The sequence below is a fragment of the Dactylosporangium sp. NPDC051087 genome (assembly GCF_055586325.1).
The window spans coordinates 47,986-102,870 of sequence record NZ_JBVJIJ010000020.1 but is presented as its reverse complement, the minus strand read 5'-3'; the positions used below and the strand labels follow the sequence as shown (position 1 = coordinate 102,870).

The 54,885-nt window shown below is 73.6% G+C and carries 55 protein-coding genes (1 of these 55 only partly in view); 19 read left to right on the top strand and 36 right to left on the bottom strand.

What is annotated here, in order from left to right; all coding sequences use genetic code 11:
- Positions 1 to 260 carry the 5' end (the start) of an MFS transporter gene (locus ACZ6TV_RS34195; protein ID WP_465301781.1) on the bottom strand. Its footprint begins 967 nt before the window's first position, so 260 of the gene's 1,227 nt are visible here — the first part of the coding sequence; the start codon lies at positions 258 to 260; the stop codon falls past the left edge of the window.
- Between the two features lie 33 nt (positions 261 to 293).
- On the opposite strand from ACZ6TV_RS34195, the gene ACZ6TV_RS34190 reads away from it, so the two are divergent.
- A complete protein-coding gene (locus ACZ6TV_RS34190; protein ID WP_465301779.1) occupies positions 294 to 1,064 on the top strand; it encodes an alpha/beta hydrolase in 771 nt (256 codons plus the stop codon).
- Positions 1,065 to 1,071: 7 nt separating this feature from the next.
- On the opposite strand, the gene ACZ6TV_RS34185 is transcribed toward ACZ6TV_RS34190, so the two are convergent.
- Both ACZ6TV_RS34185 and ACZ6TV_RS34180 read right to left on the bottom strand, forming a co-directional pair.
- On the bottom strand, positions 1,072 to 2,190 hold the full coding sequence (locus ACZ6TV_RS34185) for a hypothetical protein (protein WP_465301777.1): 1,119 nt from the start codon (positions 2,188 to 2,190) through the stop codon (positions 1,072 to 1,074).
- Positions 2,183 to 2,710 carry a sigma-70 family RNA polymerase sigma factor gene (locus tag ACZ6TV_RS34180; protein ID WP_465301776.1) on the bottom strand — a complete coding sequence of 176 codons (528 nt, stop codon included), beginning with the start codon at positions 2,708 to 2,710 and terminating at the stop codon, positions 2,183 to 2,185. Before ACZ6TV_RS34180 ends, ACZ6TV_RS34185 begins: the two co-directional genes overlap by 8 nt.
- 316 nt (positions 2,711 to 3,026) lie before the next feature.
- Between ACZ6TV_RS34180 and ACZ6TV_RS34175 the strand changes: the two genes are divergently transcribed.
- The 3 genes from ACZ6TV_RS34175 to ACZ6TV_RS34165 are packed head-to-tail and all read left to right on the top strand — an operon-like array spanning position 3,027 to position 6,153.
- On the top strand, positions 3,027 to 3,896 hold the full coding sequence (locus ACZ6TV_RS34175; RefSeq protein ID WP_465301774.1) for a VTC domain-containing protein: 870 nt from the start codon (positions 3,027 to 3,029) through the stop codon (positions 3,894 to 3,896).
- A gap of 5 nt (positions 3,897 to 3,901) precedes the next feature.
- Positions 3,902 to 4,579, top strand: a complete 678-nt coding sequence (locus ACZ6TV_RS34170) for a DUF4956 domain-containing protein (protein WP_465301773.1) — start codon at positions 3,902 to 3,904, stop codon at positions 4,577 to 4,579.
- Positions 4,579 to 6,153, top strand: a complete 1,575-nt coding sequence (locus ACZ6TV_RS34165) for a CotH kinase family protein (RefSeq protein WP_465301771.1) — start codon at positions 4,579 to 4,581, stop codon at positions 6,151 to 6,153. The genes ACZ6TV_RS34170 and ACZ6TV_RS34165 overlap by 1 nt, the downstream gene beginning before the upstream one ends.
- 45 nt (positions 6,154 to 6,198) lie before the next feature.
- On the opposite strand, the gene ACZ6TV_RS34160 is transcribed toward ACZ6TV_RS34165, so the two are convergent.
- A complete protein-coding gene (locus tag ACZ6TV_RS34160; protein WP_465301769.1) occupies positions 6,199 to 7,122 on the bottom strand; it encodes a hypothetical protein in 924 nt (307 codons plus the stop codon).
- Positions 7,123 to 7,335: 213 nt separating this feature from the next.
- On the opposite strand from ACZ6TV_RS34160, the gene ACZ6TV_RS34155 reads away from it, so the two are divergent.
- From ACZ6TV_RS34155 to ACZ6TV_RS34145, 3 genes are read left to right on the top strand one after another with little or no spacing between them, the layout of a single operon-like run.
- Positions 7,336 to 8,304, top strand: a complete 969-nt coding sequence (locus ACZ6TV_RS34155) for an amino acid ABC transporter permease (RefSeq protein ID WP_465301767.1) — start codon at positions 7,336 to 7,338, stop codon at positions 8,302 to 8,304.
- Positions 8,304 to 9,083, top strand: coding sequence for an amino acid ABC transporter ATP-binding protein (locus tag ACZ6TV_RS34150; protein WP_465301765.1), 780 nt, complete (start codon positions 8,304 to 8,306; stop codon positions 9,081 to 9,083). Before ACZ6TV_RS34155 ends, ACZ6TV_RS34150 begins: the two co-directional genes overlap by 1 nt.
- Before the next feature lie 16 nt (positions 9,084 to 9,099).
- The gene (locus ACZ6TV_RS34145) at positions 9,100 to 10,116 is read left to right on the top strand and encodes an ABC transporter substrate-binding protein (protein WP_465301763.1); all 1,017 of its coding nucleotides are present in this window, start codon (positions 9,100 to 9,102) and stop codon (positions 10,114 to 10,116) included.
- 48 nt (positions 10,117 to 10,164) lie between these two features.
- On the opposite strand, the gene ACZ6TV_RS34140 is transcribed toward ACZ6TV_RS34145, so the two are convergent.
- From ACZ6TV_RS34140 to ACZ6TV_RS34125, 4 genes are all read right to left on the bottom strand, one after another.
- Positions 10,165 to 12,117 (bottom strand): hypothetical protein, encoded by a 1,953-nt coding sequence (locus tag ACZ6TV_RS34140; protein ID WP_465301761.1) that lies wholly within the window; start codon positions 12,115 to 12,117, stop codon positions 10,165 to 10,167.
- A gap of 345 nt (positions 12,118 to 12,462) precedes the next feature.
- Entirely contained in the window at positions 12,463 to 12,936 is a 474-nt protein-coding gene (locus tag ACZ6TV_RS34135; protein ID WP_465301759.1) for a hypothetical protein, read from the bottom strand.
- Positions 12,933 to 13,547: an RNA polymerase sigma factor gene (locus tag ACZ6TV_RS34130; protein WP_465301757.1), complete on the bottom strand. Its 615-nt coding sequence runs from the start codon at positions 13,545 to 13,547 to the stop codon at positions 12,933 to 12,935. The genes ACZ6TV_RS34135 and ACZ6TV_RS34130 overlap by 4 nt, the downstream gene beginning before the upstream one ends.
- Positions 13,544 to 14,728: a S8 family peptidase gene (locus ACZ6TV_RS34125; RefSeq protein ID WP_465301755.1), complete on the bottom strand. Its 1,185-nt coding sequence runs from the start codon at positions 14,726 to 14,728 to the stop codon at positions 13,544 to 13,546. Before ACZ6TV_RS34125 ends, ACZ6TV_RS34130 begins: the two co-directional genes overlap by 4 nt.
- Before the next feature lie 77 nt (positions 14,729 to 14,805).
- Here ACZ6TV_RS34125 and ACZ6TV_RS34120 point away from each other — a divergent pair, with 77 nt between their 5' ends.
- A complete protein-coding gene (locus tag ACZ6TV_RS34120) occupies positions 14,806 to 17,424 on the top strand; it encodes a CHAT domain-containing protein (RefSeq protein ID WP_465301753.1) in 2,619 nt (872 codons plus the stop codon).
- Here the strand turns inward: ACZ6TV_RS34120 and ACZ6TV_RS34115 are convergent.
- A complete protein-coding gene (locus ACZ6TV_RS34115; RefSeq protein ID WP_465301751.1) occupies positions 17,409 to 18,341 on the bottom strand; it encodes an SDR family oxidoreductase in 933 nt (310 codons plus the stop codon). The two genes, ACZ6TV_RS34120 and ACZ6TV_RS34115, sit on opposite strands and share 16 nt — an antisense overlap.
- 114 nt (positions 18,342 to 18,455) lie before the next feature.
- Between ACZ6TV_RS34115 and ACZ6TV_RS34110 the strand changes: the two genes are divergently transcribed.
- Complete coding sequence (locus tag ACZ6TV_RS34110) at positions 18,456 to 19,292, top strand: helix-turn-helix transcriptional regulator (RefSeq protein ID WP_465301750.1); 837 nt, start codon at positions 18,456 to 18,458, stop codon at positions 19,290 to 19,292.
- 145 nt (positions 19,293 to 19,437) lie between these two features.
- Here the strand turns inward: ACZ6TV_RS34110 and ACZ6TV_RS34105 are convergent, their stop codons facing one another.
- From ACZ6TV_RS34105 to ACZ6TV_RS34045, 13 genes are read right to left on the bottom strand one after another with little or no spacing between them, the layout of a single operon-like run.
- The gene (locus ACZ6TV_RS34105; protein ID WP_465301748.1) at positions 19,438 to 20,229 is read right to left on the bottom strand and encodes a hypothetical protein; all 792 of its coding nucleotides are present in this window, start codon (positions 20,227 to 20,229) and stop codon (positions 19,438 to 19,440) included.
- 3 nt (positions 20,230 to 20,232) lie between these two features.
- Entirely contained in the window at positions 20,233 to 20,679 is a 447-nt protein-coding gene (locus ACZ6TV_RS34100) for a hypothetical protein (protein ID WP_465301746.1), read from the bottom strand.
- A gap of 2 nt (positions 20,680 to 20,681) precedes the next feature.
- Complete coding sequence (locus ACZ6TV_RS34095; protein WP_465301744.1) at positions 20,682 to 21,740, bottom strand: PASTA domain-containing protein; 1,059 nt, start codon at positions 21,738 to 21,740, stop codon at positions 20,682 to 20,684.
- Between the two features lie 12 nt (positions 21,741 to 21,752).
- Positions 21,753 to 22,226, bottom strand: coding sequence for a phage tail protein (locus tag ACZ6TV_RS34090; RefSeq protein WP_465301742.1), 474 nt, complete (start codon positions 22,224 to 22,226; stop codon positions 21,753 to 21,755).
- Positions 22,216 to 24,765 (bottom strand): putative baseplate assembly protein, encoded by a 2,550-nt coding sequence (locus ACZ6TV_RS34085; protein WP_465301740.1) that lies wholly within the window; start codon positions 24,763 to 24,765, stop codon positions 22,216 to 22,218. The genes ACZ6TV_RS34090 and ACZ6TV_RS34085 overlap by 11 nt, the downstream gene beginning before the upstream one ends.
- Positions 24,762 to 25,154 (bottom strand): GPW/gp25 family protein, encoded by a 393-nt coding sequence (locus ACZ6TV_RS34080; protein WP_465301738.1) that lies wholly within the window; start codon positions 25,152 to 25,154, stop codon positions 24,762 to 24,764. The genes ACZ6TV_RS34085 and ACZ6TV_RS34080 overlap by 4 nt, the downstream gene beginning before the upstream one ends.
- Entirely contained in the window at positions 25,151 to 25,489 is a 339-nt protein-coding gene (locus ACZ6TV_RS34075; RefSeq protein ID WP_465301736.1) for a hypothetical protein, read from the bottom strand. Before ACZ6TV_RS34075 ends, ACZ6TV_RS34080 begins: the two co-directional genes overlap by 4 nt.
- Positions 25,486 to 26,967 carry a phage baseplate assembly protein V gene (locus tag ACZ6TV_RS34070; protein WP_465301734.1) on the bottom strand — a complete coding sequence of 494 codons (1,482 nt, stop codon included), beginning with the start codon at positions 26,965 to 26,967 and terminating at the stop codon, positions 25,486 to 25,488. Before ACZ6TV_RS34070 ends, ACZ6TV_RS34075 begins: the two co-directional genes overlap by 4 nt.
- An 8-nt stretch (positions 26,968 to 26,975) precedes the next feature.
- A complete protein-coding gene (locus ACZ6TV_RS34065) occupies positions 26,976 to 27,704 on the bottom strand; it encodes a CIS tube protein (protein WP_465301732.1) in 729 nt (242 codons plus the stop codon).
- The gene (locus ACZ6TV_RS34060; protein WP_465301730.1) at positions 27,692 to 28,915 is read right to left on the bottom strand and encodes a hypothetical protein; all 1,224 of its coding nucleotides are present in this window, start codon (positions 28,913 to 28,915) and stop codon (positions 27,692 to 27,694) included. Before ACZ6TV_RS34060 ends, ACZ6TV_RS34065 begins: the two co-directional genes overlap by 13 nt.
- On the bottom strand, positions 28,893 to 29,384 hold the full coding sequence (locus ACZ6TV_RS34055) for a phage tail protein (RefSeq protein WP_465301728.1): 492 nt from the start codon (positions 29,382 to 29,384) through the stop codon (positions 28,893 to 28,895). Before ACZ6TV_RS34055 ends, ACZ6TV_RS34060 begins: the two co-directional genes overlap by 23 nt.
- 13 nt (positions 29,385 to 29,397) lie before the next feature.
- On the bottom strand, positions 29,398 to 30,618 hold the full coding sequence (locus ACZ6TV_RS34050) for a phage tail sheath family protein (RefSeq protein ID WP_465301726.1): 1,221 nt from the start codon (positions 30,616 to 30,618) through the stop codon (positions 29,398 to 29,400).
- Between the two features lies 1 nt (position 30,619).
- The gene (locus ACZ6TV_RS34045; protein ID WP_465301724.1) at positions 30,620 to 31,330 is read right to left on the bottom strand and encodes a carboxypeptidase-like regulatory domain-containing protein; all 711 of its coding nucleotides are present in this window, start codon (positions 31,328 to 31,330) and stop codon (positions 30,620 to 30,622) included.
- A gap of 181 nt (positions 31,331 to 31,511) precedes the next feature.
- On the opposite strand from ACZ6TV_RS34045, the gene ACZ6TV_RS34040 reads away from it, so the two are divergent.
- Positions 31,512 to 32,660, top strand: a complete 1,149-nt coding sequence (locus tag ACZ6TV_RS34040; protein WP_465301722.1) for a hypothetical protein — start codon at positions 31,512 to 31,514, stop codon at positions 32,658 to 32,660.
- A gap of 33 nt (positions 32,661 to 32,693) precedes the next feature.
- On the opposite strand, the gene ACZ6TV_RS34035 is transcribed toward ACZ6TV_RS34040, so the two are convergent.
- From ACZ6TV_RS34035 to ACZ6TV_RS34025, 3 genes are all read right to left on the bottom strand, one after another.
- Positions 32,694 to 33,071 (bottom strand): YybH family protein, encoded by a 378-nt coding sequence (locus ACZ6TV_RS34035; protein ID WP_465301720.1) that lies wholly within the window; start codon positions 33,069 to 33,071, stop codon positions 32,694 to 32,696.
- A gap of 55 nt (positions 33,072 to 33,126) precedes the next feature.
- The gene (locus ACZ6TV_RS34030) at positions 33,127 to 34,299 is read right to left on the bottom strand and encodes an MFS transporter (RefSeq protein ID WP_465301718.1); all 1,173 of its coding nucleotides are present in this window, start codon (positions 34,297 to 34,299) and stop codon (positions 33,127 to 33,129) included.
- A 70-nt stretch (positions 34,300 to 34,369) separates the two neighbouring features.
- Complete coding sequence (locus tag ACZ6TV_RS34025; RefSeq protein WP_465301716.1) at positions 34,370 to 35,374, bottom strand: LacI family DNA-binding transcriptional regulator; 1,005 nt, start codon at positions 35,372 to 35,374, stop codon at positions 34,370 to 34,372.
- A 58-nt stretch (positions 35,375 to 35,432) separates the two neighbouring features.
- Between ACZ6TV_RS34025 and ACZ6TV_RS34020 the strand changes: the two genes are divergently transcribed.
- A complete protein-coding gene (locus ACZ6TV_RS34020; RefSeq protein ID WP_465301714.1) occupies positions 35,433 to 36,233 on the top strand; it encodes a phytanoyl-CoA dioxygenase family protein in 801 nt (266 codons plus the stop codon).
- 24 nt (positions 36,234 to 36,257) lie between these two features.
- Here the strand turns inward: ACZ6TV_RS34020 and ACZ6TV_RS34015 are convergent, their stop codons facing one another.
- From ACZ6TV_RS34015 to ACZ6TV_RS33985, 7 genes are all read right to left on the bottom strand, one after another.
- Positions 36,258 to 36,617 carry a VOC family protein gene (locus tag ACZ6TV_RS34015; RefSeq protein WP_465301712.1) on the bottom strand — a complete coding sequence of 120 codons (360 nt, stop codon included), beginning with the start codon at positions 36,615 to 36,617 and terminating at the stop codon, positions 36,258 to 36,260.
- Between the two features lie 36 nt (positions 36,618 to 36,653).
- Positions 36,654 to 39,119 (bottom strand): PQQ-dependent sugar dehydrogenase, encoded by a 2,466-nt coding sequence (locus ACZ6TV_RS34010; protein WP_465301710.1) that lies wholly within the window; start codon positions 39,117 to 39,119, stop codon positions 36,654 to 36,656.
- Positions 39,120 to 39,203: 84 nt separating this feature from the next.
- Positions 39,204 to 39,626 (bottom strand): hypothetical protein, encoded by a 423-nt coding sequence (locus ACZ6TV_RS34005; protein ID WP_465301708.1) that lies wholly within the window; start codon positions 39,624 to 39,626, stop codon positions 39,204 to 39,206.
- Between the two features lie 578 nt (positions 39,627 to 40,204).
- Entirely contained in the window at positions 40,205 to 40,720 is a 516-nt protein-coding gene (locus tag ACZ6TV_RS34000; RefSeq protein WP_465301706.1) for an adenylyl-sulfate kinase, read from the bottom strand.
- Positions 40,717 to 41,001, bottom strand: coding sequence for a hypothetical protein (locus ACZ6TV_RS33995; protein ID WP_465301704.1), 285 nt, complete (start codon positions 40,999 to 41,001; stop codon positions 40,717 to 40,719). Before ACZ6TV_RS33995 ends, ACZ6TV_RS34000 begins: the two co-directional genes overlap by 4 nt.
- Positions 41,002 to 41,061: 60 nt before the next feature.
- Entirely contained in the window at positions 41,062 to 43,866 is a 2,805-nt protein-coding gene (locus ACZ6TV_RS33990) for a glycoside hydrolase family 9 protein (protein WP_465301702.1), read from the bottom strand.
- 65 nt (positions 43,867 to 43,931) lie between these two features.
- The gene (locus ACZ6TV_RS33985; RefSeq protein ID WP_465301700.1) at positions 43,932 to 44,336 is read right to left on the bottom strand and encodes a ribosomal maturation YjgA family protein; all 405 of its coding nucleotides are present in this window, start codon (positions 44,334 to 44,336) and stop codon (positions 43,932 to 43,934) included.
- A gap of 58 nt (positions 44,337 to 44,394) precedes the next feature.
- On the opposite strand from ACZ6TV_RS33985, the gene ACZ6TV_RS33980 reads away from it, so the two are divergent.
- From ACZ6TV_RS33980 to ACZ6TV_RS33965, 4 genes are all read left to right on the top strand, one after another.
- Positions 44,395 to 45,279 carry a bifunctional helix-turn-helix transcriptional regulator/GNAT family N-acetyltransferase gene (locus tag ACZ6TV_RS33980; RefSeq protein WP_465301698.1) on the top strand — a complete coding sequence of 295 codons (885 nt, stop codon included), beginning with the start codon at positions 44,395 to 44,397 and terminating at the stop codon, positions 45,277 to 45,279.
- Between the two features lie 66 nt (positions 45,280 to 45,345).
- Positions 45,346 to 45,822, top strand: coding sequence for a hypothetical protein (locus tag ACZ6TV_RS33975; protein WP_465301696.1), 477 nt, complete (start codon positions 45,346 to 45,348; stop codon positions 45,820 to 45,822).
- Between the two features lie 84 nt (positions 45,823 to 45,906).
- The gene (locus ACZ6TV_RS33970; RefSeq protein WP_465301694.1) at positions 45,907 to 46,092 is read left to right on the top strand and encodes a hypothetical protein; all 186 of its coding nucleotides are present in this window, start codon (positions 45,907 to 45,909) and stop codon (positions 46,090 to 46,092) included.
- Between the two features lie 112 nt (positions 46,093 to 46,204).
- Positions 46,205 to 46,987, top strand: a complete 783-nt coding sequence (locus tag ACZ6TV_RS33965; RefSeq protein WP_465301692.1) for a tRNA(His) guanylyltransferase Thg1 family protein — start codon at positions 46,205 to 46,207, stop codon at positions 46,985 to 46,987.
- Between the two features lie 31 nt (positions 46,988 to 47,018).
- On the opposite strand, the gene ACZ6TV_RS33960 is transcribed toward ACZ6TV_RS33965, so the two are convergent.
- On the bottom strand, positions 47,019 to 47,645 hold the full coding sequence (locus ACZ6TV_RS33960; RefSeq protein WP_465301690.1) for an FMN-dependent NADH-azoreductase: 627 nt from the start codon (positions 47,643 to 47,645) through the stop codon (positions 47,019 to 47,021).
- 92 nt (positions 47,646 to 47,737) lie between these two features.
- Between ACZ6TV_RS33960 and ACZ6TV_RS33955 the strand changes: the two genes are divergently transcribed.
- A complete protein-coding gene (locus tag ACZ6TV_RS33955; protein WP_465301688.1) occupies positions 47,738 to 48,160 on the top strand; it encodes a MarR family winged helix-turn-helix transcriptional regulator in 423 nt (140 codons plus the stop codon).
- A 13-nt stretch (positions 48,161 to 48,173) separates the two neighbouring features.
- Positions 48,174 to 49,097, top strand: coding sequence for a hypothetical protein (locus tag ACZ6TV_RS33950; RefSeq protein ID WP_465301686.1), 924 nt, complete (start codon positions 48,174 to 48,176; stop codon positions 49,095 to 49,097).
- Between the two features lie 43 nt (positions 49,098 to 49,140).
- Here ACZ6TV_RS33950 and ACZ6TV_RS33945 read toward each other — a convergent pair whose 3' ends face one another.
- On the bottom strand, positions 49,141 to 51,075 hold the full coding sequence (locus ACZ6TV_RS33945) for a S8 family peptidase (protein WP_465301684.1): 1,935 nt from the start codon (positions 51,073 to 51,075) through the stop codon (positions 49,141 to 49,143).
- A gap of 374 nt (positions 51,076 to 51,449) precedes the next feature.
- Between ACZ6TV_RS33945 and ACZ6TV_RS33940 the strand changes: the two genes are divergently transcribed.
- Together ACZ6TV_RS33940 and ACZ6TV_RS33935 are read left to right on the top strand one after the other, a co-directional pair.
- Entirely contained in the window at positions 51,450 to 51,788 is a 339-nt protein-coding gene (locus ACZ6TV_RS33940; protein WP_465302045.1) for a hypothetical protein, read from the top strand.
- Positions 51,785 to 52,300 carry a roadblock/LC7 domain-containing protein gene (locus ACZ6TV_RS33935; RefSeq protein ID WP_465301682.1) on the top strand — a complete coding sequence of 172 codons (516 nt, stop codon included), beginning with the start codon at positions 51,785 to 51,787 and terminating at the stop codon, positions 52,298 to 52,300. Before ACZ6TV_RS33940 ends, ACZ6TV_RS33935 begins: the two co-directional genes overlap by 4 nt.
- Here the strand turns inward: ACZ6TV_RS33935 and ACZ6TV_RS33930 are convergent.
- Together ACZ6TV_RS33930 and ACZ6TV_RS33925 are read right to left on the bottom strand one after the other, a co-directional pair.
- On the bottom strand, positions 52,290 to 53,528 hold the full coding sequence (locus tag ACZ6TV_RS33930) for a M48 family metallopeptidase (RefSeq protein WP_465301680.1): 1,239 nt from the start codon (positions 53,526 to 53,528) through the stop codon (positions 52,290 to 52,292). The two genes, ACZ6TV_RS33935 and ACZ6TV_RS33930, sit on opposite strands and share 11 nt — an antisense overlap.
- Before the next feature lie 47 nt (positions 53,529 to 53,575).
- Positions 53,576 to 54,742: an ROK family protein gene (locus ACZ6TV_RS33925; protein ID WP_465301678.1), complete on the bottom strand. Its 1,167-nt coding sequence runs from the start codon at positions 54,740 to 54,742 to the stop codon at positions 53,576 to 53,578.
- Positions 54,743 to 54,885 lie beyond the last annotated feature (143 nt).

The following is a 54,885-nucleotide window of genomic DNA, read 5'->3' as shown; positions in this document are numbered from 1 at the left end:
GCCGTCGCCGCCGCCGACACCCCGAGCGTCGCGCCGAGCAGCAGCCGGCGCGGCATCCGCCGGGTCAGCACCGCCATCGGCACCGACAGCAGGAGCACGACCGCCGCATACCCCGTGAGCAGCAGCCCCACCTCGGCGCGGGTGCGCCCCAGGTCGTCGGCGATGAGGGTCAGCAGGCCGATCGGCATCACCTCGACGGTGACGAAGGTGAATGTCCCCACCGACAACGCGGCAAGGGCGGCGTTGGCGCGGGGTTTCACATCGCCCACCTTAAGCGGTGTCTAGGGTGGGGTATGGCTCTCGTGCGCTGTGATTTCTTCTCCGACGTCCTCGGCGTCAGCACCTCGATGACGGTTGTGCTGCCGCAGCGCACGACCGGGCAGATCGGCATGTCCGGCAGCGGGCGCGACGGTGACGTGCCGACGCTGTTCCTCCTGCACGGTCTCAGCGACGACGACACCGTCTGGACCCGGCGCACGTCGGTCGAGCGGTACGTCGCCGAGCTCGGCATCGCCGTCGTCATGCCGCAGGTGCAGCGCAGCTTCTACACCGACGAGGCGTGGGGCCGGCCGTACTGGACGTTCGTCAGCGAGGAGCTGCCGGCGGTCGCCCGGAGCTTCTTCCGGCTGTCCGCCCGCCCCGAGGAGACGTTCGTGGCGGGCCTGTCGATGGGCGGCTACGGCGCGTTCAAGCTCGCCCTGCGCCACCCCGGCCGCTTCGGTGCCGCCGCCAGCCTGTCCGGCGTCCTGGACCTCGGCGACCGGATGCGCACCATGGTCTCCGAGGTGGACCCGCTCATGTGGCGGCGGGTGTTCGGCGACACCCCGTTCGACGGCGGCGACGAAGACCTGTTCGCGCTGCTGGACAAGGTCACCGACCCGCCGCCGCTGTTCCACTGGTGCGGCACCGAGGACGCCCTGTACGACGGCAACGTCCGCTTCCGCGACGCGTGCGCCGCCCGGGGTGTGCCGCTGACCTCGCGGTTCAGCGCCGGCACCCACGAGTGGCAGCACTGGGACGACAAGATCCGCGACGTCCTCGCCTGGCTCCCGCTGCCCTCCTGACCCACCGTCACCACGTCACGGGGAACTCGGCGTAGTTGTTCGCCAGGTCCGGGTCCGTGAACAGGTCGGCGGCCCGGACCTGCACCGTCTGTGCCGGTTCGAACTGCCACGGCGAGTCGACCATCGCGGCGACCCCGATCGACATGGAGCGCTCCTCGCCCGGCCGCAGTGGCGGACCGGTGCAGGCCGCGGCGAAGGTGTCGCCCGGCGACAGGTAGCCGCAGCCGGCCGGCGACGTGACCGTGGCGCTGCGGGGCATCGGCAGGTACACCCACCATCCGACGGCGTCGGAGGCACTGTTGTTGCGCACCGTGACGGTCAGGGTGCCGCTGCGCATCCCGCCCTCTGGCGCCCCCAGGGCCAGCGGGCCCGCGTGGATCGAGAGGTCCGTCGGCGTCGGCCCGGGCGGGAACCGCGTCGGGCCGCCGACCTGGGTGAAGCGCGCGCCGTCCCACGCGTAGCCGCGCCACTGCGTCGTCTTCCCGGCCGACGGCGGGTTCGTGCAGTCGCCCTCGTCGGTGACCTGGAGGGCGACTGTCCCGTCGGCGCCGGCGCCGATGGCGCAGAGCCCCTCCAGGTCGCCGGTCCGCGCGGCGAGCTGCCCGAGCGTGCGGATCGCGCCGGACGAGTCCCGGCGCACCGCGATGACCTGGAACGCGACGATGTTGGAGTTCTGGCAGCTGAGGTGGACGATCGTCTCGTCGGCGCCGTCGTGGTCGACGTCGATGTCCACCGCCTGCCGGACCCGCACGAGCACCGCGGGTCCGCGGTGCTCGCCGCCGGTGAACCGCACCGTCCCGTCGGTGCACGGCCCGAGCACGTTCGCGTGCGGCCACGGGGGCACGTCCAGCGTCGCGCGCCCGAGCTCGTCCAGGCTGATGCCGCCGGCGCCCGTCGGGTGGCTGTCGTCCGACGGCCGGTCGTGGACGGTGCGCAGCGCGCCGAGACCGACGGCCGCGCCGGCGACGACGAGGGCGAGCCCGGCCGCGCCGGCGGCCTTCGCCCGGCGGTGCCGCCTGGACAGCCGGTCGCGCAGCCCGGCCGCGCCCGGCGCGACGACGCGCGGCGCCACGGTCTCGCGCAGCGCCCCGAAGGCGCCGGTCAGCGGGTCGTCGAGGTCAGGCATCGTTCGGCTCCTCGGCGAAGTGTTCGGCGAGCGCGAGCCGCCCGCGGTGCAGCCAGGTCTTGACCGTCCCCTCGGGGATCCCCTCGTGCTCGGCGATGTCGCGGACGGAGAGGTCGGCGAGGTAGAAGAGGATCAGGGCCCGCCGGTGCCGGTCCGGCAGGGTGGCCAGCGCCCCGGCCAGCGCGACCCGGTCCGGGCCGGGCCCCGGCGCGTGCTCGTCGCGGTGCCGCCGGGCGAACCTGGCGGCGGTGCGCGCCTGGCGCCAGCGGCTGGTCGCGAGGTTCCAGGCGACCTTCCTGACCCACGCCACCGGGTCGTCGTAGTCCGCGACCTTCGCCCACCTGACCAGGGCGCGGTAGAACGCCTCCTGCACGACGTCCTGCGCGACCTCGAGGTCGTTGGTGTAGGCGTACAACTGGACCGTGACCGCCTGGAACGACGCGGCGTAGAACGCCTCGAAGCTGACCTGGCGGCGCCGGGCACCGGCGGTGGTGCGCGGATCGTCGTGCACGGAGACCACGGCGTCCTCTCTTCCGCCCGATGACCACGGCCGGCACGAGTATCACGCGCGGTGCGGCCGGCCGGTTTCAGCCCCCGGCCGGCGGTTCGGACGGGAGCGAGCGCCGCGGCGTCGTGGCCGCGGACGGGCATGGCCTAGCCGGTTCGCAGGGCGTGCAGCACCCGGGGCGCTCGCCTCTTGTACACCTGGCGTTCACGTGGAGTTTGGATGCCGTTCAAAGGTTGCTCTGAGGTTCGCCTGGTTGTGTCCTACTTTGGTACCCCTGCAGCGCTCAGATAGGCGACAGACTATGCGATGGCCGTTCCGACGACGAGATGTGCCGCCGGACCGATCCACGGACAGCGCGCCGCGGGTCGGCGCGCCGGCGGAGCCGGGCAACGACGACCACGCCGGGCACGCGCTGCGTGCGCCGAGCAGGTTGCACGCGTTCAACCGCTACGAGATCAAGTATCTGATGCCCGGCACCGCCCTGCCGGCGCTGCGGGCCGAGCTGGACCGGCGCCTCGACCGGGACAGCCACGGCACCGACGGCGGCTACGGGGTGTGGAGCACCTACTACGACACCCGGGACCTGCGCTTCTACTGGGAGAAGATCGAGGGGCTCAAGTTCCGCCGCAAGCTGCGCATCCGCCACTACGGCGACCGGTTCGCCGTCGACGACGACACCGGCGTCTTCGTCGAGATCAAGCAGCGGGTCAACCGGGTCACCCAGAAGCGGCGGGTCGCGCTGCCCTACCGGCAGGCCCTGCGGCTGTGCGACGACCGGGACATGGTCGAGCACGAGGCGGGCCAGGGCGCGTTCCTCGAAGAGGTCCTGGGCCTGGTCAGCCGCCTCGACCTGCGGCCGGTGGCGATGACCGGCTACCAGCGGGAGGCGTTCGTCGGACGCGGCGCCGAGGCCGGCCTGCGGGTCACCGTCGACCAGCGGCTGCGCGGCCGGGACCGGGACTTCCACCTCGGCGCCGACACCGAGAACCGGCTCATCGTGCCCGCGCGGCTCGCCGTCGTGGAGTTCAAGGCCAACGAACGCGTCCCCTACTGGCTCACCGACCTCGCCGCCGAGCTCAACCTCTCGGTGGCGCGCATCTCCAAGTACTGCCAGAGCGTCGAGGCGTTCGGCCGGGCGCCCCGATCGATCTTCCACGTCCCAGACACCGACCCCGCTCCCGCCCGAAGTGAGGCCTGATCCCCATGCCGTTCGACGTCCAGGACCTGTCCGGCACGTTCAGTGTCGGCGACATCGCCATCGCCCTGTCGCTGTCGTTCGTGCTCAGCGCGATGATCGGCTGGGTGTACCGGTTCACCCACCGCAACGTGTCCTACAGCCAGTCCTACGTGCAGACCCTCGTCATCCTCGGCATGCTCATCGCGCTGATCATGCTGGTCGTCGGGTCGAACATCGCCCGCGCGTTCGCGCTCGTCGGCGCGCTGTCGGTGGTGCGGTTCCGCAACGCCATCAAGGAGACCCGCGACGTCGGGTTCATCTTCCTCGTCATGGGCGTCGGCATGGCCGCCGGCACCCGCTTCTACACCCTGGCGATCGTCGCCGCCGTCGCGATCAGCCTCATCATCGTGGTGATGTTCCGCTTCAACTGGTTCGCCGCCAGCGTGCAGCGGCAGGTCGTCAAGGTCCAGGTCTCGCCGGACGGCAGCGCCACCGACAGCGTCCAGGACGTGCTCATCGCCCACACCAGCGAGTTCGAGCTGGTCAGCATGGAGTCGATCCGCGGCGGCGCCCTGACCGAGATGATGTACACCGTGCGGCTCAAGAAGGGCCACGAACCCGGCCGGCTGATCACCGCCCTCGGCGAGCGCAACGGCGGGCAGCGCGTCACCGTCCTGACCGGTTACGACCAGACGGACCTGTGATGCGCCGCCGGCTGCTGCATCGCGTCCCGGTCCGGATCCGGCACTACTGGAAGCTGCTCGCCGTCTGCGTCGCGTTCCTCGTCGCGTGCGCGGTGGTGTTCAGCACCGTGCGCGTCGCGCCGCTCGTCACCAGTACCAGCGACAACGACGGCGACCAGGTCACCGAGGACATCGGGGGGACCACCGACCTGTTCGACGCGACCAGGGCCCACACGATCACGCTGACCTTCCGCGACGCCGACTACCAGCGGCTGCTGGACGAGTTCTGGGACGAAGGCGAGAAGGAGTTCCTCGAGGCCGACCTCACCGTCGACGGCACCCTGATCAAAAGCGTCGGCATCAGGCTCAAGGGCAACTCCACCCTGTCCGGGCTCACCCGCAACGGGCAGTCCCGGCCCGGCGGGTTCCTCGGCCAGGGCGGGATGCCGCAGCGCAACGGCGGCGGTCAGGGCTTCCCCGGCGGCGCGTTCCCCGGTGGGGCACAGGGCGCACCCGGCGGCGCACCGGGCGGAATGACCGGTGGTTTCGGGCGGGCGTCGCTCAAGGCCGAGGAGCCGGAGACCCTGCCCTGGCTGATCCGCTTCGACGAGTTCGTCGACGGCCGCCGGTACCAGGGCCACCGCGAGATCGCCGTGCGGGTCGCCGGCATGGGCGGCGGCTCGACCGTGCTCAACGAGGCGGTGTCCCTCGACGTCCTCGCGGCGGCGAAGCAGACCGTGCAGCGTTACGCGTACAGCAGCTTCACGGTCAACGACCGGCCGACCACCGCCCGGCTCCTCGTCGAGCACCCGGACGAGGAGTTCGCCGGCACCCTCGGCGGCTCCGGCGTGCTCTACAAGAGTCTCGCCACCGGGCAGTTCACCGACCAGGGCGACGACCCGATCGACTACGCCGACGACTTCAAACAGATCACCAAGAAGGGCAGCCAGGACCTCCAGCCCGTCATCGACCTCATCAGATGGGTCAACAGCGCGGGTGACGCCGACTTCGACGAGCACCTCGCCGACCACGTCGACGTCGCATCCTTCGCCCGCTACGTCGCGACGCAGAACCTGCTGCTCAACTTCGACGACATGGCCGGTCCGGGACGCAACTACTACCTCTGGTACGACCTGAGGACGAAACGGTTCTCCGTCATCGGCTGGGACTACAACCTGGCGTTCTCCGGCAGCGCCACCCAGGGGCCGCACGACGCCGTCACCATGGGCGGCGGCGGCCGCTTCGGCGGTGGCAACGCCGGCGCCCTGCCGCGGGACTTCCAGCCACCCGCCGGCATGCAGCCGCCCGGCGGCGGTGGCCGGGGCGGCTTCGGCGGCGGGGGGCACAAGCTCAAGGAACGCTTCCTCGCCAGCGCCGCGTTCAAGCAGGTGTACGAGGAGGCGTACCGGGAGCTGTACCGCGAGATCTACGCCGGCGCCGACGCCCTGAACATTCTCGACCGCATCACCAAGGTCCTGTCCACCGTCGGGGGCAACAACGCCGACAAGACCGGCGCCGACGCCGAACAGCTGCGCGACCTCATCATCCAGCGCACCGGGCACCTCTCCGGCGACAGCGTCATCACGGGCGGCTGACCGGCGCGAACGGGCCGGCGGGTGCGGCGCCGGCCCGGCGCGCGGTCATCCCAGGCTGAGGACGATCCGGTCGATCGAGGGGGCGTGGCCGTCCGGGTTGGAGACGGTGATGCTGTTGTCGCCCTTGCGCAGCCGTACCTGCAACGTCGAGCCGGTGCAACAGGCGGAGCCGCCGCTGAGCGTGACGCGCTGCGGCTCGCCGCCGGCGACGGTGACGACGGCGGTCCGGGTCCGTTCGTTGTCGATGTTCACGTGGTACAGGCGCAGCGTGTACGTGCCGGCGGCGGGGACCCTGACGCCCTGGAAGCGCAGGAACCCGGCGGGCCCGCCCCAGTCGCCGAGGTTGCGCACGATCGAGCCGCCCGAGGCGCCCGGGTACCGGTCCACCCACGCGGACCCGCCCAGCGCGTTGCCGGGCGCCTCCGCCTCGAACGTGACCGGCCCGAACGTCACCGGCGCCGACGATCGCGGCGGGGACGGGCGCGGCGGCGACGAGGACGCCGACGGGGACAGGGACGGGGCCGGCGACGGGGGCGCCGATGGTGACGGGGGCGCCGATGGTGACGGTGCTGCCGGGCCGGGTGCGGGGGTGCCACCGGCGGCCGGGTCGGCGGCCCGGCGGCCAGGGCCGAGGAGCGCCGCCACCAGCAGGATCACCAGCAGCGACAGCGCCGCGGCGACGCCGGCCACGATCAGCCGCGACCGCCACGTCACCAGCAGGCCGCGCAGCTCGGACGGCTCGTCGGCGGCGTGCCAGCCGTCCCGGTCCGGCGCCGGCGGCCACTGCGCCGCGAGATCGTCCGCCGAGGGGCCGGCCTCCGCCGAGGGGCCGGCCTCCGGCGCGGGCGCCGGCTCGATGGGTTCCGGTGCGGTGGGCCCCGGCGGACGCGGCACGGACGGGGACGGTGCCTGGCCGGCGAGCCACGGTGGCACGCGCAGCGGCTCGGCGTCCGCGTCGGAATCCGTCATGGACCCCGAAGATAACCACCCCGGTGGGCGTTGGCGAGACCCGGGCGCGGCCGGCGGGGTCCTAAATACTAGTTACCCGATAGGGATTGACAACTTATTTCCGTCTCTTTAGCGTTTCTGGGGACGGCCCGTCCGGCCGTACCGCATCCCGCACCGCTGACCGCTCGCGCCGCTCCGGCGTGGGCTCGTCGTCGTCCCCGATGGAGGACTCGCATGAGCGAGCCCGTAGCGCTGGCACCCGCACCCACCGACCGTGTCACCCGGTTCGACCCGCGGATCGCGCACCGCCGGGTCACGCCACGGCCGCGCCCCTGGCGCTGGACCGTCAGCGCGATCGTGCTGGTGGTGCTGGCCCAGGTCGTCCTGGGCGTCTTCACCAACACCCGCTACGAGTGGGGCAAGTTCTGGCCGTACTTCACGCGCGAGTCGATCCTCGACGGCGTCGTGGTGACGCTGCAGGTCGTCGGGCTCAGCGCCGTGCTCGGCCTCGTCCTCGGGGTCCTCGTCGCGCTCGGCCGGCTGTCGACGAACCCGCTCGTCAACGGTCTGGCCTGGGCGTACGTGTGGTTCTTCCGCGCCCTGCCGCTGCCGCTGCTGCTCATCATCACGTTCAACTTCTCGTACTTCTATCCGCGGCTCGGCGTCGGCATCCCCTGGGGACCGGTCTTCGCCGACGTGCGGACCAGCAGCCTCACCCCGCTCGCGATCGGCGTCATCGCGCTGGGCCTCAACGAGGCGGCCTACGCGGCCGAGGTGATCCGCGGCGGCATCCTGTCGGTGGAGGCCGGCCAGATCGAGGCGGCCAACGCGCTCGGCCTGTCCAAGGCCCGGCAGCTGCGCCGGATCGTGCTGCCGCAGGCGCTGCGCTCCATCGTGCCGGCGTACGGCAACCAGCTCGTCGGCCTGATCAAGGCCAGCTCGCTGGTGTACTACGTCTCGCTGCTCGACCTGTTCGGCGCCGTGTACGTGCTGGAGTCGCGGCACCCGGAGTCGATCGTGCCGATCCTGATCGTCGGCGCCGCCTGGTACCTCGTGCTCACCGCCGTGCTGTCGGTCGTGCAGTTCTACGTCGAGCGGTTCTACGCCCGTGGCAACGCCCGGGCGCTGCCGCCCACACCGGTCCAGCGGCTACGGCGCTTCACCGTCTCGTCCTACGTCCGCCTGACCCGCAGGGGCTTCTGATGACCGCGACCCCCGGCACCGCCGCGGCGCTCGAGATCCGCAACGTGCACAAGTCGTTCGGCACCCGCGAGGTGCTCAGGGGCGTCGACCTGACCGTGCGGCCCGGCGACGTCGTGGCCGTCCTCGGCCCGTCCGGCTCCGGCAAGTCCACGCTGCTGCGGACCATCAATCATCTGGAGCGGCCCGACCTCGGGTACGTCGCGGTCCACGGCGACCTGATCGGCGTCGAGGTCCGCGGCGGCCACCTGCACGAGCTGTCCCAGCGTGCCGTCCGGCGCCAGCGGACCCGCATCGGCTTCGTCGCGCAGAGCTTCAACCTCTTCCCCAATCTCACCGCGCGGGACAACGTCGCCGAGCCGCTGATCGCGCACCGGCGGCTCGACAGGCCCGCCGCCTACGAGCGGTCCGTCGAGCTGCTCGCCAGGGTCGGCCTCGGCGACCGCGGCGACGCCTACCCGCGGCAGCTCTCCGGCGGCCAGCAGCAGCGCGTCGCGATCGCCCGGGCCCTCGCGCTCGAACCGACCCTGCTGCTGTTCGACGAGCCGACGTCCGCGCTCGACCCTGAACTGGTCGGGGAGGTGCTCGCGGTGATCCGGCAGCTGGCCGCCACCGGCACCACCCTCGTCATCGTCACGCACGAGATCGGCTTCGCCCGCGAGGTCGCCGGCACCGTCGTCTTCATCGACGAGGGCGTGATCGTCGAGCAGGGCCCGCCGTCCCAGGTGCTCGGCTCGCCGCACCAGTCCCGTACCAGGGAATTCCTCTCCAAAGTGCTCTGATCCCAGGGAGTTGCACATGACCACCGTCAGACCAACCGGCCGCGCGTTCCCGGCCGCCGCCCTCGCCGTCGTGCTCGCGGCGGGCCTCGCCGCCTGCGGCAGCGGCGAGGACGAGGCGAACGCCGGCAGCCCGGCCGGTGCGGGCACGGTGACCATCGGCGCCCAGGCCGACGGCATCGGCCGGAGGACGGACATCAAGGTCGAGAAGCAGCAGGCCATCGCCGACCTGGTGCCCGACGCCGTCAAGGCCGACGGCAAGCTGACCATCGGCCTCGGCGCCCTGCCGACCGGCTTCCCGCCGCTCGCGTTCGTCGGCGACGCCGACAAGACCCTGACCGGCGCCGAGCCCGACCTCGGCCGCCTCGTCGCCGCCGTGTTCGGCCTCACGCCCGAGATCAGCAACGCCACGTGGGACAACCTGTTCGTCGGCATCGACTCCGGCAGGACCGAGGTCGGGTTCTCCAACATCACCGACACCGAGCAGCGCAAGGAGAAGTACGACTTCGCCTCGTACCGGCAGGACAACCTCGGCTTCGCCGTCAGGGACGGCAACGGCTGGAACTTCGACAAGAACTACAAGAACCTGGCCGGGCTCAAGGTCGCCGTCGGCGCCGGCACCAACCAGGAGAAGATCCTGGTCGCGTGGCAGGAGAAGCTGAAGGCCGAAGGCAAGAACCTCGAGATCAAGTACTTCGCCGACACGCCCACCACCTTCAAGGCGCTCGTCTCCGGGCAGATCGACGGCTACTTCGGCCCGAACCCGGGCATCGCCTACCAGATCAGCCGGACGAAGGGCACCGCCGACGCCGTCCGCAACGCCGGCGTGTACTCCGGTGCCGGGGAGACCCTCCAGGGCCTGATCGCGGCCACCACGAAGAAGGACAACCAGCTGGCCGAGGCGCTCGCCGAAGCCATCAACTTCCTGATCGCCAACGGCCAGTACAAGGCCTGGCTCGCCGCCTACAACCTGGACACCGAGGCCGTGCCGGCCTCGCTGGTGAACCCGCCCGGCCTGCCGAAGTCCAACGCCTGACACGTGCCGAGGGCCCCGCGGACGCCGGGGGCCCTCGCCGCGTGCGGGTCAGTCCTCCTCGTCGGAGCCGCGCAGACGGTCGTCGAGCTCCTCGTCCTCCTGGCGTTCACGGGCGTCGGCCTCGTCGTTGTCCTGCTTCTGCCGCTTGGTTTTCTCGGCGACGGCGAGTGCGGCCTTGCGGCTGGACTTGGTCCGCGGCGGCGCCTCGTAGTCCCGTACGCTCCTGGGCACCGGTTCGGCCGCCTCGTCGTCGGAGGGCGCCACCGGGAACCGTGGCTTGAACGTGGGGGCGTCGCCGAGCGCCAGCCGGTCGGTGAGCTCCTCGAACTCCGCCTGCCCGACGGGCAGGTTGAGCCGGGCGATCGCGGTGCTTAGCGACCCGGTGGTGTTCCAGCGGCTGCGCCCGTACGCGACCGGCCAGGCACCGCGGATCGCCTCCCGGTGCACCTGGATGACGCGGACGAGCCGGGTCGCGCGGCTCGGGATCTGCGCGCCGGGCGCGATCCTGGTGAGGTCGTCGTCGCTGTACACGCGTCGCAGCCCCTGCAGGCACAGCAGCAGCCAGAAGTTGGCGGCGATGTCGGCGGCCGCGCCCCTGTCGAAGGTGTCGGCGTCGTCGAGCTCCTCCAAGATCGTCGCCTCGGCCTTGCCGCCGGCGACGGTGCCGATGTCGACGGCGACCAGCGGCAGGGCGTTTCGCAGCGACAGGTACCGCGACGCGGCCCGGCCGAGTGCGGCGACGAGCCGCTCGGCGCCGGTGGCGGCGAGCAGGTCGGCGCGGGCGGCCTCGTCCTCGGCCCACGCGTCGGTGAAGATGCCGTGGGCGTCGCCGGCGGCGCGCACGACCGGCTCGTCGTCGACGAGCGGCGGAAACGTCGGCAGCTCCCGCATCCGGTCGCCGAGGGCGAGCAGGTCGGTGCGGGCCTCGTCGAAGGTCTTGCCCTCCAGCGCCTTGCGCAGCTGGCGGACCAGGACGATGTGCGCGGTCATGTGCTCGCCCTGCCCGTTGAGCAGCGTGTTGCCGCGACCCGCGACGGTCGCCGTCTCCACCTGCCCGTCCTGGTCCGGCGTGACGGTGACGGTCGCACCGCTGACCGCCTGGTCGGCCCAGCCGGCGGCGGCCCGCGCCGGGTTGTGCGGCGCGGCGGCGAAACCGGTGCCGGCGGGCCAGGTCAGCGCCGGGATGTCCGGGAAGCCGAACCCGGTGGTCTGCGTGTCGATGAGCGCGTCGGTGAACGCGGCCTTCGCGTACGACACCGGATACGCGGCGCGGATCTCCGCCAGGTGCCGGCGGATCATCGTGCGGGCGGTCGCACGCCTGGCGTCGACGTCGAGACCCGGGATGCTGGTCGTGTTGGAGGTGGTGCCGAGCGCGAACCCGATCGTCCGCGCGTCCAGCAGCGTCCAGATCGCCGTGCGGACGGTGGCGGCCACGGTGTCGTCGTCGACCTCGTTGCGGCGCAGCGTGTTCAGGGCGGCCTGCTCGCCGCCGCCGATGGCCTGCGCCGGGCCGAGCCAGGCCAGCGCCAGCGGCGCGTAGTTGCGGGCGCTGAGGTAGGCGCCGACCGCCCGGCGCAGCGACGAGCGCGGGGTCCCGCCGGCCGCGGCGGCCGCGCCGAGATGCGCGGTCGCCCGCTGCACCGCGTCCGCGTGCCGCACGGGCGCCTGATCGGTCTGGTCGTCGTCCTGGCCGTAGCCGGGCAGCGCGGCGGTCAGGGTCTGCAGCGCCGTCACCGCCCCCGCGAGGGTCCGGCCGACCAGCGCGCGGCGGACCGTGTCGACGAAGACCGCCCACGACGTGACGTGGTTGCCCTCCCCGGCGAACAGGTGCGTCGACCGGCCGGCCACGGTGATCCGGGTGATCCTGCCGGTCGCCGCGGTGGCGGACCAGGCGATGATGACGTTCGGGTCCCTCGTCGCCCGGCCGGTGAGATCGTAGGCCGGCGGGTCGGCGGGCAGCGCGGCGAGTTGTGCCGCCTCCTGGTGCAGCGGTCCGGTCATGTGCCCCTCCTCAGGTGGCCGGAGCGGCCGCCGTCCGGCCGCTCCGGGGAGAGGACGCCGCAGGCCGGGCCCCTGATACACGATCGGCCGGCGGGCCGGGCGCGCTCGTCGAGGCACGGCTGCGGCCCGGTCGCCGGGCCGCACCCGCCCGCTCCCGACTCAGGTCAGGAACGTGGCGGTGCAGACCGCGGTGGTCTCCGGGCCGGTGGGCCCCCACCAGACACGCATCGGGCCGCGCCGCCCGCTCCCGACTCAGGTCAGCAGCGTGGCGGTGCAGACCGCGGTGGTCTCCGGGCCGGACGGCCCCCACCAGACACGCATCGGGCCGCGCCGCCCGCTCCCGACTCAGGTCAGGAACGTGGCGGTGCAGACCGCGGTGGTCTCCGGGCCGGACGGCCCCCACCAGACACGCATCGGGCCGGCCGGGAGGCCGGGCACCGAGAAGCGGCCGAGCCGGTCGGTGACCCCGGTCCACTCGCCGCCGCTGTGCCGGACCCGGACCGGTGCCTCGACCGGCTGACTGACCTGGCCGATGAGGCGGACCCGGCCGCCGTCGACGACGACCTCGATGTCGATGACGGTGCCGCCGCTGTCGAAGCTCAGCAGCCGTGGCTCGTCCTCGCCGGGATCCGCCCGGATCCCCGCGGCGGCGCCCGCGACGGCGCTGTCCAGCAGCAGGGTGGCGAGGGCGGCGTCGGGGTCGCGCCAGGCGAAGCCGGTCTGCGCCGCCTGGAGCAGCAGCGCGGGGACCGGGTCGGTGTCGACGAACAGCCGCGTCACCGCGTCGCCCAGCTCCTCACCCGCGGGTGGGTGCGTCATGTCTGCCTCCCTTCGGCGTTGGTCCCTGTGTTCGCGGTGCGGCCCGCCGGGCGGGCCAGATACGGCTCGCCGGTGAGCAGGCCGCGTAACGTGTCAAGGCAGCGGGCGCGGGTCGGGCCGATGCTGCCGACCGGCATGTCCAGCGCCGCCGCCAGCTCCGCGTAGCTCGGCGCGGGGTGCGCGCCCATCGCCCGCAGCAGCCGCCCGCAGCGCTGCGGCATCTGGTCGACCGCCTGCCACAGCAGCCGCCGCTCCTCCGCCCGCAGCGCCTCCTCCTCCGGCAGGTCCGTGACCGACGGGGCCTGCCCGAGGTGCTCGGCGACGTCTGCCGGGGACTCCCGGCCGCGCTTGCGGATCATGTCGATCGCCTCGTTGCGGGCGGTCGTGGCGAGCCACGATCCGAGTCCGTCGCCGTTGCGGATCTGACCGAGCTTCTCCACCAGGCGGAACCAGGTCGCCTGGAACACGTCGCCGGCGTCGGCGTCGTTGAAGCGGAAGCTGCGCGCGACCGCCCAGACAAGACCTGAATAGCGCTCCACGAGCGAGTTCCAGGCCCGCTGATCGCCGTCTGCGGCTTCGATCAGGGCGATGGTCGGATCGAATGCCGTCACAACACCGAAGCGTACCCGCCGATAGATCGTGTCGATTGCGACGTCACCTCCTTGGTCGCCGAAAGCACGCTTCCGGTCGACGCGGCGCGCTCCACGATCAGCGCGACCACGTGCGGGGTGGCGAACGACGTGCCGCTCCAGGCGGCCCAGCCGGTGCCGAAGTCGGGGTGGTGGATGTACGTGCTGACCACGTCGGCGCCCGGCGCGGCCACGGTCACCCACGGCCCGCTGTTGCTCCACTCGCACAGCGCGTCGCCGTCGTGCGCGGCGACCGCGACGACCTGCTGCCGCCACGGCACGTCGGCACCGGCGAACCCGGCGGGCCAGAACGGCCGGTCGGAGACGCCGTCGTTGCCGGCGGCGGCCACCACGACGCGGTCCCGGCCGAGCAGGAACCGGTTGAGCGCCCAGCGCAGCAGCACCGGCGGCTGACCGTCCACGGTGTACGAACCCAGCGACAGGTTCAGCACGTCGGTGTCGGTGAGGGCGGCGATGCGCAGTGCCAGCTCCAGCTCGGTGCCGACGCCGAACGTGTCGAGCACCTTGACGATGCGGACCTGGGCGCGGCGGGTGCCCTGGAGGATGACCCCGGCGATGAAGTTGGCGTGCCCGACGTCGGAGTCGATGACGTTGTCCCGGTCGACGTCGACCTCGACCTCGTAGTCGCTCTTGCCGACCCGGTACCGGCTGGCGGGCAGCGGGCTGTCGGCCCACACGCCCGTGTCCATCACCACGACCCTGGTGGCGCCGTCGCCGGCCGGGGCGGCGTCGATGGCCGCGGCCGCCGCCGAGACCGGGCGCCCGAAGGGCCCGCCCTGCTCGAACGGGGACGCGAGCAGCACGTGGTTGGGCCCGGCGACGGTGCCGTCGGAGGCCCGCTCACGGGTCCGGCGGGTGGCGCGGACCGCGTCGAGGCCGGGTGCCCGCAGCCGGCGCACGCCCGGCACGACCTCGTCGGTCGTCACGTCCGCGGCGCGGTGGCCGAGGCCCTCCACGACCCGCCGGGCGTCGTCGTAGTGCTCGTCGACGACGAGCAGCTCGCCGCTGACGTAGCGGACCGGCTGACCACCCGTGGTCTCCGTGCCCATCCACCGCAGGCCCGCCAGGTGCGCCGAGCGCCGCTGCCGCCACCTTTCGAGTCGCCGGGTCGGGTCCACACGTCCGTCTTCGAAGTCAGTCATGTTCAACGTGACGTTCGAGCGAGACCGTCGATACGTCGGGTACCCGACAGTTTCCGGCGATGGGAGGATCCTCGGTTGTGAAGCCGCAGTTATCCGCGCTGGTGCTGGCGACCCGGGCCGTCGACGCGGTCGCCGCCGACCCTGAGAAGGCGCGCACCCTGGCCGTGGCCGCGCTCGCCGCGACCCGCCGGGAGAAGGACCCCGACGCCACGTCGGTCGCGCACCGGGCGCTGGGCCTGGCCGCCCGGTCCGCCGACGACGCGCAGTCCGCGGCCCGGCACCTGCGCTCGGCGCTCCGGGTCGCGCAGCGGCACGACCGGATGACCCTGGCCGCCGAGGCTCGGATGAGCCTGGCCCTGGTGCTGGACGACCTGGGCCGGCCGGCCGCCGCCGTCCGCGAGATCGACGTCGCCCTGCGCAGCCTGCGCGGGCTGCGCCGGGGCCGGGCCGTGATGCAACGGGCGCTGATCCTGCGCCGGCTCGGCCACGACGAGGAGGCGATGGCCGGCTACCGGTCGGCGCTGCGCGTCTTCCGCCGCGAGGGCGACCGGCTCTGGGAGGCCCGGGCGCTGAACAACCGGGCCATCCTGCACAGCTACCACGGCAGCCAGCGCCTCGCCGCCGCCGACCTCGGCGCCGCCGCCGCCATCTACGCCGACCTGGACCTGCCCACCGCCGCCGCGCAGGTGCGGCACAACCTCGGGTTCATCGCCGCGCAGGCCGGCGACGTCCCGCTCGCCCTGTCCCGGTACGAGCAGGCCCGGGAGGTGCTGACCCGCGAGGCCGGGCTGCCGTCGGAGGCGGTGCTGGACCTCGCCGAGCTGCTGCGCTCCGCCCGCCTGCTGCCGGAGGCGCAGCAGGCCGCCCAGGACGCCGTCGACATCTGCCGCCGCGGCCGCCTCGACACCGCCCGCGGCGAGGCGGCGCTGCTGCTGGCCCGCATCGCCCTCGCCCGCGGCAACGCCGAGGAGGCCCGCGACGCCGCCCGCTCCGCCCGCCGGGTGTTCACCGCCCAGCGCCGGGTGCTGCCCGCCGCCCGGGCCCGCGCGGTCGAGCTCGGCGCGGTCATCGCCACCGGCCGGGCCAACCGCGGCACGCTGCGGGAGGTCCGCACGGCCGCGGAGGAGCTCACCGACGCCGGCTGGCTGCTGCCCGGCTGCGAGTCATGGCTCGACGCCGCCCAGCTCGCCCTCGACGTCGGCGACCGCACCGGCGCCGCCGACAGCCTGGAGCGGGCCGCGGCCACCGCCCGCCGCGGCCCCGCCGTGCTGCGCGCCCGCTGGTGGCACCTGCGGGCGGTCGCCGCCCTCGCCGACGGCGACGTCCCCGCCGCCGCCCGCCTCGCCGACGCCGGGCTGCGTGAGTTCGAGGCGCACCGGGCCAGCCTCGGCGCCACCGAGCTGCGCGTGCGCAGCGGCGGCACGGTCGCCGACCTCGCCGCGTTCCGGCTGCGGCTGGCCGTGCGGCACGAGCCGGCCGAGCAGATCCTGCAGTGGTCGCAGCGGTGCCGGGCCGCGACGCTGTGGCTGCCGCCGGCCAGGCCCAGCGGCGACCCGGTGATCGCCCGTGACCTGGCCCGGCTGCGCAGCGTCCACGCCGACCTCGCCGCCGCCCCGATCGGCGCCGGGCACACCGGCCGGCTGCTGCAGCGCCAGCGCGACCTGGAGGAGCAGGTGCGCCGCAGGTCGTGGCAGGCGCACGGCACCGAGGAGGCGACCGCCGCCGGCCCGCCCGTCGACGTGCTCGCCGCGGCCCTCGGCGACCTCGCGTTCGTCGACCTGCTCGCCGTCGACAGCTGCCTGCACGCCCTGGTGCTGGCCGGGGGCCGGGTCACCCACCGGCCGCTCGGCCCGGTCCAGCCGGTCCTCGACGAGCTGCACGCGCTGCGCTTCGCCCAGCGGCGCCTCGTCGCCGGCCGCGGCCACCGCGGTGCCGCGACCCTCGCCGCCGACCACGCCGCCGCCGACCTCGACCGGATGCTGCTCGCCCCGCTCGACGACCTCGTCGGCGACCGCGACCTCGTGCTCGCCCCGACCGGCCAGCTGCAGGCCCTGTCGTGGTCGCTGCTGCCGCGCTGCCGGGGCCGGGCGGTGCGGGTCACCCCGTCGGCGGCGACGTGGTGGCGGGCGCAGCGCACCCCACGCCCGGCCGGGCCCGCGGTGTTCGTCGGTGCCGCCGACCCGCCGCAGGCGCTGCGCGAGGTCACCGGGATCGCCGCCGGTACGCCCGGCGCACGGTTGCTCGCCGGTGACGACGCCCTCGTCGCCGACGTCCTGCACGCCCTCGACGGTGCCCGCCTGGGCCACATCGCGTGCCACGGGCAGTTCCGCACCGACAACGCGCTCTTCTCCGCGCTGCGGCTCACCGACGGCCCGCTGACGATGTACGACCTGTCCGCGCTGGACCGCCCGCCGGGCACCCTGGTGCTGTCCGGCTGCGACACGGGCCTGTCGGCGGTGCATCCGGGGGAGGAGCTGCTCGGCCTGACCAGCACCCTGCTGCAGCTCGGCACCCGCACCGTGGTCGCGAGCACCGGCCCGGTCGACGACGACGCCACCCGCGGCCTGATGACCGACTTCCACAAGCTGCTCGGCACCGGCTGCAGCGAGGCCGCGGCCCTCGCCGCCGCCCAGCTCGCCACCGACGGCGACGCCCGCTACAGCAGCGCCGGCTTCGTCTGCTACGGCGCCGGGTAGGCCGATCCGGTGAGCTTCTCGGAGATCTCCCACATGCGGGTGGCGTCCTGCTCGCCGCGCAGCCGGGAGTAGACGGCCTGCTCGGCGGGCGCGCCCGACAGGTGCCCGAGCCCGCTCGGGCCGTAGAAGCGGCCACCGGACGCGTCCGGGGAGGTCGCGGCGAGCAGGGCCGGCAGCAGCGCCGTCTCGACGGTGCCGAGCAGGATGCCGCGCCGGGACAGCGCGCGGATGAGCCGCACCCCCATGGTGTCCTTCGCCCGGCCCAGCTCGGGCCGGGCGGCCAGCAGGCTGGTCGGCGCGACACCGGGGTGGGCGATGTTGCTGGTGATGCCCCAGCCGCCGGCCCGGCTGCGGCGGTCCAGCTCCAGCCCGAACAGCCCGAGCGCGATCTTCGACTGGCTGTACGCGCGGCGGCCGTTGTAGGAGCGTTCCCAGTTCAGGTCGTCCCAGTTGACGGCGTTCTCGTTCGCGGCGACGCTGAGCTGGGACGTCACCCGCGCGCGCCCCGCCCGCAGCAACGGCAGCAGGTGCCCGACGAGGGCGAAGTGCCCCAGGTGGTTGCAGCCGAACTGCAGCTCGAACCCGTCCGCGGTGCGCTGCAGCTGCGGCGGCGTCATCACACCCGCGTTGTTGACGAGGATGTCGATCGGCCGCCCCTCACCGCGCAACGTGTCGCCGAGCGCGGCGACCGACTCCAGCGACGACAGGTCCAGCGCCCGCAGGGACAGCACGGCCCCCGGGTGCCGCTGCCTGATCGTCGCGATCGCGGCCTCGCCCTTGCGGGCGTTGCGGACGGGCATGACGACCTCGGCACCGGCGCCGGCGAGACGGGCGGCCAGGCCCAGCCCGACGCCGTCGCTGGCGCCGGTGACCACGGCGAGCTTCCCGGCGAGGTCGGGAACGGTGATGTCCGGCATTGCGCACTCCTCGGTTCGGTTCCGCGTCCTGTCCAGGCTGCGGCCGTCCCGCCGGGTTATCCACGGCCTGCCGATCCCAGGCTGCGTGCGGCGCCCGGTGGTAGAACGGATCCCATGATTGATCGGGCCGGGCTCGCCGGGTTCCTGCGGCACCGCCGGGAGTCGCTGCAGCCCGAGGACGTCGGCCTGCCGCGCGGGCAGCGGCGCCGGACCAGCGGCCTGCGCCGGGAAGAGGTCGCCACGCTCTGCCACATCTCCGCCGACTACTACAGCCGGCTGGAGCGCGAGCGCGGCCCGCACCCGTCGGAGCAGATGATCGCCTCGATCGCGCAGGGCCTGCACCTGTCCCTCGCCGAACGCGACCACCTCTTCCGTCTCGCCGGTCACCACCCGCCGATCAGGGGCGCGACCAGTGCGCACATCAGCCCCGGCCTGCTGCGCATCTTCGACCGGCTCACCGACACCCCGGCCGAGATCGTCACCGAGCTCGGCGAGACGCTGCGGCAGACCGCACTGGGCGTCGCGCTCACCGGCGACAACACCCGCTTCACCGGCCCCGCCCGAGCCATCGGCTACCGCTGGTTCACCGACCCCGCGTGCCGGGCGCTGTACCACCCCGACGACCATCCGCTGCACGCCCGCGTCTTCGCCGCCGGACTGCGCCGGGTGGTCACGCTGCGCGGGCCCGGCTCCTGGGCGGCGCACCTGCAGCAGCTGCTGCTCGCCGGCAGCGCCGAGTTCCGCGCCGTGTGGGACGAGCACGAGGTGGACGTCGGCTACAACCACACCAAGCGGTTCATCCACCCGTCGCTCGGCGCGCTCGACCTGGCCTGCCAGTCGCTGCTGGACCCCGACCAGTCGCACGCGCTGCTGGTGTACACCGCCGTGCCCGGCACCGAGAGCTACGAGAAGCTCCAGCTGCTCCCGGCCGTGGGGGTCGCGGCGCCATAGCCACCACCCCGGCACCGTCGTGCGGTTGCAGGCCCGTCCCTGAAGGGCGTCCGCCGACGCCGACGCCGGCACCGCCCGCACCACCGCCTCGGCGGCCCGGCCCCGCCGTCGCCCGGCGGGGCAAGGCCGGCGTGCGGCGGCCCGCTCAGGTCGCCGGGAGGGCCGCAGTCGCGGTGGTGCGGGCGGTGTCGGCGGTGGCGCGGGCGGCGGCGACGATGCCGACGACGGCGCCGATGAGCAGGACGACGGCCCAGATCAGGGCGACGACGGCGACCACGATGCCGGCGACCGCGTCGGTGATGCTGACCAGGACGCCGGGGACGAGGCCGTGCAGGAACGTGACGACCACGTTGCACAGCAGGGAGCTCAGGGTCAGCAGGACGAGGCCCTTGTTCTGCAGGAAGCGGGGCTGGGCGGCGACGAGCGAGGCGGCGAAGACCAGCTTCAGGAACATCAGCAGCGAGAGGATGACCGTGGCGGTACCCCTGGGGAACGACCCGAACAGGATCAGGTAGGCGATCGTGCCGAACGGGAAGGCCAGCAGCAGCGCCACCATGAGCACCAGCTTCGCCACCGCCAGGACGATGAGGCCGAGCGCGGCCAGGATCAGCAGGATCGCCACGACCAGGGTGACCGCGCCCTGCAGGCGGCCGTGCAGGCGGTGCGGCACGACGAGGCCCGCGGCCATCAGCGCCACGGTGAACAGGGCCGCGAAGTCCAGCAGCGCCAGGTAGGGGATGCCGACGCCGGAGGGGCGCTCGACGTGGCCGCCGGCGGGGACCTGCGCGCCGAGCGCGGCGGCGTTGTCGGTCAGCGCGGTGCCCGCGTCGACGCCGCCGACGAGGAGCTGCTCGCCGAGCTCGACGCAGACGACGAGGGCCATGGCGACGAGGGCGACGATGAAGAACGGGGTGCGGAGACGCTCCGTTGCCGGCATGGGTCAGTCCTCCCGGACGACGGTGAGGGTGCAGGTGCGGGCACCGGCGCAGATGAGGTCGATGTCGGTCGCGGCCTTGCCGACCGTCACCTCGACGGTGTCGCCGGCCTTCGCGTCGCTGCGCACCAGCGTGTCCTGGCCGGGGGCCGGGGCCTGCACGCCGACGTCGCTGTCGGCGTGCAGGCGGACCGTGCGGCGGTTGGCGCCGGAGGCGACCCGGACCGTGCAGGTGCCGTCCTTCACGACGAACGCGTCGCCGGTGCGGCACGGGGCGCTGAGGTCGGCCGGGTCGGCGGCGGGGGTCTTCGCGAACCTCGCCCCGAACCACTCGACGAGCCCGCCCGGCTTCCTCAGCGCGTCGCCGTCGTCCTCCCCTGGCAGCGCCGATCCCACGAACATCGCCGTGATCAGCACCAGTACCGCGATCACGACCTTCGTCTGCCTCGTCATGGCTACGCCACCATCTGGGCGATCAGCGCGGGCGCGGTCGGGCCGGTCCCGCCGAAGTCGTCGACGGCCTGCACGGTCCAGAGGATGTTGCCGTTGAACGACAGGTTGACGATGCCGAGCGTCAGGTTCCGTGCCGGCTGCATCGACGGCGTGAACGTCTTCGTCTCGGTGCGGGCGGACAGCGTCGGCAGGTACTGGCAGCCGTTGACGATCGGCGGCTGCACGCACGTGTACATCGACACCTGCACGACCCAGCGCGTCACGTACGCCTCCTGCTGCTCCCAGACGAGCTTGCCGTCGGCCTGCTTCAGCTGCGCGTTCTGCGGGGTCTTCAGCACCGGCGCGCCGAGCCGCACCGCGACGACCAGGTCCACGGGGGTACCGGCGGCGACGGTCCTGGCCGCCGGGACGCTCTGCTCGACGACGGTGTCGGCCTTCGCCGGGTCGTTGCGGTGCTTGATGGTGCCGGCGGTCAGGCCCGCCTGCTTCAGCGCGAACAGGGCCTGGGTCTCGTTGAGCCGGGCCAGGTCCGGCACCGGGATCGGCCCGGACGGCGGCGCGGTGACCGACGGCGCCGGCGACGCGGCCACCTCGACGGCGTCGTCGTCGCCTCCGCCGAGGGTCAGCACGAGGGTGACCGTGACGACGGTGATGACGACCAGCGCGGCGGCGATCGCGATGATCCACCACGGGACCTTGCGTTGCGGCGGGGCCGGCGGGGCGGCGACGTCGAAGACGACCCGGCCGCTGAGCACCGACGACTCCTCGGGTGCGGAGTCCGCGGAGTACGCGCGGCCCTGCACCTCGTAGGCGCCCGGCTTCGCGTCGGCGGGGACGTGCACCTTGAGCAGGAACGACGCCGAGGCCGCCGGCAGGACCCGGCGCTGCGGCTCGTCGACGGTGAACCAGGACGGGTCGGCGTCGCCGCCGGGGACCGGCTCGAACACGACCCGGTCCGCGGCCCGGCCGGGGTTGGTGACGGTGAACGTGGTGCCGCCCTGCTTCGCCTCGTCCAGGGCGATGCGCTCGGCGGCGGTCGTGACGACCCACTTGGTGGACATGACGGTTCCCTTCTAGACAACGGAGACGGTGACGGCAGCGGGCTTCTCCTGCTGCACCACCAGCTGGATCAGGGACAGCTGGTCGCGGGCGGCGTCGGGGACCCGCACGACGACGTGGAACGGGTGGTCCGCGGGCTCCTCGACGGCGAACCCGGGCACCCCGGTCACCGTCGCCAGCAGCGCGCACAGCCCGGCGGCGGTGCCCCGGCCGCGGGCGAGGTCGCCCGCGCGGGCGATCAGGTCCCGCTGCCGCCCGGCCGGCAGCGACCGTCCGATGTGGTCCATCGCCACGCAGCGCAGCAGGAACGGCAGGAACGCCTCCGGCGCGCGGTACGCGGCGAACAGCTCGTCGACCGCGGCGAGCCGGCGTTCGGTCGGCGCGTGCATCGCCTCCATCACGTCCAGCAGCGCGACCAGGACACTGCCGGGCTGCGCCGCGGACTGGTAGACGGCGGGCAGCAGCCGCGCGATGTCGTCACGCCGCATGCTCACGCACCACCTCGACGTCGTGCTCGCCTGAGCACAGCAGCCACGTCTGCGGGATCGTCACCGGCTGCCGGGTCTCCCGGTCGGCGGTGAACGTCCACGTCTTCGCGTCGCCGCTGCGGTACACGCCGCGGGGCCCACCGGCGAGGACCGCGTCGCCGGCGGCGAGGGACAGGACGGGCTCGAAGCGGGTCCGGTCCCGCAGCGGCAGGCCGGCGTTGACGCTGGCCGCCTCCCACTGCGGGGTCTTGCTCGACGTGTCCAGCCGCAGCACCCCGGCGCTCTGCGTGGCGGCGAGCACGGTCGAGCCGGCGAAGTCGAGGTCCCAGCAGGTGCCGCCGGACCAGCCGGACACCACCTGCTCCCACCGCACGTCGGCCTCGAAGAGCCGGGCCCGGTGGCACCCCTGCCCGGGCCGGTTGGGGTCGGACTCGCCGGCGCCGATCCACACCAGCGTCGACGGGCCGTCGTACTGGATCTCGATGGCGCGGGCGTCGGTGCCGCGCAGCCCGATGTGGGTGAACGTGCCGGCGGCGCCCGCGTCGGTGGACAGGTACACGCCGTACTTCGCCTGCGCGGCGAGGACCACGCCGTGGCTGCCGCGTTCGGACACGAACGAACGGACGCCGGAGAAGCCGCGGCCCGGGTCGGTGTTGTCGACGAGCACCTGCAGCGGCACCGCGCCCGCCGCGGCGGCCACCTCGTAGAGGCCGGCGTCGGTCGCGCACAGCAGTGTCGCGACCCCTTCCCGGTCCACCCAGGCCACGTCCGCGATCGCGGGCTCCAGGGCGGCGACCAGCGACCAGGTCTCGCCGAGGTCGGTGGACACGTGCACGGCGCTGGCCCCGTCCGCGGTGCGGGTGACCGCGGCGACCAGGCCGGGCCGGGCGGTGATGCCGGGCCGGTTCGGCGCGGGCGCGGCCACGACCCGCCGGACCTCCTCGTCCGGGAACCGGCCGGCGGGCTCCCAGCCGGCGCCGCCGTCGGTGGAGCGGAACAGGACCTCGCCGCAGCCGGCGTACCAGGTGCCGTCCTGGAACCGGTCGGCGACCACGGACCGCACGGTCCCGTCGGGGACCTCGTCGACCACGAACCGGACGTCGTCGACGTAGCGGACGCCCGGCTCGGCGGACTCCAGCATCCGGTACACGTTCGACGCGCGCAGCGGCTCGCCGAACGCCCAGCCGGTGCGGGTCATCGGCGTCGGCAACGGGCTGATCGTCGCGTACAGCCGGTCGTTGATCCGGCGGCGGACCGCGTCGGCGTCCTCGTGGGCGCCGACGACGACCCGGGCCTTCACCGACACCGCCTTGTAGCGGGCCCAGCCGGCGACGACGCGGGTGCCGAGGGCGCGGCGCGCGTCGAGGTCCTGCTGGGTGTGCAGGCGCACGTCCTCGCCCTGCACCTCCAGCAGCTTCCCGACCGGCAGCCGCCAGTCGGGGCGCGACTCGGCACCGACGTGCGGCACCAGGACGACCTCGACCTCGCCGGGCCGGGCGAAGGACCACATGGTGCTGCGGGTGAACGCGGTCGCCCGGGCCACCGCCGCCGACGCGGCCGTGGCGAGGAGCTCGAAGTCGCGGGCGGTGACGGCGCGGCGCAGCGCGAAGAACTCGTAGGGCCCCCGGGTGAGCGCCGCGTCGACCGGCTCCAGGTCCCGGCCGCCGAACGCGGGCTGCTCGTTGTCGACCCGCACGCCCGGCACCGGGTCGCGCAGCGCGGTGACGGTGTGCGCGGCCACGTTGCCGGCCGAGCCGCCGCCGACCCGGTACCAGATCCGCACCTCACGACCGGCGGGCGGGACCGCCGCGACCGGTGCCCCGCCCGCGTCGACGGCCGGCGCGAACGTGACCGTGCCGGTGCTGCGGTCCAGGTGGTAGACGAGCGCGCCGGCCGGTACCCCGGCGAAGCCCGCGACGGGCTGCCAGATGACGAACGAGCGGCCGTCGTGCTCCCGCGCCGGGACCCCGTCGGGAACCTCCTCGGCGGGGGTCTGCACACCGAGGAGCACGTCGAGGTGCTCGGTGGTGGTGACGACCGGCGCCTTCGCCGTGCGCAGCACCTGCCCGGGCATACCGGTGCCGAGACCGATCAGCTCCGCGGCGACCGGCTCGCAGTGGTGCGCTCTCGTGGTGACCGCGGGCGCGTCCTCGGCGAGCACGACCGTCTCGGTGGTGACGAACACGACCGGCTGCGGGTCGGCGCCCTGCGCGGCAGCCGCTCTGGTGCCCGCCGGGATCGTGATGCGGCCGGTGTCGGCGCCGGTGCGGGTGAACGTCAGTTCCGTCCACGCCGCCGCGGGCGCGTGCCGGGTGATGCCGAGCAGGTTGAGGAACTCGATGTAGGCCTTGTCCGGCAGCCGGTTCAGCCGGTACAGCAGGACCTCGGTGAGATGCGCGAACACCTCCACGAGGGCGATGCCGGGGTCGTGCACCGAAAGGTCGGTCCAGCCGGGGCAGGAGCGGGCGATGCGGTCGCGGGCCTCGCGGACGAGATCGGTGAACGTGCGGTCGTCGAGGTTGGGGATCGGCAGGGTCATGACGCGCTCCCGTCGGACGCCGGACCGAGGTCCAGCGGGATGTCGAGTTCGGCGAGGGTGAGGGTGGCGCGGACCCGGTACCGCAGCTGGATCGTGAGCCGGGTGGGGACGTCCGGGTCGGCGGCCGCGTCGAGCGACACGATCTCCGCGCGCGGCTCCCACCGCTGGACCGCCTGCCGGACGTAGTGCACGGCGAGGCCGGCGGTGGTGTGGTCGTTGGGCGCGAACAGCAGCCGGTTGAGGTGGCAGCCGTACTGCGGCCGCATCAGCCGCTCGCCCGGTGTGGTGGCGAGCAGGAGCAGCAGCGCCTGGCGCACCGCGGCGTCACCGTCCACCATGGACAGCGACCCGGTCGCGGTCAGCGCGGGAGCGAACCGGATCGCCCTCATGCGCCGGCCGCCACGAACGTCTGCCCCGGGTCGCGGACGGTGTAGTGCACCGTGCCGGGCACCGTCCCGTCGGTCAGACCGTCCAGGTCGGACAGTGCGACCCGGTCGCCGTCGACGCGGATCCAGTCGCTGTACCCGGTGGTCACCGCGAGGGTGGTGGTGCAGGGTTTCATGGTCGGCCCGATGTTGGGGCAGCCGGCGATCGTGCGGCCCTGCGGGTCGTCGTCGACGAGGACGTCGGCGCCGCCGACGGTGACCCAGTGCTGCGAGGCGACGTTGGCGACCCGGCCGTCGTGGCCGCAGCGCACGACGGCCCGCACCGTCACGAGTTTCATGTCAGACCTCCGATGAGGGCGTGCTCGAAGTCGACGCTGCGGGCCTTGACGGTGATGCCGTGCCCGGGCGCCTCCAGGACCAGGTCGGTGGCGGCGTGCAGCCGCACCGTGTCGGGCGCGAGGTGCAGGTAGCTGCCGTCGGCGGTCTCCACCCGCAGCGACCGCTCCTCGTCGTCGACGACGATCGACTGCCCGCGCGCGGTCCGCATCGACCAGCGCCGGACCTTGCCGCCGGCCACACCCGCGCCGTCGGGTGCCTTCGTCGTGCCGAACAGGGAGCCGAGGACGACCGCGTCGCCGGTGGCGTCGTGCGGCAGCGCCACGAGCACCGGGTCGCCGACATCCGGGAGCACGACCAGCCCCCTGCCGGCGCCGGCGCCGGGCACGAGCAGCGACACCCAGCCGGCGTCCAGCCCGCCGTGCGCCTGCAACGCGACCCGGACCCGGCCGCAGCCGTCGGGGTCGTCGACGCCGGTCACCCGCCCGAGGGTCAGCGACGCGCCGGGCCGGGTCACCTCCCGCGCCGGCGGCCGCGTCGACAGCCGCGCCAGGTAACCGTCGGCGTCCACCGTGGACACCACCTCGGTGAGCACGTAGGTGCCGTCGAGGGCGGCGGCGACGCCGCGCACGGCGATCCGCCGGCCGGCCCGCAACGCCGCGCTCCCGGCCGCCACCCCGTCGAGGGTCACGGCCCGGGCGGCGCTCGCGTCCAGCGTGCCCTGGGCGACGGCGCGCAGCTCGTCCTCGGTCCGGGCGGACTCGTCGACGAGCGTCAGCGGCGCGGGACTGTCCGGGCGCAGCGCGATGTCCCGGCCGTGCCGCGGCGGCCCGGCGCTCTCGGTGAAGGCCACCGCCCGCTGCGGGTGCCACCCGACCGCCTCGCAGCGCGCCGCGAGCCGGTCGACGGTCGCGGTGACGTCGACGTGGTGCAGGTCCCGGCCGTAGCACAGCGGGACCGGGTCGCCGTGCCCGCGCAGGGTCAGCACCCGCAGTTCGTCGCCGTCGAGGACGGCGAACAGCCCGACCCGGCCGAGGGTCTCGGTGAGCAGCTGCAGGTCCCGCTGCCGGTGCTGCACGACCCGTTCGAGCCGCGGCCCGTCGTCGCCGCCGGTCACCCGCACCCCCGGCAGGTCACCGGCGACCGCCCGCGCGAGGTCGGCGGGGCCGACCCGCTCGAACGACCGGACGCTCTGCCGCGCCCGGAGCCGGTGCAGCAGGTCGTAGCCGGTGAGCCGGGTCTCGGTGCCGCCGTCCGCCGTGCGGGTCAGGCCCACGCCGGTCACCTCGCCGGCGAACAGCGGCCGGTCGTCGCCGTCGACCCGCACGACGAGCGCGGCGCCGAGCAGTTCCAGGGCGCGGCCGTGGGGGTCGTCAAGGGTCAGCTCGCACTGGGCCGGCTGCGACAGCCGGCTGGTGACCCGCACCCCGGCGACACGGCACCCGTCGGGCAGTTCGGCGCCGGCCGCGGTCACCCGCACCGCCGGCATCATGACGCGCCACCCGTCGCCGGCACCGACAGCACCCGGCCGGGCGCCACCGCGAAGGGGTCGTCGACGCCGTTGTGCCCGGCGAGCTCCCGCCACCGCATCGGGCTGCCGAGCGCCTCCGCCGCGAGCAGGTCGATCCTGGCGCCGGCGCCGCCCGCCGCGGTGGTGCCGTCACCGAGCGCCTGCACCGCCGTCGGTGTGGTGCCGGGCGTGCTGCCGGCCGCGGTGCGGGCGAGCTCCTCGTCGAAGTCGTGGGTGGCGGCGTGCTTCGGCTCGTCGACCCGCACCAGCTTCAGCCGCATCCACGACCGCCCGGGCGCGCCCGTCGGCCCGAACGCGTCGAAGCGTTCCGCGATCGCGGCGATGACGCCCGGCACGTTCCACGACCGGCCCCACACGAGGCGGATCAGCGGCGGGCGCGCGGAGCCGAGCTCCTCCGCGGTGTTCTCCGCGAGGTTCCACAGCTTCGCGGTCAGCTCCCGGACGTCCTGCGGCGCGGTCCGCGACTCGGCGAACGCGACGTCGAACACCATGTCCAGCAGCAGTTCGGTGCGCCCGCCGCCGGTGAACCGCACCGGGTCGTCGACCCGTCCACGCCCCACCAGGCGGGCGCCCTGCGCGGCGGGCGTGCGGATGCCGGCGAGCCGTTTGACCTCGAACGTTTCCGGGTTGAGCAGGCAGTCGATCCGCTCGCCGGTGTCGTCGACGACGAACGCTACGCGTTCCATGGCAGTCCTCGCTGTTCCTCGTCGAGCCGGCGGGCCCGGCCGTCGCCCCGCCGCGGCGCGACCGTCCACTGTGTGGTGTCGTCGGGCAGCTCCGGCCACCGTCCGGGAACCGCCACTGCGTCGGTGTTCTCCGCCGGTGTACGGGAGCGCTCCGGACCGCCGGGAACCGCCGGGGAGCGCATCGCCCGTCCTGCCGGATGTCCGCGACCGCTGTCGGCGTGGCTGTCGTCCTCACCGTCGAGCCGGGGCCACGGCCCGCGCCTGACGACGTCCTCGCCGCCCCGGTCGTCCGGGACGGTGCGGGTCCGCGGTGCGGGGTCCGCCGCCGGCGGGGCGAGCCGTGCCGGTGCGGAGGGATCCGCCGGTTGCGAAGGCCGCTGCCAGGCGGTGCGCGCCGGTTCCGGAAGGTCGGACCGGTGCGGCACCACCGGGTCGCTCACGGCCGGCTCGAGATCCGGGAAGTGGACCACGGGCCGCTTCGCCCGGAACGTCCTCGGCTCCGCATCGGGCCGCGGCCGGACCGGCACGGGCACGGGCTCCGTGACCCGGGTGCGCGGCACGGGCACGGCGGCGAGCTCCACGACCTCGACCTGCGGCACGGCTCCGAGCGCGCGCCGCTGAGACCGGCGCGTGGGTTCGGGTTCGTGCCGCTGAGACCGGCGCGTGGGTTCGGGTTCGTGCCGCTGAGGCCGGCGTGCGGGTCCGGGTGTGTGCCCCTCGGCCCCGGCCGGTGGTGCCGGCCGCCGCGCGGGTTCGGGGAAGTGCCGTGGATCCGGCACGGCGCTGCGCAGCTCGACGTCCACGGTGGAGGTCACCGTGCGGCGGGGGCCGGCGGCCGCGGTGACCGCGACCGCCGTCTCCACACGCGACACCACGGGCGCCGGACCGGCCGGCGCCACCACGTGCACGTCCGACCGCACGAGTGCCGGCGGAGGTGCCGGCGCGATCGGGGCGACCGGGGCGAACGCCAGCACCTTCGCCGGGACCTTCGGGTGCGGCGCCTGCCGCACCGGCGGTCGCAGGAGCTGCGGGGCGTGCTGGCGGACCAGGGCCAGCCAGTGCTCCGGCGCCCCTTGCGGAGCCCACTCCTCGGCAGCGACCGCCGGATCCGGTGCCGGTGCCGCGTCGAGGCGGTCGGCGGCCGCGGTCGCCCGGGCCGCCGTCCAGCGCAGGCCGGCCGAGACGCTGCTACGCAGCCGACGCGGTGCCACCGCCGGCCTCCCGCTGCAGGCCCTCGTGCGCGAGCACCAGGGTCTCGATGGCCAGGTCACGGCTCATGGCGTCCAGGGGCGCGCCGAACCACTCCTGCGGCCAGGCATTGATGAGGTTCCACCGCAGCGCCTCGGCGACACCGGCCGCGTCGAGCATGACGATGGAGATGTTGCGGCGGCTGACCTTGCCCTCGACGGCGGTCATCAGCCACTGCCACAGGTCGGTGGAGTTGGTGAGGCCGAAGCGCAGCGTCACCGGCGGGTACGTGACGCGCCCGGGGATGGCGCGCACGACGCTGCTGTTGCCGGCCTCGCGGTAGGAGATCCGCTCGACCTTGACGCCGAGCCCGGTCACCTCCGTGAAATGGCCCTCGGTGACGTTGTTGATGAGGAGCTTGAAGTTGTACGCGCGAAACGGGTCGACCGAGTTGCCGGGCTGTGCCGACGGGGCCGGGACGGGTGCGGTCATCGAGCTGCTCCCCTTACTGGGCTTCGGATCCGATGGAGGACTGGCTGAGCTTGAACACGACGAACTCGGCGGGCTTCACCGGCGCGACGCCGATGAGGGCGACGACCTGGCCCGCGTCGCGGACGTCGGCGGGGTTGGTCTCGGCGTCGCACTTGACGAAGAACGCCTCCTGCGGGGTCGCGCCCAGCAGCGCGCCGTCGCGCCACACCCGGGTCAGGAACGCGCTGATGTCCCGCCGGATCGAGCGCCACAGCTGCTCGTCGTTGGGCTCGAACACGATCCAGCGGGTGCCGTCGCCGATGGACTCCTTGAGCATGGAGAAGAGCCGCCGGACGTTGAGGTAGCGCCACTCGGACGCCTCCGCGGCGAGGGTGCGCGCCCCCCAGACCCTGATGCCCTCGGACGGGAAGTAGCGGATGCAGTTGACCCCGGCCGGGTTGAGCAGGTCCTGCTCGGCTCGGGTCACCCGGTACGTGAGGTCGACGGCGCCCCGGACGGGCTCGTTGGCGGGCGCCTTGTGCACGCCGCGCAGCGCGTCGTTGCGGGCCCAGAGGCCGGCGACGTGCCCGCTCGGCGGGGTGGACACCACGTCACCGCTGAGCGGGTCGCGCACGACCAGCCACGGCACGTAGAAGGTGCCGTAGTCGCTCTGGCGGGGGCGCAGGCCGCCGTCGTCGGCAGCGGCCTGCGGGGCGGGCTGCTGGCCGTCCGTGGCCGTCTTCGCCGGCTTCTTGGCCGGCGGCGGGGTGGCGACCCGCACAAGCCGCTCCACGTCGGTGATCTCCTCCGGCGGGTCGAGGATCGCCATCCGGTCGCCGAGGTTCTCGCAGTGCTTGAGCAGGTCCTCGTGCGAGAGCACGTCGGTGTAGCCGGGCGCGGCGACGATCGCGATCTCGTCGATCGCCTCCAGCAGGCCGAGCCCGGAGCGGGTGCGCCCGGTGCCGGCGATCGGGTCGCCCGGCGGGATGTTGACGACGTAGCAGCGGCCGCCGCCGTTGTCGAAGAACCCGTAGACGGCCCGGGCCAGCGGGGTGCTCGCCGGGGTCTCGGTGCCGCCGGCGTAGATGCGCAGGAACTCCGACCAGCTGCCGACGGCGACCGCCTCGTTGCGGCGGGCGTCGCGGTCCGGTGCCGTGCCGACGAACCCGGCGGTGCTGGTGCCGACCGCGCCGATGGGCCGGGCGCCGCCGCTGACCTCCTCGACGTAGACGCCGGGAGACGCGTAGTAGGGCATGTCATACCTCCGTGATCTCGCACCGGATGACCGCCGGGGCGGCGGTATCGGCGGTGACGTGGTGGTGGAACCGAAGGCCGCGGCCGGTCAGCCGCAGCCGCACATCCTGGCCCGCCGGCAGTCCGGGCAGGACGAACCTGCCGTCGGCGCCGGTGTAGGCGACCTGGGTACGGTCAGCGCTCTCCACCCGCATGCCGGGGACCGGCGTGTCGCGGGGTCCGAGCACCACGCCGGACAGGGGCCGCAACGGCACCGTGTCGATCCGCAGCGGCGCGGTGACCCGCGGCGCCACGGGCAGCGTCCGGTCGAGGTGGCCGGGGATGTCGACGCAGAACGCCGGCCTGGCCGGTACCCCGGCCGACTGCCACACGTGCGCCGGCACCTCGTCGAAGACCGGCGGGTGCGGCCCGGCGGCGGTGACGGCGAGCAGCCGGTCGAGCGTCGCGACGTCGTCGGCGCGGGCGGTGGCCAGCAGGAACCGCATCCGGAACCGGACCGGGTCGACGCCCGTGACGGGCCGGAGGCCCTGCTCGGGCAGCAGCCCGACCAGCCAGACGTACACGTCGGGCTTCTTCGGCTCGGGGCCGTCGGGCCCTTTGGCCGTGCTCGTGCCGGCGGCCGGCGGCGGGCCGGAGCGGGCGGTGAGGCCCGCGCCGCCGACCCGGCGCAGCAGGCCGGTGGTGGCGGCCTCGACGACGCCCGGTTCTGGCATGGCTGCTCCCTTGCGGCTCGGTGGGATGAGGTCGCAAGGCAGGACGGGCGGGCGGTCCGTCTGATACCGGAGGCCGATGTCGCCAACCGGACACGCTCCGTCGCGGCGCGGCGGTATCACCGGCGGCGCCCGGCCGTCCTACTCGCGACGCGCGCGACGACGACCTCAGGAGGTTCCCGCCATGCATCCCAGTGACCCGCGGCCCGGGTCCGCCTGCTTCCGCGGCCCGCGGCTGCGGATCGGCGTCAGGATCGGGCGGCTGCTGCGCCTGATCGACCACCGGCTGACGATCGTCGACGACTTCACACCGTTCCGGACCCGATCACCGATGTGGGGCCGCACCCGGCCACGCCTCGCCGGGCCGGACACCGGGCAGGTCGGCGGGCAGGACAGCGGGCCGGTGGTCACCGACACCGCCCGCGCCGGTGCGTTGCGCGACCTCGTCGGCGAGCACCTGCACCTCGGCGACGTGCAGCGCACCGTCGCGAGGATCGGCGGGGACGGCCACGAGTACCGCACCGTCATCCGCGGCGGCGTGCTCAGCGCCCGCGCGCACGCCTGGCTGTCCGGCCTGACGTTCACGGAGTCGCTGAACACGCTGCCGCTGTGCTTCGGCTCGCGCGGCCTGCACCTGCCGCCGCACAACGAGCAGTTCTTCGTCCTCAACGCCGACTACACGTGGGAGCAGGTCGGGCACCCGCTCGACGTGCCGGTGCCGGGCCAGCACGTCGTGCGGCGGTCCGACTTCTGGATCTCGGCCCGCCCCGACATGACGATCGGCGGGTTCACGGCCGGGGCCTACCGGCCGCAAGGACCGTCCGACCTCGCCGAGCACGTCCTGGCGCTGCTTCCGACCGGTGAGGTGTACTTCGCCGGGCACGGCGAAGGCCGGTCGGCGCTGCGGGTCGCGGGCGGGTTCACCAACCTGCTGGCGCCGTTCGTGTGCTCGGTGATGGTGCGCTCGTTCGTGCACTACGCGGAGCTGCAGGCGGAGCGCGCCGAGCGCGGCGACGTGCCGCTGAACCTGGTCACCGACCACCGCTCGGCGTCGGCGGCGCTGGACCGGTACGTCATGCGCCGCGACCGGCAGTTGTGGCTGGCCCGCCGGTTCGCCGCCGGCCTGGACCGGCTCACGTGGCTGTCGAGGCTGTCCACCGCGGTGGTGGGCACCGGTCCCGGACCGGCGGAGACGCTGCTGCCGTTCGTGCTGTCGCTGGTGCTGATCCTCGAGGACGACGAGGACGAGGACTTCGGCACCGGGCTGGTCGTGCTCGACGAGCACGACCGGCCCGTCCAGCAGGCACCCGTGCCGATCGGCGAGCTGTGCTGAGCTGTGCCGAGCCAGGGCCGAGCCAGGGCCGAGCTAGGGCAGCCGGGTGTTCTGGTCGGCGATGACCAGCCATTGCCCGTCGACGAGGGCGTAGGTGAGCGTGAAGTAGGCGTGGGTGTCCGACTCGACCGCCCCTTCGGCGTCGACGACGACGAACCGGTACTCGATGAGCACCCACCCAGCGCCGCCGGCCTCGATCACCCGCCGGACGGTGCGCTCCTGCGTCCAGGTGTCGTCGGCGAACATCTCCCGGTGCAGCTCGACGACCGCGGCCTTCCCGTCCAGCAGCGTGCCGTTGGGCAGGATCAGCTGGACCTCGTCGGCGAGCGTCGCCGCATACGCGTCGAGGTTCTTGGCGTCCAGCGCCGCCAGATGCTCCCGCAGTGCCTCGTCCAGCCCACGCTCCGCCACAGCGGCCCCCTTCGACGCCCATCAAAGTCCGACGAGGATCGTAGCCCGCCCGGCGTCAGGCCGGGCTGGGGAACGGGCGGGTGCGGCGGGCCCAGCCGGCGGCGTGGGTGACGGCGCCGCCGAGGGCCGCGGACAGCAGGCCCGCCAGGATCCATCCAGGGATGCCGAGGCCGAGGACGACGCCGGTGGCGAGCAGTGGCCCGGCGACCCCCTCCACCGACATGCCGAGGCTGAACATGCCCTGGTAGCGCCCGGGTTCGCGGCGGTCGGCGAGGTCGAAGTTCAGCGTCCACGCGGCGAGCGACGTCAGCAGCTCGCTCACCGTCAGCACCGCGACGCCAGCCGCCAGCAGTGCGACGGCGGGCAGCGGCGGTACCACCGCCGACAAGGCCATCAGGACGCAGGCCGAGGCGATCAGTGCGGCCCCGCGCCAGGCGGTGACCCCGGCCGCGCGCCGGGCGAACGGGATCTGCAGGACGACGCTGAGCAGCGTGTGACCGCCGAGCAGGAAGGCGACGGTGACGTCGGGCGCGCCGGTGCGGGTGATCACCCACAGCGGCAGGGCGATCGTGAGCAGGCTGCGGTAGGTCGCCTGCAGACCGCACAGCACCGCCACCGACAGGTAGGGCAGGTCGCGGGTCACCGGCCGGGCGGCCGCCCGGCGCGGTGCCGGCCGGTGGCGGGGGAGCAGCGCCGACAGCGCGGCGGTCAGCGCCGCCGCGAGCGCGTTGCCGAAGATCATGACGAGGTACGCGGGGCGGGTGCCCACCTGCAGCGGCACGATCGCGGCCAGGGTGCCCACGGACACGCCGATCTTGGCCGCGGTGCGCAGGCAGCCCTTGACCCGGATCCGGTCGGCGTCGCCGGTCATGCCGGCGACGACGGTGTCGCGGGCGACCCGGGCGGCGTGGTCGGCGGCGGTCAGCACGCAGATCACGGCCAGGAAGCAGGCGACGTCGTGGACGGCGGCGTACAGCGGCATCAGCACCGCCTGCGCGGCCGTCATCGCGACGAGCAGGTCACGGGCGCCGAACCGGTCCGCGAGCCGCCCCGCGACGAGCGCCGCGGCGACCGCGACGAACCCGGCCAGGGTCATGCCGGCGCCGACCTCCCCGGCGCGCAGCCCGGCGGACCTGGTGAGGAACACCGCGCTGCCGGCGGCGAAGCTGCCCGTGCCGATCGAGTGCACCAATGTGGCGGCGGTGAGCACCCGCGTATCCCGTTGCATGCACTGCAGGACGGCGACGGGCGGCCCGGCCGGACATCACCGTTGCGTCGGCTACCGGACGCGACGCGCGTCAGCCGGTGGTGCTCTCGCGGATCTCGAGGCGGTGCGGGACCGTGACGCGGCGGGCGGGCAGGCCGGCCGTGGCCGCCGTGAGGCGCTCGGCGAGGCAGTCCAGGGCGTGCCGGGCGATCGCCGCCTTGTCCGGCGCGACCGTCGTCAGCGTCGGCGTCGAGTAGCGTCCGTCTTCGATGTCGTCGACGCCGGCGACCGCCACGTCGCGCGGCACCCGCAGGCCGGCGCGCAGCGCCGCGCGGATCGCGCCGAGGGCGAGCTCGTCGTTGAAGCAGAACAGCGCGTCGAAGGCGATGCCCGCGGCGCGCAGGCCGTCGAGGGCCGCGGCGCCGTCGGCGCGGTGCAGGGCCCGCACCGGCACCTCGAGCGCCGGGTCGGCAGGCAGCCCGGCCTCCGCGAGCGCGGCGCGGTAACCGGCCAGCCGGTGCTCGGCGGTGCCGTTGGCCAGGTGCGGCTGCAGGCCGATCGCGGCGACGCGGGTCCGGCCCAGGGCGATGAGATGCCTGACCGCCTGGGTCGCCGCGGTCACGTCGTCGATGGCCACGTGGTCGAAGGTGCCGCTGCGCTCACCCAGCAGGACCAGCGGCGGCCGGCCGGGCAGCGGCAGCAGCTCGGCGGGGGAGAGCGCCCACGGGTTGATGACGAGACCGTCGACGACCTGCCCCCGGACGCCGTCGAACAGCCGCCGCTCCCGGTCGGCGTCGCCGTCGGTCTGATCGACCAGCAGCGTCCACGACCTGGCCTCGGCGCCGCGGGTGAGCAGGGCGGCGAGCTCGCCGAAGTACGGCGACGCGATCTCCGGCACGACGAGGCCGACCAGCCCGGACCGGCCGCCGCGCAGGCTGCGGGCGGCGGCGTTGGGCCGGTACTGCAACTCGTCGATCGCCCGCTGCACACGGGCCCGGGTGCCGGGCGCGACCAGCGGGAAGTCGTTGACCACGTTGGAGACGGTGCGGACCGAGACACCCGCCCGCTCGGCGACGTCCTTCAGGCTGGCTCCCACGAACGGTCATTCTAGATGAGCACTTGCAACGTTGCATGCAACGTTGCAAACTCGTCCCATGACTCCCCTGGAAGACATCTACCGCGACGGCATCACCGCTTGTCCTGGCGCGTTCAGCACCGAATGGGCGGACCGGATGCGCGAGGACATCGAGACCGCCTTCGCCGAGGCGCGATCACGACCCGACGGCGCGGTCGGTCGCGGCCCGCAGCGCTACTACGTCGAGATCCACCCCGAGCAGCTGCGCGGCTTCGCCGACCTGGTCACCCACCCGTGGGTCACCGCCGTCTGCGCCGCCGTGCTGGGCGCGGAGTACGAGATCGTGGAGCTCGGCTTCGACATCCCCTTCCCGGGCGCCGTCGACCAGCCCTGGCACCGCGACTTCCCCATGCCGGACGCGACCCGCCACGAGCGCCGCCTCAACTCCCTGGCCTTCAACCTCACCGGCGTCGACACCGTCGAGGCGATGGGCCCGTTCGAGATCGCACCCGGCACCCAGTTCGACGACGAGCCGGACTTCGAGCACGGCATGTTCCCGCCCAGCTCGTCCTGGCCCCGGTACGCGTCGCGCGCCGTCCGCAAGTACCCCCGCCGCGGCGACATCTCGGCCCGCTCGGCGCTGACCGTGCACCGTGGCACCGCCAACGTCTCCGGCACCGCCCGGCCCGTCCTGGTCCTCGGCGTCGACGCCCCCGACGCCGGCAACGCCGCCCGCCACGACATGGCCGTCACGAAGGCGTACTGGGCCTCCCTGCCGCAGCAGGCCCGCGACCACCTCCATTGCCCGGTCGTCGACGAGCTCACCCCGATCCGCCAGAAGCACACCATCGAAGGCCTCGTCATGGGCGCCGCCGGCTGACCACGTCAGGAGGGGCCGGGAATGTCAGTGCGGGTGGAGGAGGCAGAACTCGTTGCCCTCGGGGTCGGACAGGACAGTGAAGCCTTCGGTGCCGGTCTGGCCGACAACGGCGGGGTGGGCGCCGAGGGCGACGAGCCGGACGACCTCCGCCTCGACGTCGAGGGACGGGTCGAGGCGGAGGTCGAGGTGGACGCGGTTCTTCGCCGGGCGCGGGGTGGTGGCGCGCTGCAGGAAGAGCGACGGCACGCCGGGGGCGCCGAAGAGGTGGGCGCCGCCGGCGTCCGCGTCGGGGCCGACGGTGTAGCCGAGGGCCTCGGACCAGAAGCGGGTCATCAGGTCGACGTCGGTGACGTCGATGGTGCACTGTGCGATGTGAGGGGGCATGCACTGACTGTTACCCGGGCACTGCCCGGGTAACGGTCACGGGCCGAAGCGCAGGCGGACGATGACGTTGTTGAGCACCGTCGGGGTGCCGCCGTTCATGTCGTTGTTCGTCGACGTGAGCCAGAGACCGCCGTCCGGGGTCTTGACCACCGTGCGCAGGCGGCCCCACGAGCCGTTGAAGAAGGCCCGCGGCGTGTCGGTGGTGTTGCCGGTGATCTTCATGACCCACAGGCGGGTGCCGCGGACCGCCGCCATGTAGATCCAGTCGTTGACGATCTCGATGCCGCTCGGCGACGCCGACGACGTGCTCCACTGCCGCACCGGGTTGACGAACGCGGGGTTGCCGCAGGTGCCCTCGCAGGTCGGCCAGCCGTAGTTGCCGCCCGGGGTGATCAGGTTGAGCTCGTCCCAGGTGTTGTCGCCGAACTCCGAGGACCACAGCCGGCCCTGCGAGTCCCAGGCGAGGCCCTGCGGGTTGCGGTGGCCGAGGCTGTAGACGCGGGTGCCGAACGGGTTGCCGGGCGCGGCCGCGCCGGTGGTGGTGACCCGCAGGATCTTGCCGTTGAGCGAGTTCGGGTTCTGCGCGCGGCTGCTGTCCTGGCCGTCGCCGGTGGTGACGTAGATGTAGCCGTCCGGACCGAACCTCACCCGCCCCCCGTTGTGGAAGCGGTTCTTCGCGATCCCGGTGACGAGCGCCTCGCGCGGTCCGATGGTGCCGTTCTCGTACTTGAACCGGACCAGGCGGTTGTCGGTGGCGGCGGTGTGGAAGGCGTACACCCAGTGGTCGGTCGCGAACGTCGGGCCGACGGCGAGGCCGAGCAGGCCGCCTTCGCCGCTGGTGGTGACGGCCTCGGAGACGGTGCCGACGACCGTCTTCTGCCCGGCGGCGGTGACCCGCACGATCTCGAACCGGTCCCGCTCCGCGACCAGCGCGCTGCCGTCGGGCAGGAACGCGATCCCCCACGGCAGGTCCAGCGCCGTGTTGACGTTGCGGTCGAAGACGGGGTCGCCGCCGCCCGCCTGCGTCGACGTGGTGACGGCCAGGGCGGGGCTCACCGGTGACGTGTTGCCGTTCGCGTCGTAGGCGAGCACGGTGTACTGGTAGGTCGTCGCCGGGCTGAGCCCGGTGTCGGAGGCCGTCAGGTCCGGCACGTCCGCGATCTGCGTGCCGTTGCGCGACACCCGGTAGCCACGGACGCCGACGTTGTCGGTGGCGGCGTTCCAGGCGAGGCTCACGGTGCTGGCGGTGACGGCCGTGGCGCGCAGGCCGCCGGGGGTCGTGGGCGGCTGGTTGTCCGTGCTCGGCGGGGTGGTCACCGGCAGGTTGTTGCTGCCCTGCGACGGGTTGCCCGCCGCGTCGTACGCCAGGACGCTGAACACGTAGGAGGTGTTCGGCTGCAGCGTCAGCGTGGCGGTGAGGATGTTGCCGCCGACCTCCGCGACCACGTTGCCGCCGTTGTACACGACGTAGCGGGACACGCCGACGTTGTCGGTGGCGGCGTTCCAGGCGAGGTCGACGCCGGTGGGCCGGACCGCGCCGACGACCCGCAGGTTGCCGGGCGCGGTCGGCGGCTGGCTGTCCGACGGCGCGGTGACCCGCAGCCGGTCCAGGTTGGGCCCGCCGTTGGCGGTCGTGGCGACGGCCCGGACGGTGTTGGTGCCGGCGGCGAGGCTCGCGGTCACGGTCTTCTCGGCCCACGTCGGCCAGGCGCCGGTGCCGGGGAACGACAGGCCCGGGGCGGCGGGGGTGCCGTTGACGGTGATGTCCATCGGCCGGTCGACGGTGGTGCCGTTGGCGTAGCGCAGGGTCAGCGGGTAGTTGCCGGCCGCGGACACCGAGACGGTGAACTGCACGGCCGAGCCGGCCACGTTGTCGTAGTTGACGAAGCCGGTGCCGGTGTATCCGGCGTGGTTGGACTCGACCACGCCCTGGGTGATCGCCGCGTTCTCGGCCTGGTAGTCGGTGAACGCCTGCGGCGGGCCGCCGGCGAGGTTCCACTGCTGGCTGCCGAGGGCGGCGTTGCAGGCCCAGATGTGCAGCTTCGAGGCGTCGGCGGTGCCGCCGTTGACGACGTCGAGGCAGCGGCCGGTGACGGGGTTGCTCAGCGCGCGGGTGGCGCTGTTGTACGTCCACTGCTGGTTGGCGTTGCCGGCGGCGCAGTCCCAGATCTGCACCTTGGTGCCGTTGGCGTTGACACCGCCCGCGACGTCGAGGCACTTGTTGCCCAGCGCCCGGACCGTGCCGTCGTTGCCGACGGTCCACGTCTGCGCGGCGCTGCCGTTGCAGGTGTAGATCTGGACCTGGGTCCCGTTGACGGTGCTCGCGGACGGGACGTCGATGCATTTACCGGACGCGCCGCCGGTGATCGGGCCGACGGTGTCGGCGTGTGCGGGTGCGGTGCCCGCGACCTGCAGTGCGGCGACGCAGACGGCGGCGGCGAGGACGGCGACGATGCGCCTGACGGGCGGGGAGTGCATGGCGGTCCCCCAGTTGTTAGTCAAGTTTACTTATAGATGTCGCACCATATTTATCCCCTCCACTGCGGTCAAGGGCTCGTCGCGAAATGGCACACCGGCCGATGCGGCCTATGCCAGGTCGAAGGTCTCGCTCCACCGGTCGTCGCCGGCCTCGACGGTCAGCTTGACCATGCCGGTGCCGGCCTCGAACACCCACTGCCCGAGCCACTCGGTCCCGCTGCCGCCGTGCGACCGGACCATCGCCCGCAGCGGCACCCCGCCCTGCTCGGCCTGCACCCGCAGCGCCTCGAGGGTCTCGTCGGCCGGCGACCTCGGCGGCCGGGTCCCGGCGGCGGCCGCCGCGGACGTGTACCACTCGGCCATCGCCACGTCGTGCGCCCGCATCGCTTGCAGCGCACCGTCATCGGGCACCCCGACGACCCGCACGGCGACCCGCCCGTCCCACGCCTCGACCGTGAGCAGGTGCACGGCCACCCCGCCCACCCGAGCCACCAGCTCACCCGACGCGACCACCCGCGGTACCCCCACCATGCGCACGACCCTAGTGCCGCGCCCGCGCACACCCACCGGGTGGGGTGAGAGGGCGGCAGCCTCAGGCGGGAGTCGAACCCGCCACGTGCTGTTTTGGAGACGGCATGAGGCGTGGGCCGGGGCCGGCCCGTTGTGGACGGTCAGGGCGAGGGCCGCCGGTCGCGGGCCGCGAGGTGTTCGGCCCCGGTCAGGGTCCGCGGCACGAAGCGCTGGGCGGCGACCCGCCGGTTGAGGTGTCGAGGGCGGCACGACCGGTGAGGTCGGTGGTCATGGTGTTCACCTCCCTGTGACTGCGCAGGGGAAGGGGCAGGTGGGAGAGGAGCCGGTGCGCGGCCGGTTCGACGGCGGCCGCGGTCGGCGCGCCCCCGAGGTCCGGCTCTGGAAACCTGACGTGGCGGTGACCGGCGGCGGACGCCGCGCGGCAGGGACGGGTGTGCGGCGACCAGGACCAGCGTGTCGGAGCCGGCGTGCCACGACCGGAACGCTTCCGGGTGGGCGGCGGCGAAGCCGAGCGCGGCATGGGTCCCTGGCGGCAGATCGGCGCGGGTGGTCAAACAGCGACGCGAACCCGCGAAGCGCTAGCGGCGCCAACCTGTCAGCGCCAGGATCCCGGCCGCGATGTCCGGGACGGCCCGGTCGTCGGTGGGGATGCGGTGTACCGAAGCCGGCGCCGACGCGTCGAGCGACCGTGCCGCGGCGTCGCTGCGCTCCACGTGGGCGAGCAGCGCGGTGCCGATCTCGCGCCGGGCCAGGCGGGTGCGGGCCGTCGCGTCGGAGGAGGTGAGCAGCACGGCGGTGACGAGCGGGTCGTCACCCATGGCCTCGGTCAGCCGCGGGACCTGCCGGACGCTGACCGTGTTGGTGTAGATGAGCCGGTGATACCCGAGGGAGCGGTAGTTGGCCCACATGGCGGCGAGGTTGCGCTCGGCGAGCCCGTGCTCCCACGGCGGCGGGAAGGCCAGGTCCAGGTTATCGCCCTCGATGACGCAGTGCCGGACCTCCGCCGCGGACAGCTGGGCGTGCAGCTCGGCGGCGACGCTGCTCTTGCCGACCCCGGACCTGCCGCCGACGAAGAGCACCTCGCTGCGGGTCACCGGGGGCAGTGGCCGGTGCTGAGGACGACGCCGGTCTGGCCGTCGAGGAGGATCCAGGCGTCGCCCTCGACGATGTTGAGCCGGCCGCCGGGCAGTGCCATGCCTGAGCAGTACACCGAGACCGGCAGCCGCTGGGCGAAGGACATCGGCGCGGGTGCGGTGGCCGGCACGGCGGCGGCCAGCGCGCACACCGCGAGCAGCAGGGCCCGGGGCGTGAGCGAACGGCGCCGCGGGGGCACGGCGACCACCGGCGCGTCCAGGTCGATCACGGCTTCGGCCATCACCACCGATGGTACGGCCCCCGGCGGGCAAATGCCGGGGGCCGCTCTTGCAAAAGATCCTCAGCTGGCGGTGCAGGTGAGGGTGGCAGGGCCGGTGTTCGTGCCACTGTAGGAGGCGCTGAAGCCGGCCGCCGCCGACGCCGCCGGTGCCAGCGCACCGTTGTAGTCGGCGTTGCGGACGGTGACGGCCGCGCCGGTCTGCGAGAAGACGCCGGACCAGCCGTTGCTGATCCGCTGGTTGCCCGGGAACGTGAACGTCACCGTCCAGCCGGTGATCGCCTGCCCGCCGGAGTTGCGCACCGTCACCTCGCCGTTGAAGCCGTCGCCCCACTGGTTCGTGACGCGGTAGGTGGCCTCGCAGGACTTCCCGGTGCTGGTGCCGGTCGTCGTCACCGTGACCGGGTCCGACAGCGTCGACAGGTTGCCGGCGGCGTCCTTCGCCCGGACGGCGAACTGGTAGGCGGTGGACGCGGTGAGCCCGGTGACCGTGGCGGTCGTGCCGGTGGCGGTGGCGACGACGACCGGCCCGGCGGTGCCGCCGAGGCGCAGGACGTCGTAGCCGGTGACGCCGACGGCGTCGGTCGACGCGGTCCAGGACAGCGTCGCGCCGCTGCTGGTGACCGCCGACGCGACCGGCGTGCCGGGCTTCGTCGGCGGCGTGACGTCACCGGTGGCCGGTGAGGTCGTGACGGTGCCGGCCGCCGACGCCGTGGACGCGTTGCCGGAGGTGTCCAGCGCGACGACCGTGAAGCTGTAGGCGGTCGCCGGCGTCAGGCCGGTGATGGCCAGGGAGGTGCCGGTCGTGGTGCCGACGACGCCGGTGGCCGACGACACCCGGTACGACGCGACGCCGACGTTGTCGGTCGAGGCCGTCCAGGAGGCGGTGACCGACGTCGACGTGACGTTGGTGAACGTCGGCGTGCCGGGCCTGGACGGCGGGGTGGTGTCGGCGGGGCCGGTGCCGGGGGCGTCGCCCCAGACCTTGGTGGCGCCGTCGTAGAGGGTGATGTGGGTGTTCGGGCCCGCGGCCGCCGGGTAGGACCAGTCGTTGGTCGGGTCCCACGTGCCGGAGGACGCGATGCGGAACTGGACCTCGCGCCGCCACGCGGACTGCCCGGCCGGCGCGATCTTCTGCCCCACGCAGCTGACGGTGACGTAGTACGTGCTGCCGCTGACCAGCGTCGGGCCGGTCGGCGCGGTGCACTGGTTGTAGGCGCTGGACAGCGTGATCTGCGACGGCGTGGTCGTGCCGTCGAGGGTGAAGTAGTAGCGGAACGAGCCCTGGTCGAGGGTCCGTGCCGGCCACGCCGACTTGTTGTAGACCATCGCCTTGATCTCGGTGAACGTCGTGCCGGGTGTGTTGATGGACGACTCGACGTACATCTCGGGCCCGTCCGGGGTCTCCGCGACCGGGAAGTTGGCCAGCGCCGTGCCGCCGTACTCGCGGTACATGCGGGCCAGGGCGGAGGTGAACCCGGCGTTGTAGTCGGTGGCGACCTCGTTCATCACGTAGTCGGACCGGCTGTCGGTGTAGCTGTCGTTCGGTGACGAAGGACCGCCGACGAGCGCGCCGTACAGGACGTGCCGGGAGACCTCGGGGTTGGTGAGCTGGTCGGTCCAGGACCCGTGCGCGGTGCGGTGGTGCGGGTTGCGCGGCGAGTTGGCCCCGAAGCCGATCATGTAGCTGGAGTTGCGGGGGTTGTCGCCCAGGATGTAGTTGATCTGGCGGACGCCGAAGTCGTGGTACCGCGCCTTGCGCGTCGCGTCGGTGAGCCAGTCGCTGTACAGCAGCGCGACGAACGACGTGTTGGCCGCGTAGCGCAGCGAGCCCCAGCTGTCCAGGACGGCCTGGCCGCCGGGCGACGTGGGCACCTTCTGGCCGTTGACGCCGACGCTCCAGTAGTCCAGCCACCGGTTGGCGTCGTCGACGTAGCGCTGCTTGCCGGTGAGCTTGGCCAGCAGCACGTAGCAGCCGTACGACTTGTCGTCCCAGGCGATCGTCCACTTGTAGGACTTCGTGGTCGTCTGGTTCTCGTTGCTGAGGTTGTCGTAGCCGGCCTCGGCCTTGGCGAGGTAGCTCGCGTCGTTGGTGGCGCGGTAGAGCCAGATCGCGCCCCAGACGAGCTCGTCGTTGAAGCCGCTCCACGAGTTGTAGTAGCTGGCCGCGTCGGTGATGCACTCGCTGTACTTCTTGCGCACGGCGTCGGCGAACGCGTAGAGCTGCTTGGCGTGCGTGACGAGCTTGTCGGCGTAGGTGGCGTCGGTCGGGCGGATCACGATCGAGGAGGCGGCCATGGCGGCGGCCGTCTCACCGGCGAGGTCGGAGCCGCCGCAGGTGGCGTCGATCTTGTACGAGGGGCGCGCCATCGGCATCACCTCGGCCGGTCCCCACCAGGCGTGGTCGGGGTTGCCGGAGCCGATCTGGCCGTAGAGGACGTTCGGCGACGGGTGGGCCTTGATGAAGTAGTCGTTGACGAAGCGAAGGTTGTTGACGAGGTTCGTCAGCTGGCCCGACTGCACGTAGGCGTCGCGGTACTCGACCGCGCCCCACGCGAGCATCGTGGTGGAGAAGGCCATCGGGAACCCGAACTTGACGTGGTCGCCGGCGTCGAACCAGCCGCCGGTCAGGTCGAGGCCGACGTCGGCGCCGTCGGTCGTGGCGGCGTTGCCGCGCCACCCGACCCGGCTCCACGCGGGCTTGGTGCCGGCCTGCTGGGCCTCGTAGAACCAGATCGACTTCTGCAGGGCCTCCGCGTAGTTGTACGCGGGTGCTGCCGTGGCCGGGGTCGAGGCTGCCACGGCGATGACCGTCGTGGCGGCGGCGACCCCGAGCGCCGCGACTGCGCCGAGAATCCTCCTGCGCATGGTGGTGCTCCTCTCCGGGTGGCGGTGCGCGGATTGAACCCCGTCACCGCCCCGGCGAGGGCATATCACCGGTGCGCGGCGGCGTCCTCCCTGCTCGCGCCGTGAAACTTTCTTCCGGCCAGCACGTGGAGCAGCACCAACGGCACGACGCCGACCGGGTACCAGGCGAGGTCGACCGGGTCGAACGTCACGCCGAACACGTATCGCGCCAGGAGGCTGCGCGCAGAGAGGTCCGCGGGGACGCCGGTCAGCTGGAACAGCTCCATCGCCCAGCAGAACGCGATCGCGGCCGCGCCCGCGACGAGCGGGGTCGTTCGGGGCCTGATGAAGAAGACGCCCGCGTAGATCATCGAGGCGTACAGCGCGGTGCCGGAGTACTGGCGCAGGTCCCCGTCGTCGACGGCCCGGATCCCGAACGCGACCGCCAGGGCGAGCGCGACCCCGGCGAGGGCGGACAGACGTCGTTTCACGCGCCGAGTATGCCTCACGCCTTCCAGCACTCCGAGTTACCTGACTATAGTCAGACATGTGAACGACGAACTGCTGGCGACCGTCCGGCGCTTCAACCGGACCGTGACACAACGCGTCGGCGCGCTCGACGACGAGTATCTGTCCCGGGGACGCCCCCTCGGGCAGGCCCGCCTGCTGTGGGAGATCGGTCCCGCCGGCGCGGAGGTGGCCGCCCTGCGCGCCCGGCTCGGCCTGGACGCCGGCTATCTCAGCCGTCTCCTGCGTGCCCTGGAGGCCGACGGCCTGGTCGGCGTCGGTGTCGGTACCAGCGGAGACGCCCGGGTCAGGGAAGCGTCGCTGACGCCTGCCGGGCTGGCGGAGTGGGCGGTGCTCGACCGCGCCTCCGACGACCTGGCCCAGTCGATCCTCGGCCCCCTCAGCGACGGGCAGCGGGGCCGGCTGGCCACCGCGATGGCGGAGGTGGAGCGGCTGCTCATGGCCTCGATGGTGGAGCTGTCCGTGTGCCCGCCGGGCGACCCGAGGGCCCGCGCCTGCCTGCGCGCGTATGCCCGCGAGCTGGCCCGGCGCTTCGACGACGGCTTCGACACGGCGACCAGCAAGCCCGTCGACGACGACGACCTGACCCCGCCGAGGGGCGCGTTCCTGCTGGCGACCCTGTCCGGCGAGCCGGTCGGCTGCGGCGCGGTGAAACTCCACCCCGGCGCCCCCGCCGAGATCAAACGCGTGTGGGTCTCCGGCACGGTCCGCGGGCTCGGCGTCGGCCGCCGCATCCTGGGCGCGCTGGAGCACCACGCGGCATCCGCCGGCTGGCGGTCCGTCCGCCTGGACACCAACCGCAACCTCACCGAGGCGATCCGCCTCTACCGCTCCAGCGGCTACGAGGAGGTGCCCGCGTACAACGACGAGCCGTACGCGCACCACTGGTTCGCCAAGCGCCTCTGACCCCGCGGCCGCGCTTCACCCGCGCCGGAGGAGGCGCCGGCCGGGGTCCGCGAAGACCGTTGGTGCGTGCGGATCGCGCGGGCCGACGAGGAGGGCACGGCAGCCGGCATCTACGGCGTGATCGTCAGCGCCGCGGTCATGGCCACCTCCCACGCCCACACCGCGGCCGCCACCGCCGCCGGTGTCGTCGTGACGCTGCTGGTGTACTGGAGCGCCGAGCGCTACGCCCGCCTGGTCGCCGAACGGCTCCACGAGCGGCACCGCCCGCGCTGGCCGGTGGTCCGCCGGCAGCTCACCACCGGCTGGGAGATCGTGACCGCCTCCGCCCTGCCGGTCGCCGTCCTCGTCGCCGCCGACCTGCTCGGCCGCTCCCAGCCCACCGCGGTGGTCGCCGCCCTCGTCTGCTCCACCCTGCTGCTGTGCCTGGCGGGCTGGGAGATCGGCGGCCACGGCCGGCTGAGCACCCTGGAGCGGCTCGTGTCGACCGCCGTCGCCGGCAGCTTCGGCGTCGCGATGATCGTCCTGAAGGCCGCCCTGCACTGACCGGCCCGCGGCTCTCGACGGGCACCGCGCGTCGACGTTGATCGTTAGGATGGCCCGCATCCTGTCGATCGGAAGAGGTCATCGGTGGAGTTCCACGCCTCGGCGGAGTCCTACGTCTGCGCAGGGCTGCTCTGGCTGCTGCTGTCACTGATCAACGCCGGCCTCGCCCAGGGCAAGGGCCGCAGCGGTCTGGTCTGGTGGGCCTGGTCGCTGCTGTTCGGCCCGTTGACGACCCTCGTCGTCGTGGTCCGCCCGCGCGCCGACGGCTGACCCCCGCGGCGCCGTGACCGACCGCTGAGCCGCCCGCCGGTTCCGTCACGGACGCCACCGTACGCGGAAAAATGGTGTGCGGTGGAGGCGGGGGCGTGGTGGCATCTCGGGCATGGGTGTCGACGGGGACGGGCTCGGGGATCGGATGAAGGGCTACGAGCGGGTGACGCGGACGGTGCTGCCGCGGCGCACGCACACCCTGCTGCGGGTCGACGGCCGGGCGTTCCACGGGTATCTGCGGGGCGCGGCGAAGCCCTACGACGAGGCGTTCATGGCGGACATGGACGCCGTGGGTGAGGCGTTGTGCGCGGAGATCGCCGGGAGCGTGTTCGCCTACGTGCAGTCCGACGAGGTGTCCGTGCTCGCGGTCGACTTCGCGGGGGCGGGGACGCAGGCCTGGTTCGGCGGCGAGGTGCAGAAGTGGTGTTCGGTGGCGGCCTCGGTGGCGACGGCGACGCTGAACGCGCGGCGGCCCGGGGTGCCCGCGATGTTCGACGCGCGGGTGTTCACCGTCGCGGATCCCGCCGAGGTCGCCCGGTACTTCGTCTGGCGGCAGCGGGACGCGGTGCGCAACAGCATCGCGATGGCGGCGCAGGCGGTGTTTCCGCACCGGCGGCTGCAGGGGGTGCACTCCGGGCAGGCGCAGGAGATGTTGTTCGCCGAGCACGGCATCAACTGGAACGACTACCCCGGCGGGTGCAAGCGGGGGCGGGTGGTCGTGAAGGCGTCGGGGGAGCGGACGGTGACGTTCGTGCACAAACGGACCGGGGCCGAGGAGACGGTCACCGCGCTGCGGTCGTGGTGGGAGACGCGGGCCGCGCCGCACTTCACGGTGGCCGCGGACGGGTTCCTCGCGACGGCGATCCCCGCGCTGCCGGGCCTCGCCACCGCCTGACGGGCGGTGGCGAGGCGGCCGGCGGCCGGGCTCAGAAGCGCTTCGCGGCCTCGACGGCGTCGGCGGTGGCCAGGGCGCGGCCCGCGGCGGCGTCCGCCGTGGCGAGGTTGGGGCGGAACGAGACGGTGGTGAGGTCGGTGATGCCGGCCCAGCGCAGCCAGCCGTCGAAGAACGGCTGCTGGAAGTCGGCGCCGAACGCCGGGCCGCGACCCTCGCCGTAGACGGCGCTGGTGTAGACGACCGCGGCCTTGCGGCCGGTGAGCAGGCCGGTGTAGCCGGCTGCCGGGTCGAAGCCGAAGACCAGTCCCGGCTGGCTCACCACGTCGATGAACTGCTTCAGGATGTACGGGACCGAACCGTTCCACATCGGGACCGAGAACAGCAGCTTGTCGGCGGCGGCGAAGGCGTCGAAGGTCGCGCGGGCGGCGGCCCAGGCGGCGGCGCCCGCACCGCTGGGCTCCAGGCCGGCGAAGACGTCCATCTTCGCGGCCGCAGCGGGCGGGCCGAAGGCGGGGAGCGTGCCGTCCCACAGGTCCCATTCCTGCACCGTATGGGTGGGGTGCTCCTCCCGGTACGCCTGCAGGAAGCGCGACGCGAGGGCGAGGGACTCCGAGCGGGCGCCGCGCGGGGACGCCGAGATGTGCAGCAGCGTGGTCATGACGAGCCTCCAGAGGTGCGACCAATGTGTGTGCGCACGCACGAAGTTAGTCCACTTGCGTGCGTGCGCACAAGAGTTGGTACGGTGTGACGATGGACAACACGGCCGCGTGGGCGGGACTGCTGCGGGTGCACGCCGCGCTGGTCCCGCTGCTGGACCAGGAGCTGCAGGCGGCCCACGGACTGCCGCTGACCTGGTATGACGTGCTGCTCGAGCTCAACTCGGCGCCGGAGCGGCGGCTCACGATGGGGGAGCTGGGCGCGAAGGCGGTGGTGAGCCGCAGCCGGACCAGCCGCGTCGTCGACGAGCTCACCAAGGCCGGGCTGGTCGAGCGGGTCGCCAACCCGGCGGACGGGCGGTCCGCGTTCGCGAGGATCACCACCGCCGGTCGGGCGCGGCTGCGCGCCGCCGCGCCGACCTACCTGGCGGGCATCGACGCGCACTTCACCAGCAGGATGACGGCGGCCGAGGCGCGGACGGTCGCGACGGCATTGGAAAAAGTGCTCAAGGGGTAGATACTCACCGGGCATGGAGAAGGGCTTGGGTCGCGACCTGGCGCACGCGCTGCGCACCGGCCCGTTCTCCGCCGCGCTGCACCTCGCCATCGAGGACCGCGGCATCCGCCTGGACGAGATCCAGGAGCGGCTCGCCAGCAAGGGCGTCAGCGTCAGCATCACCACGCTGAGCTACTGGCGGCGCGGTCGCAGCAGGCCCGAGCGGCCCGAGTCGCTCAAGGCGGTCCGCCTCCTGGAGCAGATCCTCGCGCTGCCCGAGGAGTCGCTGATGGTGCAGCTCGGGCCGCGCCGGCCGCGCGGGCGGTGGCTGAGCCAGCCGCCGGGGACCATCGAGATCGACCGGCTGTTCAGCGACGGCACCAGCGTCGCGAAGATGGTCGGCGAGCTCGACCGGTGGATGTATCACGAGCTGACCAGGCTGAGCCTGCACGACCTGTATCTCGTCGGCGCCAAGCGGCAGGAGATCAGCCTCACCTGCCGGCAGGTGCTGCGGGCCAACATCGACCGGGTCTCCCGCACGGTCGCGGTGTTCCTCACCGACGACCCGACCGCGCACGTCACCATCAACGCGATCCGCAACTGCCGCATCGGCCGCGTCCGCAGCGACGCCGGCGGGCTCGTCGCGGCCGAGATCATCTTCGATCGGATGCTGGCGCAGGGCGAGACGGTGGTGCTGGAGTACCAGTACCGCAGCGACTCCATGGAAACGACGGACAACTACTACCGGGGCTTCTCGACACCGGTGACGGAATACGTGCTGCAGGTCCAGTTCGACCACGACGCGGTGCCGGCGCGCTGCCGGCGCTTCGAGCGCCGCGGGCTCAACGCGCCGGACCAGGGCGTGTGGGAGACGTGGATCGGCTCCACCCACGGCGCTCACGTCATCGCCTCCGACGTTCCCCCCGGCATCGTCGGCATGCGCTGGGAATGGGAGTGACCGGCCCCCTCCCGGACCGGTCACTCCCCGCCTCACGCGGCCGTCAGGACGCGCTGACGGACACGTCGTCGAGGACGAAGCTGGTCTGCAGGTTCCAGTCCTCCACGCCGTTGAACTTCAGCGTGACCGTCTGCCCGGCGAACCCGCTCACGTCGATGACCTTCTCCACGTACCCGTTCGTCTTGTCGAGGTTCGAATACGTGGCCACGGTGGTGCTGCCGAGGGTGACGGTCAGCTTGTCGTAGGCGAGGTTCTCGTACTCCGCGGTGGTGATGCGGATCCAGAACCGCAGCTGCACGGAGGTGCAGCCGGACGGGATCGCGACCTGCTGCGAGACCGTGTCGGTCTGCACCCGGCCGCCCCCGTTGAGCCAGGCGTTGCGGGTACCGCTGCGCGCCGGGTACTGCGACCACGTCCCGATCACGTTCGCGGTCGCGGTCCACGGCGACGTGCCGCTCTCGAACCCTCCGTTGCCGACGGGCTGCGAGGGTGTGCAGCCGCCGCCACCGGTGGTGACCGTCCAGGTGAACTGCGCGGTCGCGGTCTTGTTGGCCGCGTCCTTCAGCGTCACCGTGACGTTCGAGGTGCCCGCGGTCGTCGCGCTGCCGGTGATCCGACCGGTCGACGCGCCGATGGACAGCCCGGCCGGGAGGCCGGACGCGCTCCAGGTGTACGGCGTGGTGCCGCCGCTGCCCTGGATCTGCAGGTCGACCGACTGGCCGACGACAGAGCTCTTGTTGCCCGGGTTCGTCACGGACGGGTCGGTGGGCGTCCCGCCGCCGATGAAGCCGGTGTACAGCAGCACGTTCGGCGAGCCGCTGCCCGGGCTGGTGATCTTGCCGGTGGTGCCGTTGTTCACCAGGGCGTCGCGCACCTGCGCCGGGGTGGCGTTCGGGTTCGCGCCCAGGTACAGCGCCGCGGCGCCGGCCACGTGCGGCGACGCCATCGAGGTGCCCGTCATCGTCGCGCTGCCGGTGTTGCTGGAGTACGACGCGGACACGATGCTCGTCCCGGGGGCGAACAGGTCCAGGCAGGAGCCGTAGTTGCTGCTGCTGTTGCGCCCGTCGGAGCTGTTGCTGTTGCCGACGGTGATCGCCGCGGCGACCCCCTGCGGGCTGTAGTAGCAGGCGTCGTCGCCGTTGTTGCCGGCCGCCTGCACGAACTGCACGCCCGAGCTGATCAGGCTCGACACCGCGCTGTCCATGGCCTGGCTGCTGCACCGGCTGCCGCAGCCGATGGAGTAGTTCGCGACCGCGGGCTTCTGCGCGTTGGCGCGCACCCAGTTGATACCCGCGATCAGGTCGTCGTTGGTGCCCGAGCCCTGGCAGTTGAGGACCCGCACCGAGACGAGGCTCGCCTTCTTCGCGATGCCGTAGCTGGTACCGACGGCGGTGCCCGCGACGTGCGTGCCGTGCCCGTGGCAGTCGGCGGGGTTGCTGTCCCCGTCGACGATGTCGGTGCCCTGCTTGACCCGGCCGGTGAACTCGGTGTGGCTGGCGTTCAGGCCGGTGTCCAGCACGTACACGGTCGCGCCCTGGCCCGGGTTCGCCGGGTACGTGAACGCCTGGTTGAGCGGCAGGCTGCGCTGGTCGATGCGGTCGTCGCCCCAGTTCGGCGGGTTGTTCTGGGTGTCCAGCACGGTGATGCGCTGGACCGCCTCCACCGACGCCACGGCCGGGTCCGCCGCCAGGCGCGCCGCCTGCTGCGAGGACATGCTCGCCGAGAAGCCGCGCTGGACCGGGTCGTAGACGTGCCGGGTCTGGCCGCCGAACCGGCCGGTGAGCCGGGTCGCCTGGGTGGAGATCGAGGTGGAGCCGTCTTTCAGGGTGACGATGTAGCGACCCGAAACCGCGTCGGGACTGTCCGCGTACAGGATCGCGCCGACCGCGGGCGCGGCCAGCGCCGGTCCGGCCGCCGCGAAGGCGCCGACCAGCCCCGCGACGAGCGCGGTGCCGGCCGCCGTAATTCGGTGCAACACGGTGAGACCTCCTCGATGGGGTTGCCGGCTCCGTGGCCGGGTCCGGTTGACGCCGACCCCGGAGGGCTGCAGCAGAAGGTAGGAGCGCGTGACGGCCGGGAGTCACCCCGGAAAACAGACGTCGATGTTTCGTAACGTCAAAACTGTTTATGAACCCGCGCTTCGGGACGTGCCGCGACGCTGCGTGCGGCACGCGCTCGCTCGGGGTGACCGGCAATCGGTCGAGGGGTCAGCAGCGGATGAGCCGACCGGCCAAATGCCGCGTCGAAATATGTGAGAAGAGATCGCCTTGTGCGACGCTGGCCTCGGCAAACGCACGGTTCCCCTGGAGGCACGGTTTGAGCAGCAACCTGGACGTCGCGCTGAAGAGCACGATGAACATCGAAGGGGCGTTCGCGGTCGCGCTCGTCGACTACACCAGCGGCATGACGCTGGGCACCCTCGGTGGCGGCCCCGACTTCGACATCACGGTGGCCGCGGCCGGCAACACCGACGTCGTCCGGTCGAAGCTGCGCACCATCGAGATGCTCGGCATCGGCGAGCCGATCGAGGACATCCTGATCACCCTCGACAGCCAGTACCACCTGATCCGCCCGCTGCACTCCCGCAACGGTCACGGCCTGTTCCTGTACGTGGCGCTGGCCAAGGCCCGCGCGAACCTCGCGCTGGCCCGCCACCAGCTGCGCCTGATCGAAGAGGGCCTCGAACTGTGACATCGGGCTTCTTCGGCGACCTGGACAGCGCAGGCGGCTCGGGCGGCTCGGGCGGCCTGCCGCGCCGGGAGGGCATCGAGCCCGGTGGCTCGGTGGGCCAGCTCCAACCCGCCCCGTTCGGTGCCCGGCCGGAGCCGTACGACGCGGTCCTCTCCCCGGTGCGCGCGGAGATGGCGGACCTCCGCCTGCGTGTGCCGGGGGTCCGCGGCAGCGTCCTGGCGGGCGTCGACGGGCTGCTCGTCACCCAGGACCTGGGTCCGGAGACCGAACCGCACGACCTGGCCGCCCTCGCCGCGACCACCTTCGGCCTCGGCCGGCAGGTGGCGCTGGTGCTGGGGCAGTCACCGTTCCGTGACGCGACGATGCGCAACGACGGCGGATACCTCACCGTGTACGCCGTCACCGGCACCACCCTGCTGGCCGTGCTCGGCGCCGACGGGCTCAACGTCGCCCGCCTGCACCTCGAGGCCCGCCCGAGCTGCCAGCGCCTGGCCGGTCTGCTCAGCCACTGAGCCGTTTCGCCAGCTTCGCGAACCACGGGGCGAGGTCGCGTTCGACCGCCGCCCATTCCCGCTCGTCGGGTTCGATCTGCGCCGCCTGTACCGGCCGGGAGCGCACCATCCGCCGGCGCAGACCGGTGGGCGGGTGCGAGCGCAGCAGCGACGCCTCGGTCCGGAGGCTGAGCAGGGCGAGGGTCTCCAGGGGCGCCGACGCGCGCAGGTGAGCGGCGGCGGTCCGCCAGGTCAGCGGGTCGGCGGGGCTGCGGTGCCCCGCCGCGACCGCGGCGGGCAGGCCGTCGCTGACCAGCAGGCCGTCGAACAGGCCCGCCATCGCGGCAGTGCCGGCGACCCGGGTCGCTAGCTGGTCGGCGAGGTACTCGGCGCGCTGGCTGTCCCGGCCGGAGAGCACCAGCAGCGCCACCGACAGCAGCCACAGGACCGGTGCCCCGAGGAACACCACCGGCAGCACCCACAGCGAGCCGCCGCGCACGGCGCCGGCCAGCACGCCGAGCATGCTGTGCAGGACCCGCAGGCCGCCCCGGACGACGAGGCCGCGCCGCGCGTCGCGGTTGACGAAGTGCCCGAACTCGTGCGCGAGCAGCCCGACACGTTCCTGGGGGTCGAGGGCGGCCCACAGCGGCAGCCCGACGCACAGCACCCGGCGGCGACGGAACCCGCGCACGGTGACGGCCGCGTTGACGTCGTGGTCCAGGTGCACCTCGTGCGGCATCGGGGTGCCGGCCGCGCCGGCGATCCGGCGCAGGAGGCCGAACAGCGCCGGCGCGGAGGCCTCGTCGACGACCCACGGCCGCCAGAGCGGCTCCTCGCGGCGCCGCGGCCACGCCAGGACGAGCGTGCAGATGACGATCGCCGGGCCGAGGACCATCCCGATGGGCGAGGCGCTGCCGGCGAGGTAGACCCCGGCGGCCAGGCACAGCGGCGCGACCAGCAGCAGCGGCGTGGCGAGCAGCAGCATCGCGACCCGGGCCACGGGACTGCCGCGGTGCCCGACCGGCCTGCCGCCGAGGGAGTCGTACTGGCGCCGGTTGAGCCGGAACGCCAGCCAGTGGTCGGCCCGGTCACCGGCGCGCAGGCCCCAGGTCCGCGGCGCCCGGTGCCGGTCGAACGCGTCGAGTCCCCATTCGCAGGCCGGGCACCACGCGGGTGCCGGGTCCGCCGCGACGAGGCCCGCCCGGCAGCGTGGGCAGCGTTCGTCGGTACCGGTGGCGGCGAGAGTCACGATCGAGATTCTGCGGCCCGGGGTGGTCCCTGTCTGCCCCGGGACGGTCACGATTCGGCGGTCTCCAGGGGGTCGGCGAGGAGCCGTTCGAAGGCGAGCTCGGCGGCGCCGACCAGCGGCGCGTCGTCGCCGAGCAGCGGGGTGCGCAGCCGGACGTGGTCCCGGCAGCCGGGCAGCGCCGCCGTCGACAGCCGGCTCCGGACGTGGGCGGCGCCGGCGAGGTACAGCTCCCGCAGCGCGCCGCCGAACACGACGGCGGTCGGGTTGAAGATGTTCACCAGGTTGGCGACGCCGAAGCCGAGCCAGTCCGCGGCCTGCCGCACGGCGTCGCGGGCCGCCGGGTCACCGAGCCGGGCCGCCTCGACGCACGCCAGGACGGCGTCGCGGTCGAGGGAGACGTGCCGGGCGATCTCGGTCTCCCAGCAGCCCCGGGACCCGCAGCCGCAGGCGAGGCCCTGCGGGTTGACGACCATGTGGCCGACTTCGCCGCCGTGGCCGCCGTGGCCGGTGACGCGGCGGCCGCCGGCGATGATGCCGGCGCTGATGCTCGCGTCGCCGTGCAGGTAGACGACGTTGTCGAGGCCGGCGGCGGCACCGCGGGTGTGCTCGGCGAGGGCGGCGAGGTCCGCGACGTTGCCGGCCACCGGCGGGCGGTCGAGTCCCAGGTCGTCGGCCGCGTCGAGGGCGGCGCCGGGCGGGAGCATGCGCACGACGCCGTCGGCGTGGCGCATCATGCGGGACACGGCGATGCCGCTGCCGACGAAGACGGCGTCGGCGGATGCGCTGCGCCGCATGTCGTCGATGAACCCGGCGAGGGTCGAGAGGGTGTCGCGGACCGCGGTGCCGCGCGGCCGGGGGAGCTCCCGGCTGTCCAGGACCTTGCCGCCGAGCCCGACCCGCGCGGCGCGCAGCCGGTCGACCTCGATGCTCAGCGCGTACCCGTACACCCGCGACGACCTGGGACGCACGACCAGCGACGGGCGGCCGGCCCGGCCGGTCTCCAGCGGGACACCCTCGTCGATGAGACCGGCGCCCGCGAGGTCGGCGGTGAGCGCGCCGATCGTGCTGCGGTTGAGGCCGAGCTGGTTGGTCAGTTCCGCGCGCGAGGTGTCGCCGCTGACGTGCACGTATCGCAGCAGCGCGCCCAGATTCTGGCGGCGGACCGAGTCCTGGGTCGGGGTGCTTCGCTGGGGGCTCTGGGAACTCGCTGACACGGGCCGCTCCCTACAACGGCGTGGGGGGGGGGGGGGGGGGGGGGGGGGGGGGGGGAGGGGGGGGGGGGGGGGGGGGGGGGGGGGGGGGGAGAGGGGGGGGGGAGGGGGGGGGAGAGGGGGGGGGAGGGGAGGGGGGGGGAGGG

What these genes read in the sequence shown, in the direction of transcription:
- ACZ6TV_RS34080 (WP_465301738.1), bottom strand. Translation starts at nt 25,154, where the DNA reads ATGAGGGCGATCCGGTTCGCTCCCGCGCTGACCGCGACCGGGTCGCTG.
- ACZ6TV_RS34075 (WP_465301736.1), bottom strand. Translation starts at nt 25,489, where the DNA reads ATGAAACTCGTGACGGTGCGGGCCGTCGTGCGCTGCGGCCACGACGGC.
- ACZ6TV_RS34140 (WP_465301761.1), bottom strand. Translation starts at nt 12,117, where the DNA reads ATGACCGGACCGCTGCACCAGGAGGCGGCACAACTCGCCGCGCTGCCC.
- ACZ6TV_RS34155 (WP_465301767.1), top strand. Translation starts at nt 7,336, where the DNA reads ATGAGCGAGCCCGTAGCGCTGGCACCCGCACCCACCGACCGTGTCACC.
- ACZ6TV_RS34185 (WP_465301777.1), bottom strand. Translation starts at nt 2,190, where the DNA reads ATGCCTGACCTCGACGACCCGCTGACCGGCGCCTTCGGGGCGCTGCGC.
- ACZ6TV_RS34110 (WP_465301750.1), top strand. Translation starts at nt 18,456, where the DNA reads ATGATTGATCGGGCCGGGCTCGCCGGGTTCCTGCGGCACCGCCGGGAG.
- ACZ6TV_RS34065 (WP_465301732.1), bottom strand. Translation starts at nt 27,704, where the DNA reads ATGGAACGCGTAGCGTTCGTCGTCGACGACACCGGCGAGCGGATCGAC.
- ACZ6TV_RS33960 (WP_465301690.1), bottom strand. Translation starts at nt 47,645, where the DNA reads ATGACCACGCTGCTGCACATCTCGGCGTCCCCGCGCGGCGCCCGCTCG.
- ACZ6TV_RS34170 (WP_465301773.1), top strand. Translation starts at nt 3,902, where the DNA reads ATGCCGTTCGACGTCCAGGACCTGTCCGGCACGTTCAGTGTCGGCGAC.
- ACZ6TV_RS34045 (WP_465301724.1), bottom strand. Translation starts at nt 31,330, where the DNA reads ATGCCAGAACCGGGCGTCGTCGAGGCCGCCACCACCGGCCTGCTGCGC.
- ACZ6TV_RS33955 (WP_465301688.1), top strand. Translation starts at nt 47,738, where the DNA reads ATGGACAACACGGCCGCGTGGGCGGGACTGCTGCGGGTGCACGCCGCG.
- ACZ6TV_RS34055 (WP_465301728.1), bottom strand. Translation starts at nt 29,384, where the DNA reads ATGACCGCACCCGTCCCGGCCCCGTCGGCACAGCCCGGCAACTCGGTC.
- ACZ6TV_RS34160 (WP_465301769.1), bottom strand. Translation starts at nt 7,122, where the DNA reads ATGACGGATTCCGACGCGGACGCCGAGCCGCTGCGCGTGCCACCGTGG.
- ACZ6TV_RS34095 (WP_465301744.1), bottom strand. Translation starts at nt 21,740, where the DNA reads ATGTCCACCAAGTGGGTCGTCACGACCGCCGCCGAGCGCATCGCCCTG.
- ACZ6TV_RS34020 (WP_465301714.1), top strand. Translation starts at nt 35,433, where the DNA reads ATGACTCCCCTGGAAGACATCTACCGCGACGGCATCACCGCTTGTCCT.
- ACZ6TV_RS34015 (WP_465301712.1), bottom strand. Translation starts at nt 36,617, where the DNA reads ATGCCCCCTCACATCGCACAGTGCACCATCGACGTCACCGACGTCGAC.
- ACZ6TV_RS33965 (WP_465301692.1), top strand. Translation starts at nt 46,205, where the DNA reads ATGGGTGTCGACGGGGACGGGCTCGGGGATCGGATGAAGGGCTACGAG.
- ACZ6TV_RS34190 (WP_465301779.1), top strand. Translation starts at nt 294, where the DNA reads ATGGCTCTCGTGCGCTGTGATTTCTTCTCCGACGTCCTCGGCGTCAGC.
- ACZ6TV_RS34145 (WP_465301763.1), top strand. Translation starts at nt 9,100, where the DNA reads ATGACCACCGTCAGACCAACCGGCCGCGCGTTCCCGGCCGCCGCCCTC.
- ACZ6TV_RS34115 (WP_465301751.1), bottom strand. Translation starts at nt 18,341, where the DNA reads ATGCCGGACATCACCGTTCCCGACCTCGCCGGGAAGCTCGCCGTGGTC.
- ACZ6TV_RS34105 (WP_465301748.1), bottom strand. Translation starts at nt 20,229, where the DNA reads ATGCCGGCAACGGAGCGTCTCCGCACCCCGTTCTTCATCGTCGCCCTC.
- ACZ6TV_RS33940 (WP_465302045.1), top strand. Translation starts at nt 51,450, where the DNA reads ATGAACATCGAAGGGGCGTTCGCGGTCGCGCTCGTCGACTACACCAGC.
- ACZ6TV_RS33990 (WP_465301702.1), bottom strand. Translation starts at nt 43,866, where the DNA reads ATGCGCAGGAGGATTCTCGGCGCAGTCGCGGCGCTCGGGGTCGCCGCC.
- ACZ6TV_RS34150 (WP_465301765.1), top strand. Translation starts at nt 8,304, where the DNA reads ATGACCGCGACCCCCGGCACCGCCGCGGCGCTCGAGATCCGCAACGTG.
- ACZ6TV_RS34165 (WP_465301771.1), top strand. Translation starts at nt 4,579, where the DNA reads ATGCGCCGCCGGCTGCTGCATCGCGTCCCGGTCCGGATCCGGCACTAC.
- ACZ6TV_RS34085 (WP_465301740.1), bottom strand. Translation starts at nt 24,765, where the DNA reads ATGACCCTGCCGATCCCCAACCTCGACGACCGCACGTTCACCGATCTC.
- ACZ6TV_RS33950 (WP_465301686.1), top strand. Translation starts at nt 48,174, where the DNA reads ATGGAGAAGGGCTTGGGTCGCGACCTGGCGCACGCGCTGCGCACCGGC.
- ACZ6TV_RS34135 (WP_465301759.1), bottom strand. Translation starts at nt 12,936, where the DNA reads ATGACGCACCCACCCGCGGGTGAGGAGCTGGGCGACGCGGTGACGCGG.
- ACZ6TV_RS33995 (WP_465301704.1), bottom strand. Translation starts at nt 41,001, where the DNA reads ATGGCCGAAGCCGTGATCGACCTGGACGCGCCGGTGGTCGCCGTGCCC.
- ACZ6TV_RS34125 (WP_465301755.1), bottom strand. Translation starts at nt 14,728, where the DNA reads ATGACTGACTTCGAAGACGGACGTGTGGACCCGACCCGGCGACTCGAA.
- ACZ6TV_RS34100 (WP_465301746.1), bottom strand. Translation starts at nt 20,679, where the DNA reads ATGACGAGGCAGACGAAGGTCGTGATCGCGGTACTGGTGCTGATCACG.
- ACZ6TV_RS34050 (WP_465301726.1), bottom strand. Translation starts at nt 30,618, where the DNA reads ATGCCCTACTACGCGTCTCCCGGCGTCTACGTCGAGGAGGTCAGCGGC.
- ACZ6TV_RS34005 (WP_465301708.1), bottom strand. Translation starts at nt 39,626, where the DNA reads ATGGTGGGGGTACCGCGGGTGGTCGCGTCGGGTGAGCTGGTGGCTCGG.
- ACZ6TV_RS34030 (WP_465301718.1), bottom strand. Translation starts at nt 34,299, where the DNA reads ATGCAACGGGATACGCGGGTGCTCACCGCCGCCACATTGGTGCACTCG.
- ACZ6TV_RS34090 (WP_465301742.1), bottom strand. Translation starts at nt 22,226, where the DNA reads ATGCGGCGTGACGACATCGCGCGGCTGCTGCCCGCCGTCTACCAGTCC.
- ACZ6TV_RS34040 (WP_465301722.1), top strand. Translation starts at nt 31,512, where the DNA reads ATGCATCCCAGTGACCCGCGGCCCGGGTCCGCCTGCTTCCGCGGCCCG.